This is a genomic window from Kitasatospora sp. MAA4, assembly GCF_029893355.1.
Classification (GTDB): Bacteria; Actinomycetota; Actinomycetes; order Streptomycetales; family Streptomycetaceae; genus Kitasatospora.
Map to the genome: position 1 here is coordinate 1 of NZ_JARZAI010000012.1, position 56,310 is coordinate 56,310.

51 protein-coding genes and 1 tRNA gene (1 of these 52 only partly in view) are annotated in these 56,310 nt (G+C 73.1%); 33 read left to right on the forward strand and 19 right to left on the reverse strand.

Features of this window, described 5'->3' with window-relative positions; genetic code table 11:
• Nucleotides 1–122: 122 nt before the first annotated feature.
• Nucleotides 123–1,496 carry a DUF1015 domain-containing protein gene (locus P3T37_RS17255; RefSeq protein WP_280724567.1) on the reverse strand — a complete coding sequence of 458 codons (1,374 nt, stop codon included), beginning with the start codon at nt 1,494–1,496 and terminating at the stop codon, nt 123–125.
• A gap of 109 nt (nt 1,497–1,605) precedes the next feature.
• Here P3T37_RS17255 and P3T37_RS17260 point away from each other — a divergent pair, with 109 nt between their 5' ends.
• Entirely contained in the window at nt 1,606–2,196 is a 591-nt protein-coding gene (locus P3T37_RS17260; protein WP_280724568.1) for a tetratricopeptide repeat protein, read from the forward strand.
• Nucleotides 2,193–3,215, forward strand: a complete 1,023-nt coding sequence (locus P3T37_RS17265; RefSeq protein ID WP_280724569.1) for an HAD-IIA family hydrolase — start codon at nt 2,193–2,195, stop codon at nt 3,213–3,215. The genes P3T37_RS17260 and P3T37_RS17265 overlap by 4 nt, the downstream gene beginning before the upstream one ends.
• A gap of 12 nt (nt 3,216–3,227) precedes the next feature.
• On the opposite strand, the gene P3T37_RS17270 is transcribed toward P3T37_RS17265, so the two are convergent.
• Entirely contained in the window at nt 3,228–3,575 is a 348-nt protein-coding gene (locus tag P3T37_RS17270) for an SCP2 sterol-binding domain-containing protein (RefSeq protein ID WP_280724570.1), read from the reverse strand.
• Between the two features lie 147 nt (nt 3,576–3,722).
• Between P3T37_RS17270 and P3T37_RS17275 the strand changes: the two genes are divergently transcribed.
• The 4 genes from P3T37_RS17275 to P3T37_RS17290 all read left to right on the forward strand — a co-directional run bounded on the left by P3T37_RS17275 (nt 3,723) and on the right by P3T37_RS17290 (nt 6,522).
• Nucleotides 3,723–4,469, forward strand: coding sequence for a histone (locus P3T37_RS17275; RefSeq protein ID WP_280724571.1), 747 nt, complete (start codon nt 3,723–3,725; stop codon nt 4,467–4,469).
• Nucleotides 4,462–4,668 (forward strand): hypothetical protein, encoded by a 207-nt coding sequence (locus P3T37_RS17280; RefSeq protein WP_280724572.1) that lies wholly within the window; start codon nt 4,462–4,464, stop codon nt 4,666–4,668. The genes P3T37_RS17275 and P3T37_RS17280 overlap by 8 nt, the downstream gene beginning before the upstream one ends.
• Nucleotides 4,669–4,723: 55 nt before the next feature.
• Nucleotides 4,724–5,530 carry a TlyA family RNA methyltransferase gene (locus P3T37_RS17285; protein WP_280724777.1) on the forward strand — a complete coding sequence of 269 codons (807 nt, stop codon included), beginning with the start codon at nt 4,724–4,726 and terminating at the stop codon, nt 5,528–5,530.
• A gap of 89 nt (nt 5,531–5,619) precedes the next feature.
• Nucleotides 5,620–6,522, forward strand: coding sequence for an NAD kinase (locus P3T37_RS17290; RefSeq protein ID WP_280724573.1), 903 nt, complete (start codon nt 5,620–5,622; stop codon nt 6,520–6,522).
• A gap of 4 nt (nt 6,523–6,526) precedes the next feature.
• Here the strand turns inward: P3T37_RS17290 and P3T37_RS17295 are convergent, their stop codons facing one another.
• Nucleotides 6,527–8,023: a PLP-dependent aminotransferase family protein gene (locus tag P3T37_RS17295; protein WP_280724574.1), complete on the reverse strand. Its 1,497-nt coding sequence runs from the start codon at nt 8,021–8,023 to the stop codon at nt 6,527–6,529.
• Between the two features lie 105 nt (nt 8,024–8,128).
• On the opposite strand from P3T37_RS17295, the gene P3T37_RS17300 reads away from it, so the two are divergent.
• The 3 genes from P3T37_RS17300 (at nt 8,129) to P3T37_RS17310 (ending at nt 11,891) form a co-directional block, all read left to right on the forward strand.
• Nucleotides 8,129–8,761: a hypothetical protein gene (locus tag P3T37_RS17300; protein WP_280724575.1), complete on the forward strand. Its 633-nt coding sequence runs from the start codon at nt 8,129–8,131 to the stop codon at nt 8,759–8,761.
• Nucleotides 8,762–8,815: 54 nt separating this feature from the next.
• Nucleotides 8,816–10,573, forward strand: a complete 1,758-nt coding sequence (gene recN / locus P3T37_RS17305) for a DNA repair protein RecN (protein ID WP_280724576.1) — start codon at nt 8,816–8,818, stop codon at nt 10,571–10,573.
• Nucleotides 10,574–10,727: 154 nt separating this feature from the next.
• Nucleotides 10,728–11,891, forward strand: coding sequence for a glycosyltransferase family 4 protein (locus P3T37_RS17310; RefSeq protein WP_280724577.1), 1,164 nt, complete (start codon nt 10,728–10,730; stop codon nt 11,889–11,891).
• Nucleotides 11,892–11,895: 4 nt separating this feature from the next.
• Here the strand turns inward: P3T37_RS17310 and P3T37_RS17315 are convergent, their stop codons facing one another.
• Nucleotides 11,896–13,854, reverse strand: coding sequence for a glycoside hydrolase family 15 protein (locus tag P3T37_RS17315; RefSeq protein WP_280724578.1), 1,959 nt, complete (start codon nt 13,852–13,854; stop codon nt 11,896–11,898).
• Nucleotides 13,855–14,467: 613 nt separating this feature from the next.
• Between P3T37_RS17315 and P3T37_RS17320 the strand changes: the two genes are divergently transcribed.
• The 10 genes from P3T37_RS17320 to P3T37_RS17365 all read left to right on the forward strand — a co-directional run bounded on the left by P3T37_RS17320 (nt 14,468) and on the right by P3T37_RS17365 (nt 26,653).
• Entirely contained in the window at nt 14,468–16,102 is a 1,635-nt protein-coding gene (locus tag P3T37_RS17320; RefSeq protein ID WP_280724778.1) for a CTP synthase, read from the forward strand.
• 95 nt (nt 16,103–16,197) lie between these two features.
• Nucleotides 16,198–16,839 carry an NUDIX hydrolase gene (locus tag P3T37_RS17325; RefSeq protein WP_280724579.1) on the forward strand — a complete coding sequence of 214 codons (642 nt, stop codon included), beginning with the start codon at nt 16,198–16,200 and terminating at the stop codon, nt 16,837–16,839.
• Nucleotides 16,840–16,982: 143 nt separating this feature from the next.
• A complete protein-coding gene (locus P3T37_RS17330) occupies nt 16,983–18,797 on the forward strand; it encodes an AAA family ATPase (RefSeq protein WP_280724580.1) in 1,815 nt (604 codons plus the stop codon).
• A 242-nt stretch (nt 18,798–19,039) separates the two neighbouring features.
• The gene (gene ald / locus P3T37_RS17335; RefSeq protein ID WP_280724581.1) at nt 19,040–20,182 is read left to right on the forward strand and encodes an alanine dehydrogenase; all 1,143 of its coding nucleotides are present in this window, start codon (nt 19,040–19,042) and stop codon (nt 20,180–20,182) included.
• A gap of 331 nt (nt 20,183–20,513) precedes the next feature.
• Entirely contained in the window at nt 20,514–21,665 is a 1,152-nt protein-coding gene (locus P3T37_RS17340; protein WP_035794465.1) for a ParA family protein, read from the forward strand.
• The gene (locus P3T37_RS17345) at nt 21,662–22,270 is read left to right on the forward strand and encodes a hypothetical protein (RefSeq protein WP_280724582.1); all 609 of its coding nucleotides are present in this window, start codon (nt 21,662–21,664) and stop codon (nt 22,268–22,270) included. Before P3T37_RS17340 ends, P3T37_RS17345 begins: the two co-directional genes overlap by 4 nt.
• A 27-nt stretch (nt 22,271–22,297) precedes the next feature.
• Nucleotides 22,298–23,149 (forward strand): segregation/condensation protein A, encoded by an 852-nt coding sequence (locus P3T37_RS17350; RefSeq protein WP_280724583.1) that lies wholly within the window; start codon nt 22,298–22,300, stop codon nt 23,147–23,149.
• Nucleotides 23,146–23,967, forward strand: coding sequence for an SMC-Scp complex subunit ScpB (scpB, locus tag P3T37_RS17355; RefSeq protein WP_280724584.1), 822 nt, complete (start codon nt 23,146–23,148; stop codon nt 23,965–23,967). Before P3T37_RS17350 ends, scpB begins: the two co-directional genes overlap by 4 nt.
• 55 nt (nt 23,968–24,022) lie before the next feature.
• Nucleotides 24,023–25,486 carry a pseudouridine synthase gene (locus P3T37_RS17360; RefSeq protein WP_280724585.1) on the forward strand — a complete coding sequence of 488 codons (1,464 nt, stop codon included), beginning with the start codon at nt 24,023–24,025 and terminating at the stop codon, nt 25,484–25,486.
• A gap of 177 nt (nt 25,487–25,663) precedes the next feature.
• Complete coding sequence (locus P3T37_RS17365; protein WP_280724586.1) at nt 25,664–26,653, forward strand: helix-turn-helix domain-containing protein; 990 nt, start codon at nt 25,664–25,666, stop codon at nt 26,651–26,653.
• A 7-nt stretch (nt 26,654–26,660) separates the two neighbouring features.
• Here P3T37_RS17365 and P3T37_RS17370 read toward each other — a convergent pair whose 3' ends face one another.
• From P3T37_RS17370 to P3T37_RS17380, 3 genes are read right to left on the reverse strand one after another with little or no spacing between them, the layout of a single operon-like run.
• Nucleotides 26,661–27,023, reverse strand: a complete 363-nt coding sequence (locus P3T37_RS17370; RefSeq protein ID WP_280724587.1) for a DUF952 domain-containing protein — start codon at nt 27,021–27,023, stop codon at nt 26,661–26,663.
• A gap of 39 nt (nt 27,024–27,062) precedes the next feature.
• Entirely contained in the window at nt 27,063–28,718 is a 1,656-nt protein-coding gene (locus tag P3T37_RS17375; RefSeq protein WP_280724588.1) for a mucoidy inhibitor MuiA family protein, read from the reverse strand.
• A 4-nt stretch (nt 28,719–28,722) separates the two neighbouring features.
• The gene (locus P3T37_RS17380) at nt 28,723–30,810 is read right to left on the reverse strand and encodes a DUF4139 domain-containing protein (RefSeq protein WP_280724589.1); all 2,088 of its coding nucleotides are present in this window, start codon (nt 30,808–30,810) and stop codon (nt 28,723–28,725) included.
• A 241-nt stretch (nt 30,811–31,051) separates the two neighbouring features.
• Between P3T37_RS17380 and P3T37_RS17385 the strand changes: the two genes are divergently transcribed.
• The 3 genes from P3T37_RS17385 (at nt 31,052) to der (ending at nt 34,521) form a co-directional block, all read left to right on the forward strand.
• Nucleotides 31,052–32,137 carry a prephenate dehydrogenase gene (locus tag P3T37_RS17385; RefSeq protein WP_280724590.1) on the forward strand — a complete coding sequence of 362 codons (1,086 nt, stop codon included), beginning with the start codon at nt 31,052–31,054 and terminating at the stop codon, nt 32,135–32,137.
• A gap of 106 nt (nt 32,138–32,243) precedes the next feature.
• A complete protein-coding gene (cmk, locus tag P3T37_RS17390; RefSeq protein ID WP_280724591.1) occupies nt 32,244–32,960 on the forward strand; it encodes a (d)CMP kinase in 717 nt (238 codons plus the stop codon).
• 91 nt (nt 32,961–33,051) lie between these two features.
• Nucleotides 33,052–34,521, forward strand: a complete 1,470-nt coding sequence (gene der, locus P3T37_RS17395; RefSeq protein ID WP_280724592.1) for a ribosome biogenesis GTPase Der — start codon at nt 33,052–33,054, stop codon at nt 34,519–34,521.
• A 70-nt stretch (nt 34,522–34,591) separates the two neighbouring features.
• Here the strand turns inward: der and P3T37_RS17400 are convergent, their stop codons facing one another.
• Together P3T37_RS17400 and P3T37_RS17405 are read right to left on the reverse strand one after the other, a co-directional pair.
• Nucleotides 34,592–35,242 (reverse strand): hypothetical protein, encoded by a 651-nt coding sequence (locus tag P3T37_RS17400; RefSeq protein ID WP_280724593.1) that lies wholly within the window; start codon nt 35,240–35,242, stop codon nt 34,592–34,594.
• A 212-nt stretch (nt 35,243–35,454) separates the two neighbouring features.
• The gene (locus P3T37_RS17405; protein ID WP_280724594.1) at nt 35,455–36,321 is read right to left on the reverse strand and encodes a hypothetical protein; all 867 of its coding nucleotides are present in this window, start codon (nt 36,319–36,321) and stop codon (nt 35,455–35,457) included.
• 556 nt (nt 36,322–36,877) lie between these two features.
• Between P3T37_RS17405 and P3T37_RS17410 the strand changes: the two genes are divergently transcribed.
• The 5 genes from P3T37_RS17410 (at nt 36,878) to P3T37_RS17430 (ending at nt 40,805) form a co-directional block, all read left to right on the forward strand.
• A complete protein-coding gene (locus tag P3T37_RS17410) occupies nt 36,878–37,645 on the forward strand; it encodes a transglycosylase family protein (RefSeq protein ID WP_280724595.1) in 768 nt (255 codons plus the stop codon).
• A gap of 208 nt (nt 37,646–37,853) precedes the next feature.
• On the forward strand, nt 37,854–38,222 hold the full coding sequence (locus P3T37_RS17415) for a transglycosylase family protein (protein ID WP_280724596.1): 369 nt from the start codon (nt 37,854–37,856) through the stop codon (nt 38,220–38,222).
• 119 nt (nt 38,223–38,341) lie between these two features.
• Entirely contained in the window at nt 38,342–39,208 is an 867-nt protein-coding gene (locus tag P3T37_RS17420) for an acyl-CoA thioesterase II (protein WP_280724597.1), read from the forward strand.
• 144 nt (nt 39,209–39,352) lie between these two features.
• Nucleotides 39,353–40,585: an MFS transporter gene (locus P3T37_RS17425; protein WP_280724779.1), complete on the forward strand. Its 1,233-nt coding sequence runs from the start codon at nt 39,353–39,355 to the stop codon at nt 40,583–40,585.
• Nucleotides 40,586–40,731: 146 nt separating this feature from the next.
• Nucleotides 40,732–40,805: transfer RNA gene (locus P3T37_RS17430), tRNA-Pro, on the forward strand.
• Between the two features lie 64 nt (nt 40,806–40,869).
• Here the strand turns inward: P3T37_RS17430 and P3T37_RS17435 are convergent.
• Together P3T37_RS17435 and P3T37_RS17440 are read right to left on the reverse strand one after the other, a co-directional pair.
• A complete protein-coding gene (locus P3T37_RS17435; protein ID WP_280724780.1) occupies nt 40,870–41,967 on the reverse strand; it encodes a site-specific integrase in 1,098 nt (365 codons plus the stop codon).
• Nucleotides 41,964–42,245, reverse strand: a complete 282-nt coding sequence (locus P3T37_RS17440) for a hypothetical protein (RefSeq protein ID WP_280724786.1) — start codon at nt 42,243–42,245, stop codon at nt 41,964–41,966. The genes P3T37_RS17435 and P3T37_RS17440 overlap by 4 nt, the downstream gene beginning before the upstream one ends.
• Before the next feature lie 339 nt (nt 42,246–42,584).
• Here P3T37_RS17440 and P3T37_RS37060 point away from each other — a divergent pair, with 339 nt between their 5' ends.
• Nucleotides 42,585–42,938: an ATP-binding protein gene (locus tag P3T37_RS37060; RefSeq protein WP_348533248.1), complete on the forward strand. Its 354-nt coding sequence runs from the start codon at nt 42,585–42,587 to the stop codon at nt 42,936–42,938.
• Nucleotides 42,922–44,112, forward strand: a complete 1,191-nt coding sequence (locus P3T37_RS17445; RefSeq protein WP_280724598.1) for a M20 family metallopeptidase — start codon at nt 42,922–42,924, stop codon at nt 44,110–44,112. The genes P3T37_RS37060 and P3T37_RS17445 overlap by 17 nt, the downstream gene beginning before the upstream one ends.
• Here the strand turns inward: P3T37_RS17445 and P3T37_RS17450 are convergent.
• The gene (locus P3T37_RS17450; protein ID WP_280724599.1) at nt 44,096–45,130 is read right to left on the reverse strand and encodes an Lrp/AsnC family transcriptional regulator; all 1,035 of its coding nucleotides are present in this window, start codon (nt 45,128–45,130) and stop codon (nt 44,096–44,098) included. The two genes, P3T37_RS17445 and P3T37_RS17450, sit on opposite strands and share 17 nt — an antisense overlap.
• 120 nt (nt 45,131–45,250) lie before the next feature.
• On the opposite strand from P3T37_RS17450, the gene P3T37_RS17455 reads away from it, so the two are divergent.
• Nucleotides 45,251–46,594 carry an MFS transporter gene (locus tag P3T37_RS17455; RefSeq protein WP_280724600.1) on the forward strand — a complete coding sequence of 448 codons (1,344 nt, stop codon included), beginning with the start codon at nt 45,251–45,253 and terminating at the stop codon, nt 46,592–46,594.
• Here the strand turns inward: P3T37_RS17455 and P3T37_RS17460 are convergent, their stop codons facing one another.
• From P3T37_RS17460 to P3T37_RS17475, 4 genes are all read right to left on the reverse strand, one after another.
• Nucleotides 46,595–47,377: a hypothetical protein gene (locus P3T37_RS17460; protein WP_348533249.1), complete on the reverse strand. Its 783-nt coding sequence runs from the start codon at nt 47,375–47,377 to the stop codon at nt 46,595–46,597.
• 198 nt (nt 47,378–47,575) lie between these two features.
• A complete protein-coding gene (locus P3T37_RS17465) occupies nt 47,576–49,195 on the reverse strand; it encodes an alpha/beta hydrolase (protein WP_280724602.1) in 1,620 nt (539 codons plus the stop codon).
• A gap of 271 nt (nt 49,196–49,466) precedes the next feature.
• Nucleotides 49,467–50,726, reverse strand: a complete 1,260-nt coding sequence (locus P3T37_RS17470; RefSeq protein WP_280724603.1) for a HAMP domain-containing sensor histidine kinase — start codon at nt 50,724–50,726, stop codon at nt 49,467–49,469.
• Nucleotides 50,723–51,406, reverse strand: a complete 684-nt coding sequence (locus tag P3T37_RS17475; protein ID WP_280724604.1) for a response regulator transcription factor — start codon at nt 51,404–51,406, stop codon at nt 50,723–50,725. The genes P3T37_RS17470 and P3T37_RS17475 overlap by 4 nt, the downstream gene beginning before the upstream one ends.
• A 451-nt stretch (nt 51,407–51,857) precedes the next feature.
• Between P3T37_RS17475 and P3T37_RS17480 the strand changes: the two genes are divergently transcribed.
• Nucleotides 51,858–52,067, forward strand: coding sequence for a hypothetical protein (locus P3T37_RS17480; RefSeq protein WP_280724606.1), 210 nt, complete (start codon nt 51,858–51,860; stop codon nt 52,065–52,067).
• Nucleotides 52,058–52,267, forward strand: a complete 210-nt coding sequence (locus P3T37_RS17485; RefSeq protein WP_280724607.1) for a hypothetical protein — start codon at nt 52,058–52,060, stop codon at nt 52,265–52,267. Before P3T37_RS17480 ends, P3T37_RS17485 begins: the two co-directional genes overlap by 10 nt.
• Before the next feature lie 433 nt (nt 52,268–52,700).
• Here the strand turns inward: P3T37_RS17485 and P3T37_RS17490 are convergent, their stop codons facing one another.
• A complete protein-coding gene (locus tag P3T37_RS17490) occupies nt 52,701–53,426 on the reverse strand; it encodes a G1 family glutamic endopeptidase (RefSeq protein ID WP_280724608.1) in 726 nt (241 codons plus the stop codon).
• A 372-nt stretch (nt 53,427–53,798) separates the two neighbouring features.
• Here P3T37_RS17490 and P3T37_RS17495 point away from each other — a divergent pair, with 372 nt between their 5' ends.
• Nucleotides 53,799–54,800: a LysR family transcriptional regulator gene (locus P3T37_RS17495; protein WP_280724609.1), complete on the forward strand. Its 1,002-nt coding sequence runs from the start codon at nt 53,799–53,801 to the stop codon at nt 54,798–54,800.
• Nucleotides 54,801–55,423: 623 nt separating this feature from the next.
• On the opposite strand, the gene P3T37_RS17500 is transcribed toward P3T37_RS17495, so the two are convergent.
• Together P3T37_RS17500 and P3T37_RS17505 are read right to left on the reverse strand one after the other, a co-directional pair.
• Entirely contained in the window at nt 55,424–55,579 is a 156-nt protein-coding gene (locus tag P3T37_RS17500) for a hypothetical protein (protein WP_280724610.1), read from the reverse strand.
• A 3-nt stretch (nt 55,580–55,582) separates the two neighbouring features.
• Nucleotides 55,583–56,310, reverse strand: partial view of a site-specific integrase gene (locus P3T37_RS17505; RefSeq protein WP_280724611.1) — the 3' portion only. It continues 610 nt past the right edge of the window; the window shows 728 of its 1,338 coding nt (coding positions 611–1,338); its start codon lies off the right edge, out of view; its stop codon occupies nt 55,583–55,585.

Consider the following 56,310-nt stretch of genomic DNA (forward strand, 5'->3'; position numbering starts at 1 on the left):
CGCTCCCTCAATCCTGCGAGACCACCACGCTCAACGCCCACGGTCCCCGCAACTCCCATCGATCACGGGTGTTGCGAGGACCGTTAGAACCCAAGCCCGGGCAGGGCCTCTTCGCGTTCCGGTCAGCCCAGTTCGAGGCTGCGCAGCACCAGTCCGGTGGCCGGCTTGGGTCCGAACGAGGTGGACTTGCGGGGCATCGTGACCCCCTGCTCGGCGAGCCGGCGGACCACGCCCTCGTCGACCGGGTGGAGCAGCACGGCAGTCCCTCCGGTGCGCGCGGCCTCCCGCTCGGCGGCCGCGGCGGCGTGCAGGTAGCCGATGTCGTCGGGCCCGTCCGGCACTCGCCAGACGTGCTCCAGCAGCGTGGAGTGCAGCACCGTGGCGTCCAGACGCCGCCACTCCTCGGGCCGGTCCTTGGGCACGGTGGCGTCGAGCAGCGCGTCGTCGGGGCCGGTCAGCAGGTGGTAGACGGAGTCGCCGGCGGTGAGCAGGAAGGCGTTGCCGCCGGCCGCCTTGGCCTCGGTCAGCGCGGCCAGCGCCTGCTCCAGCGGGCCGCGCAGCTCGCGCAGCGTCCAGCCGCCCTCGTCCAGGGCGGCCAGTGCCTGCTCCAACGGGAGCCGGTAGAGCACCCGGTGGATGGCCCGCACCCGCAGCGGGTAGCGGGCGGTGTCCACCAGCAGCACCATGCCCCGGTCCCAGGGACTGAACGGCAGGTGCCGGTGCTCGCGCTGGAGCCGCAGGTACATCTCCCATCGGTGGTGGCCGTCGGCGATCAGCGCGCGGCAGGTGGCCAGGTCGCGGGTCACCTCCGCCAGCTCGGCCGGGTCGGTGACGGCCCACAGGCGGTGGTGGGTGCCGTCGCTGGTGGTCGTGGTGAGCAGCGGCTCGCCCTGCACTGTCCGCTCGATCACCCCGGCCGCGCCGCCGCCACCGCGGTAGGTGAGCAGCAGCGGTTCCAGGTTGGCCCGGGTGGTGCGCATCAGTCCGACCCGGTCGGCGACCGGGCGCGGCATGACGTCCTCGTGCGGCAGCACCACGCCGCCCTCGCGTCCGCTGACCGCGAGCGCGCCGATCAGGCCGCGCTGCAGCAGCTCACCGGTGGGGCCGTCGTCGCGGGCGCGCTGCTCGTAGACGTACAGCGCCGGCTGCGGGTCGGGTGCCAGGACGCCCTCGCGCAGCCACTTCTTCAGCAGGCGCGCGGCGTGCCGGTAGCGGGTGTCGCGGTCGGGACGCTCGCCGGTGTCCTCGGGTTCGGGACGCGGGAGGATCAGCCGGACCACGTTGTGCGGGTCGGCGGTCTCCAGTCCGAGCCTCCGATGGGGGTCCACCACGTCGTACGGCGGCGACGTGACGGCAGCCAGCGTGCCGACGCGCTCGGGGACGTACCGCAGGCCGCGGAAGGGTGACAGGGACAGCCCTGCGGCGGCGACGCGCCCGGGATCGCCGGGGCCGCCGGGCGAAGTCTTGGCTCCGCTTTCTGCACTGGGTGCACTCATTCTGGGCATGGTAATCGGGAAGTGGTTGTTCCGAGATCTTGTTGCAGGATGCCGCAGTCGGAGGGGTGTCGGCAGGGACGGCGAAGTCCGAGTGGGAGCGAGGCGAGGCATGAGCGAGGGACAGGGGCAGGGGCAGGGGCAGGGGCAGGCGGCCGGTGGCGCGGGTGAGCGCCAGCCGGTAGCGGGAGGCGGCGCGGGCGAGCCGCAGGGAGACGTCTACGAGTGGTTCCGGCGCGGGCAGCAGCTGCTGGCCGCCGGGCATCCGGCCGCCGCGGAGCAGCTGCTGGCGCGGGCGGTGGCGGCCGAGCCGGAGTCCAAGAGCATCCGGGAGGCGCTGGCCCGGGCGCAGTACGACGCGGGCTCCTACGCGGGGGCGGTGGAGAACTTCCGGGCGGTGGCGCAGGCCGATCCGTCCGACGACTACGCTCAGTTCGGCTGGGGGATCGCGGCGGCGCGACTGGGCGACTTCGAGACCTCGGTCAAGCATCTGGCGCTCGCGGTGGCCATGCGGCCGGAGGCCGACCACTACCGCGCGGCGCTGCGGCAGACCAGGGCGACGCTGGCGGCCCGGGCCGGTGCGTACGGTCCGCTGCAGCCGGGCGCGCCGGGCTACGTTCCGGCGCAGGCCGAGTCCGCCGAGGACGCCGGGCCGCTGCCCGGCGCCACCGACGAGTCGATTGACGAGGAAGATCAGGCATGACGGACACGCAGGTCCCCGCACACAGTGACCGCCCGCTGGTGGAGGCGTACGACACGGCACTGCTCGATCTGGACGGCGTCGTCTACGCCGGCGCGGACGCGATCGAGCACGCCGTCGACTCGCTGGCGACGGCCCGCGCGGAGGGCATGCGGCTCGCGTACGTGACCAACAACGCCTCCCGTCCGCCCCGGGTGGTCGCCGAGCACCTCACCGAGCTGGGGGTCCCGGCCGAGCCCGGCGACGTGATCAACTCGGCGCAGGCGGCCGCCCGGCTGGTCGCCGAGAAGGTGCCGGCCGGCGCGAAGGTGCTGGTCATCGGCGGCGCCGGGCTGGTCGAGGCGCTGGCCGAGCACGGCCTGGTGGCGGTCGGCTCGCTGACGGAGGGGCCGGCGGCCGTGGTCCAGGGCTTCGACCCGTCGGTGGGCTGGGCGCAGCTGGCGGAGGCCGCCTACGCGGTGGCCTCCGGGCTGCCCTGGGTGGCGTCCAACACCGACCTGTCCATCCCTACCGCGCGCGGCATCGCCCCCGGCAACGGCACGCTGGTGGCCGCCGTCCGGGCCGCGACCGGCGCCGAGCCGGAGGTGGCCGGGAAGCCGCTGCCGCCGATGCACCGCGAGACGGTGCTGCGCACCGGCGCCAAGCGGCCGCTGGTGGTCGGCGACCGTCTGGACACCGACATCGAGGGCGCCTACAACGGCGGCGTGGACAGCCTGCTGGTCTTCACCGGGGTCTGCACGCCCGCCGACCTGCTGGCCGCCCCGGTCAAGCACCGGCCCAGCTACCTGGCCGCCGACCTGCGCGGGCTGCTGGAGGCGCACCCGGCGGTCGAGCAGCTGCCCGGCGGAGCGTTCCGCTGCCGCGGGCGGCAGGCCGAGGTCGTGGACGGCGAGCTGCGACTGACCGGTGCGGGCGACCGCTACGACGGCCTGCGGGCGCTGTGCGCGGCGGCGTGGGCCGCACTCGACCGGGACGGTCGGGCGGCGGACGGGCGCAAGGCGCTGGCGGAGCTGGACTTCTAGCGACGCCTCGCGTCAGAGCAGGGTGCGCAGTCGGAGCAGATCGCGGAAGCCCGCCTCCAGCCTGACCCGTCCGGTCGCCCAGGCGGAGGCGAAGTTCAGTCGTCCGCCGACCAGGGCCACCAGGTCGTCGCTGCTCATCGCGAGCCGGATCTCGGCCCGTTCGGTCGGAGCGCCGGGCGCCTCGGCGAGACCCTGGATCCGGCCGCCGCTCAGGGTGCCGGTGAAGGTCAGGTCGAGGTCGGTGATCCGGCAGCTGAGCGTGCGGTCCAGGGCGGCGGCCTGGGCGACGTTGCCGTTGGCACGGGCGAGGTTGCGGCTGAGCTGTTCCAGCGCTGTGCGGCACTCGTCGGTGTCGGCCATCGTCCCGGTACTCCCTGTTCCTGCGGTCTGCTGCCGCCACGCTACCGTCTGCCGGGCCGCCCACGGGGTGGCCGTTGGTGCAGCGCGGGGGTCGGGAGAGGGGGTAGCGTCGTCCGCAGGCACCGACGGCACGGAGGAGGCACCTCGATGCGGGACACGCTGCGGGAGTACGTGGAGGTCGCGGCCGGGCTGGCGGAGGAGGCCGGAAAGCGCGTGGTGGGGACCGCGGCCGGGTTGCTGGAGCGGGCCGGCATCGACCTGGAGGCCGCCGAGCGGACGGTCACGGAGCAGCTGCCGCCGTCCGTGAAGTCGCTCCAGACGCTGGTCGAGGAGCTGGCGACGGCCGGGCGGACCGGTCTCGACCTGGCGGTGGGCCTGGCCCGTGCCGAGGCGGGGAAGGCCTTCGAGCGGGCGGGGCGGCTCGGCGACCAGGTGGTGAAGGTCGGCGTGGTGCTGTCCTACCTGGAGGAGAAGCTGCGCGACCTCGCGGGCGAGGAGGCGCCGCAGCCGGCGCCGAGCGCCCGGCGCGAGCCGCCCGCGGCGCGGGCCGAGGGCCTGTTCGGCGAGGACTGGCGGCCGGAGGAGGAGTCGGCCGAGGACCGCGAGCCCGAGCCGGAGCGCGAGGCCGCCCGGGAGGCTACAGCGGCTCGGCGGGCTGCGCCGGTGCGGCAGTCGGCGCCGGCGGCGGCGGCGAAGCGGGCGAGTGCGAAGAAGGCGGTGCCCAAGGCGCCGGCGAAGAAGGCCGCCCCGGCGGAGGCCGAGCCCGCCGCGGCGAAGAAGCCGGCCGCGGCCAAGAAGCCCGCGGCGGCCAGGACCACCGCGAAGAACACCACCGCGAAGAAGGCCGCCCCCGCCAGGAAGGCCCCGGCTCCCCGCAAGGAGAAGGATGTCTGACCTCCCGCCCGGGCTCGAACCCGAGCCGCTCGGCGTGCCGGTGCGCGCCACCGGCCACCCGCCCGTCGACGCGGCCCTTGCGCGGCTGGCCGCCGTGGACGGGGTGCCGACCACCGAGCACGCCGCCGTGTACGAAGATGTCCATCGGAGCCTGACGGACGCGCTCAGCGCGCTCGACCGGCCCGAGGACGAGCCGTAGCCCGCAGGAGCGCGGCAGAGCACAGCACGACATAGGAGCTGAACCCCCCGTGGCAGTGGCACGACGCCGACTCGACGCAGAGCTGGTCCGCCGCAATCTGGCGCGCTCCCGCGAGCACGCCAGCGAGCTGATCGCAGCCGGTCGGGTGAGCGTCGGCGGCGCCACCGCGACCAAGCCCGCCACCCAGGTGGAGACCTCCGCCGCCGTCGTCGTCGCCAAGGACGAGAACGACCCCGACTACGTCTCGCGCGGCGGCCACAAGCTGGCCGGTGCGTTCGCGGCTTTCGCGCCGCAGGGGCTGCGGGTCGAGGGCCGCCGGGCGCTCGACGCGGGCGCCTCCACCGGCGGTTTCACCGACGTGCTGCTGCGCTCCGGGGCCGCGCACGTGCTGGCGGTGGACGTCGGCTACGGCCAGCTCGCCTGGTCGCTTCAGAGCGACGAGCGGGTCACCGTGATGGACCGCACCAATGTGCGCGAACTCACCCTGGAGCAGATCGGCGGACAGCCGGTCGACCTGGTGGTCGGCGACCTCTCCTTCATCTCGCTCGGCCTGGTGCTGCCGGCGCTGGCGGGCTGCGCGGGCCCGGATGCCGACCTGGTCCTGATGGTCAAGCCGCAGTTCGAGATCGGCAAGGAGCGCCTGGGCAGCGGCGGGGTGGTCCGCAGTCCGCAGCTGCGGGCCGAGATGGTCTGTCAGGTGGCGGCCCGGGCCTGGGAGTTGGGACTGGGAGTTCGTGCCGTAACGGCCAGCCCGCTGCCGGGTCCTTCGGGTAATGTCGAGTACTTCCTGTGGCTTCGGCGCGATGCTCCACAGCTCGATCCGGCCGAGGCGGACCGGGCCGTCGCCGAAGGCCCCAGCTAGGCTGCCTGCCGGTGCGTCGAACACCGGCCACGCCGAGCGGTGGCCGCCACCGGGCCAAGGGCGACCCGGCAGACGTGAGGGAGAGGGCATTGAGCGAGGGACGTACGGTCTTCCTGATCGCGCACACCGGTCGGGAGGCCGCGCTGCGCAGCGTCGAGCAGCTGGTCCAGGGCCTGCTGAAGGCCGGGATCAGGATCAGACTGCTGGCCGCCGAGGCCGTGGACCTCGACCTGCCCGAGGGCGTCGAGACCGTCCAGGCCGGGCACGGCGCGGCGGACGGCTGCGAGCTGATCCTGGTGGCGGGCGGCGACGGCACGCTGCTGCGCGGCGCCGAGCTGTCCCGGGACACCGGCCTGCCGATGCTGGGCATCAACCTGGGCCGGGTCGGCTTCCTGGCCGAGGCCGAGCGGGACGACCTCGCCGTCGTGGTGGAGCGCGTGGTGGACGGCGCGTACGAGGTCGAGGAGCGGATGACCCTCGACGTCCTGGTGCGCACCAACGGCGACGTGGTGCACGAGGACTGGGCGCTCAACGAGGCGTCGGTGGAGAAGGCCGCCCGCGAGCGGATGCTGGAGGTGGTGACCGAGGTGGACGGCCGGCCGGTCTCCAACTTCGGCTGCGACGGCGTGGTGCTCTCCACGCCCACCGGCTCGACGGCGTACGCGTTCTCCGGTGGCGGGCCGGTGGTCTGGCCGGAGGTGGAGGCGCTGCTGATGGTGCCGATCAGCGCGCACGCGCTCTTCGCCCGCCCACTGGTGACCTCGCCGAACTCGGTGCTGGCCGTCGAGGTGCAGCCCAAGACCCCGCACGGGGTGCTCTGGTGCGACGGGCGGCGCTCGTTCGAACTGCCGGCCGGCGCCCGGGTGGAGGTCCGCCGGGGGAAGATCCCGGTGCGTCTGGCGCGCCTGCACCGGGCGCCGTTCACCGACCGGTTGGTGGCCAAGTTCGCGCTCCCGGTGACGGGGTGGCGCGGGCGCGCGGGCAACTGCTAGCTCGTTAGATCGCCAGCGGCTGGGCCCCGGTGCCGGCCGACCAGCGCCCGCTGCGGGCGACGGCGGCGGCCGTGGCCAGCCGCTCCACCGCCTCGGCGGCGCTCGCGGCCGGCACGGTCAGCGGGATCCGGACGAACGCCTCGAAGGCGCCGTCCACCCCGAACCGCGATCCGGCCGCGATCCGCACCCCCGCGCGGTCGCCGGCCTCGGCCAGCGCGGTGCCGGACAGGCCGTCGGTCTCCAGCCAGAGCGTCAGCCCGCCGACCGGGTCGGCGAACCGCCAGCGCGGCAACCGCTCGCGCAGCGCCGCCGACAGGGCGGCCGCGCTCGCCCGCAGCCGGGCCAGCTGGACGGCCCGTACCTCGTCGAGCCGTTCGCCGACCAGCGAGGCGACGATCAGCTGGTCGATCACCGGGGTGCCGACGTCGCTGAAGACCCGCTCGGCGGCGAGCCGGCGCACCAGGGCCGGCGCCGCCCGGATCCAGCCGACCCGCAGCCCGCCCCAGAACAGCTTGCTCGCCGACCCGACCGTCACCACCTGGGCGGCCCGGTCCAGGCCCGCCATCGGCCGGGGGAGCTCGGCGGTGCCCCAGCCGAGCTCCGCCATCGTCTCGTCCACCAGCACCACCGTGCCGGCCGTCCGGGCGCTCGCCAGCAGCTCGCGGCGCTGGTCCTCGGCGATCAGCGCGCCGGTCGGGTTGTGGAAGTCGGGGATGACGTACGCCAGGCGCGGCGCGGCCTCCTGGAGCACCCGGCGCCACTGCGGCAGGTCCCAGCAGGGCAGCCGCTCGGGGCCGCCGGGCCGGGCGTGCGGCACCGGGACCAGCCGGGCGCCGGCGAGTTGCAGCGAGCGCAGGGTGTGCCCGTAGCTGGGCGCCTCGACCGCGACCCGGTCGCCTCGCCCCACCAGCGCCCGTTGCAGCAGGTGCAGGGCCCCCATCGCGCCGGTGGTGACCAGGATCTGGTCCGGGGTGGTGGGCAGCCCGCGCTCGCTGTAGCGGCGGGCCAGGGCCTCGCGCAGCACCGGCACGCCGGTCGGGTAGTGGCCGTGCCCGGTGGCGTACGCGGGCAGCTGCTCGACGGCCCGGGCGGCGGCCTCGCCGAGGTACGGCTGGAGGGCCGGCAGCGAGGCGACCCCCAGGTCGAGGAGTCGGCCCTGCTCGTCCGGCGGGACGGGCTGCAGCGCGTCGCCGGGCGGGCTGCTGCCCTCGGGCAGCGCCGTCCAGCTGCCCGAGCCGCGTCGGCTGTGCAGGTAGCCCTGCGAGCGCAGGGTGTCGTAGGCGGCGGCGACGGTGGTGCGGCTGAGCGAGAGGGTGCCGGCCAGTTCGCGCTCGGCGGGCAGCCGGCTGCCGACCGGGAGGCGGCCGTCGGCGACCAGCACCCGGATCTGTCCGGCCAGCTCGCGGTAGGCCGGGCGGTGGCCGTTGGGCTCGGGCAGCCGCGCGGTGCGCAGCAGCCGGGCGAGGGCGGGCGGGGCGACGGTGCTGTGCCAGTCGGCCATGGCGATCAGTCCACCTGACGTCGATTGGACCTGGAAGTGGCTCTTCCGGACTGCCCATGATGGCAGAGCGGCCACCCCTGGTCCCCCCGTTCAAGGAGCCCCTCCATGGCGACGCTCGCCCCTGCCCTCACCCGTCCCGGACGAGCGCTCGGCCGCCGCGTGCCGCAGCTGCTGGCGGGCCTGGCGCTCTACGGCGTCGGGCTGGGCCTGATGGTGCGGGCCGCGCTCGGCCTCAGCCCGTGGGGCGTGCTGCACCAGGGCCTGGCGCGGCACCTGGGGCTGAGCATCGGCGCCTGGACGACCCTCACCGGCGCCGCCGTCCTGCTGCTCTGGCTGCCGCTGCGCGAGCGGCCGGGCGTCGGCACGGTGGCCAACGTGCTGGTCCTGGGCCTGGCCACGGACCTCACCCTCGACCTGGTCCCGGTCCAGCACGCACTGGCGGTCCGGATCCTGCTGCTGCCGGCCAGCATCCTGGTCAACGGCCTGGCCACCGGTCTGTACATCGGCGCCCGGCTCGGCCCGGGACCGCGCGACGGACTGATGACGGGTCTGCACCGGCGGACCGGCTGGTCGGTGCGGGTGATCCGGACCGGTCTCGAACTCGCCGCGCTGGCCGGCGGCATCGCGCTCGGCGGCGGCGCGGGGGTGGGCACGGTGCTCTACGCCGTCGCGATCGGACCGCTCGCACAGATCTCGCTGCGCTGGTGCACGGTTGTCCTGCCGGAGGCCCGGAACTGATGAACTTGGCCCCGCCGGGCAGCCACTCGTCGCGCGGTGGGGGTGGGGTCTCGTATGGTCGTCTCCGTGTTGGACGAGATGCGGATACGGGATCTTGGCGTCATCGACGACGCGGTGGTGGAGCTGGCACCCGGCTTCACCGTCGTGACCGGCGAGACCGGCGCGGGCAAGACCATGGTGGTGACCAGCCTCGGTCTGCTGCTCGGGGGCCGGGCCGACCCGGCGCTGGTTCGCGGGGGAGCGGCCCGGGCGGTGGTCGAGGGGCGCCTGACGCTGCCCGCGGGCTCCCCGGCGGCGGTCCGCGCGCTGGAGGCCGGCGCCGAGCTGGAGGACGGCGAGCTGCTGATCAGCCGGACGGTCTCCGCCGAGGGGCGCTCGCGGGCGCACGTCGGCGGGCGGTCGGTGCCGGTGAGCCTCCTCGCCGAACTCGGCGAGGAGCTGATCGCCGTGCACGGCCAGACCGACCAGCAGCGCCTGCTGCGGCCCTCGCGGCAGCGCGCCGCGCTGGACCGCTACGCGGGGGAGGCGGTGAGCGAGCCGCTGGCCCGCTACCGGGCCGTGCACCGGCGCCTGCGCGAGGTCTCGACCACCCTGGAGGAGCTGACCACCCGGGCCCGTGAGCGCGCCCAGGAGGCCGATCTGCTGCGTTTCGGCCTGGACGAGATCGCCGCCGCCGAGCCGGTGGCCGGCGAGGAGATCGAGCTCGCCGCCGAGGCCGAGCGGCTCGGCCACGCCGACGCGCTCTCCTCCGCCGCCGCGCTGGCGCACGGCGCGCTGGCCGGCGACCAGCTCGACCCGGACTCGCTGGACGCGGGCACCCTGCTGGGCCAGGCCCGGCGCGCGCTGGACGGCGTCCGCGGGCACGACGAGCGCCTGGCGGCGCTGGCCGACCGGCTCACCGAGGTGGGCTACCTGCTGGCCGACGTGGCCGGCGACCTCGCGCTGTACGCCGACGACCTGGACGCCGACCCGGTCCGGCTGGCCGCCGTCGAGGAGCGCCGCGCGGTGCTGGCCCAACTGCTGCGCAAGTACGGATCGGTGGAGGGGGGAACGGCTGAGGTGATCGGCTGGGCCGAGGCCTCCGCCACCCGGCTCGCCGAACTCGACGGGGACGACGAGCGGATCGACCAGCTGGGCGCCGAGGAGACCGCGCTGCGCGCCGAGTTGGCGCTGCTCGCGGCCGAGGTCTCGGCTGCCCGGCACGCCGCCGCCGGCCGCTTCGCCCAGGCCGTCTCGGCCGAACTCACCGAGCTGGCCATGCCGCACGCCCGGGTGACCTTCGAGATCACCCGGCTCGACGACCCGGCCGGCCTGGACCTGGACGGCCGCACGGTGGCCTACGGCTCGCACGGCGTCGACGAGGTGGAGGTGCTGCTCGCCCCGCACCCGGGCGCGTCGCCGCGTCCGATCGCCAAGGGCGCCTCGGGCGGTGAACTCTCCCGGGTGATGCTCGCGGTCGAGGTGGTCTTCGCGGGTGCCGACCCGGTGCCCACCTACCTCTTCGACGAGGTGGACGCCGGGGTCGGCGGCAAGGCGGCGGTCGAGATCGGCCGCCGGCTGGCGAAGCTGGCGCAGAGCGCCCAGGTCGTGGTGGTCACCCACCTGCCGCAGGTGGCGGCCTTCGCGGACCGGCACCTGGTGGTCGAGAAGACCAACGACGGCACGGTCACCCGCAGCGGCGTCAAGACCCTGGACGACGCGCAGCGGGTGCGTGAGCTGTCCCGGATGCTGGCCGGTCTGGAGGACTCCGAGCTGGGCCGTGCGCATGCCGAGGAGCTGCTCGCCGCCGCGCGGGCGCCGCGGCACCCGTAGCGGTTGTCCCGGTGGTCCCCGTTGTGCCGACTGTCCAAGAGGCCCGGGGACCTGGCATCGTGGCGGTCGGACCCTGGATTTCCGGTCCCGAGCGTCGACGGCGGGCGATCCCCGGCGCGGCGCCCGTTCAGAGACGAAGTCGGAGCGAGACGACGTGGACCATTCCACCGCCCGGAGCACGGCGGCCGGCCCTGAGCCGGGCCAACTGCACGTGGTGCTGGTGCTGGCCGCCGGCAGCGGCGGGATCGGCGCGCATGTGCGCTCCCTGGCCCAGGGGCTGACCGCGCACGGTGTCAAGGTCACGGTCTGCGCACCGGCCGACTCCGATGCGCGGTTCGGCTTCTCCCGCACCGGCGCGGTCTTCCATCCGGTGGAGATCACCGCGACGGCCGGCGCCCGCAGCGACGCCACCGCGATCGGCGAGCTGCGCCGGGCCTTCACCGGCGCCGGGCTGGTGCACGCGCACGGCCTGCGGGCCGCGCTGCTGGCCGACCTGGCGCTGCGCACCGCGGGCCGCCTGCCGGGCCTGCGGCCCGAGACGCCGCTGGTGGTGACCTCCCATCACGCGCTGCTCGCCACCGGTCTGGAGCGCCGTCTCCAGCGGCTGATGGAGCGCAGGGTGGCCCGGGCGGCCGACCTGGTGCTCGGCGCCTCCTCCGACCTGGTGGCCCGGGCCCGCGAGCTGGGGGCCACCGACGCCCGGCTCGGACCGGTGGCGGCCCCGCCGTTCGCCCCCGGCGGCCTGGACCGGACGGCGGCCCGGGCCGCCCTGTTGGGCGAGGAGGATCCGGACCGTCCGCTCGTCCTGGCCGTCGGCCGGCTGGTCCCGCACAAGGGCTTCGGGCACCTGCTGGACGCCTCGCGCGAGCTGCCGGGGAAGGCGCTGGTGCTGATCGCGGGCGACGGGCCGCAGGGCCCCGAGCTGCGCGCGCGGGCCGCCGCCGAGAAGCTCCCGGTCGTGCTGCTCGGCCACCGCACCGACGTGCCCGACCTGCTGGCCGCCGCCGACGTGATGGTGATCAGCAGCCGCTGGGAGGCCCGCTCGCTGGTGGCCCAGGAGGCGCTGCGGGCGGGCGTCCCGCTGGTGGCGACGGCGGTCGGCGGGATCCCCGAGCTGGTCGGGGACGCCGCCGTGCTGGTGCCCGGCGGCGACCCGGTCGCGCTCGGTTCGGCCGTCAGCGCCCTGCTGGCCGACCCGGAGCGCCGCGCGGCACTGGCGGCGGCCGGCCCCGTCCAGGCCGAGACCTGGCCGGACGAGGCCGCCACCGTGGCGCAGGTGCTCAGCACCTACGACGAGCTGGTGCAGCGCACGCGGTAGCCCGCTAGACGCGAGCCGACTGGGTCGACTGGGCCGCCTGCGGCGAGAGGTAGGCCGCGCCGCAGGCGGTCAGCCGCAGGGCGGTGTCGATCAGCGGCACGTGGCTGAACGCCTGCGGGAAGTTGCCGACCTGGCGCTTGAGCCGCGGGTCCCACTCCTCCGCGAGCAGGCCGACGTCGTTGCGCAGCGCGAGCAGCTTCTCGAACAGCTCGCGCGCCTCGGCGACCCGGCCGATCATCGCCAGGTCGTCCGCCAGCCAGAACGAGCAGGCCAGGAAGGCCCCTTCGTGCCCGGACAGCCCGTCCACGTTGTTGCCGTGGTCGTCGTGGGTGGGGTAGCGCAGCACGAAGCCGTCCTCCGTGGACAGTTCGCGCTGGATCGCCTCGATGGTGCCGATCACCCGCTTGTCGTCCGGCGGCAGGAAGCCGACCTGCGGGATCAGCAGCAGTGAGGCGTCCAGCTCGGTGCCGCCGTAGTACTGGGTGAAGGTGTTGCGCCCGGGGTCGTAGCCCTTCTCGCAGACGTCGGCGTGGATCTCGTCGCGCAGCGCGCGCCAGCGGTCCAGCGGGCCCTCGGCCGGGGTCTGCTCGATCAGCTTGATGGTGCGGTCCACCGCGACCCAGGCCATCACCTTGGAGTGCACGAAGTGCCGGCGCGGCCCGCGGACCTCCCAGATGCCCTCGTCGGGGGCCTTCCAGTGCTCCTCCAGGTAGCTGATCAGCCGCAGTTGGAGCAGGTGGGCGTGGTCGTTGCGGGAGAGCCCGGTCATCTGGGCCAGGTAGAGCGCCTCGACGACCTCGCCGTAGACGTCCAGTTGGAGCTGGCCGGCCGCGCCGTTGCCGACCCGCACCGGGGCCGAGCCCTCGTAGCCCGGCAGCCAGTCCAGGGTGGACTCGGTGAGTTCGCGCTGGCCGGTGATGGAGTACATGATCTGCAGGTTCTCCGGGTCGCCGGCAACCGCGCGCAGCAGCCACTCGCGCCAGGCCCGGGCCTCCTCGCGGTAGCCGGTGCGCAGCAGCGAGGAGAGCGTGATGGCGGCGTCGCGCAGCCAGGTGTAGCGGTAGTCCCAGTTGCGCTCGCCGCCGATGTCCTCGGGCAGCGAGGTGGTGGGGGCCGCGACGATGCCGCCGGTGGGGGCGTAGGTGAGCGCCTTGAGGGTGATCAGCGAGCGGACCACGGCCTCCTGGTAGGGGCCCTGGTAGGTGCACTGGCCGACCCAGTCCTGCCAGAACTCCTCGGTCAGCGCGAGCGAGGCCTCCGGGTCGGGGGCCTCCGGCGGCGGCAGGTGGGAGGCCTGCCAGGTGAGCGCGAAGGCGATCCGCTCGCCGGCCTCGACGGTGAAGTCGGCGTAGGTGGTCAGGTCGCGTCCGTAGGTCTCGGACTCGCCGTCCAGCCAGACCGAGTCGGGCCCGGAGACCGCGACCGTGCGGTGCCCGCCGTCCGGCTGCTCCACCCGGTGCACCCAGGGGACGATCCGGCCGTAGCTGAAGCGCATCCGCAGCGCCGAGCGCATCCGGACCCGGCCGTTCAGGCCCTCCACGATGCGGATCATCTGCGGCACCGGGGCCTGGTCGCCGAGGTGGCGCGGCGGCATGAAGTCGATCACCCGGACGCTGCCGCGCGGGGTGTCCCACTCCTGCTCCAGGATCAGCGTGTCGCCCCGGTAGCGGCGCCGGTCGGCCGGCACGGCGGGGGCGGCTGCGCTGATCGGGGGAGTCTTCAGTTCACCCGTATCGGTGAACGGCGCCCGCGGCGCCGGGGCGACGGTGACCGGGCCGGCGGGCGCCGCTTCGGCGGGGCCGATCCGCCAGAAGCCGTGTTCATCGGTGCCCAGCAGGCCGGCGAAGACGGCGGGGGAGTCGAATCGGGGCAGGCAGAGCCAGTCCACGGCCCCGTCTCTGCTGACCAGGGCGGCGGTCTGCATGTCCCCGATGAGTGCGTAGTCCTCGATACGGCCGGCCACGTGCATCTCCAGTTCGCGGTAGTGCTCGGCGGTCGCACGACGGAGCGAGAGCGTGACGCGGGGCCGGGGGGTGGGCGCGAGCCTGGGCGTGGGGATCGAACGGGTGGAGCGGGGGTCCGGTCGCGCATCGGGGACGGAGAGGCGTCGTCCCGACCCCTCGTCCTCGGCTGGCTCTGCTGTCGGCGATGCGTCCGTGCAGGATACGACGAGGTGGGTGGGCGAAGCACCCGGAAACGATCTCGTACCGCCGTCTGCCCGGGCTGCGGGCCGAAAAGTAGTCAGGTCCGCGCTGCGGCCTGGTCTGTCCCGGGTCCCCGGGATGATCAGTACGGGCCATCCGCACCTGATCACCACAGCCCCCCGACAGGGCCCGCCGACCACCCGTCCGGCGCACCGCGGGGACGTCCGAACGCGTGCGGTCCAGCTCGCTGATACCCTGGTATCCCGTGGACTGGTGGGATCAACCGCCCCGGACCTGCCGACTGACGACCCCGCCTCGCGGCCTCTCGTCCCGTCGGCGCGGCCGCGCCACCAGCGTCATCCTCGACACGCGACCCACGGGAGCCCCCTCTTGGCACAGCCCCATTCCGGCAAGGCGACGAACAGCCGCGCCGTGACGACCAAGCACCTCTTCGTCACCGGGGGTGTCGCCTCTTCACTCGGCAAGGGCCTCACCGCCTCCAGCCTCGGTGCCCTGCTCAAGGCCCGTGGCCTGCGCGTGACGATGCAGAAGCTCGACCCGTACCTGAACGTGGACCCGGGCACCATGAACCCGTTCCAGCACGGCGAGGTGTTCGTCACCGACGACGGCGCCGAGACCGACCTGGACGTCGGCCACTACGAGCGCTTCCTGGACACCAACCTGCACGGCTCGGCGAACGTCACCACCGGCCAGGTGTACTCGACGGTCATCGCCAAGGAGCGCCGCGGCGAGTACCTGGGCGACACCGTCCAGGTGATCCCGCACATCACCAACGAGATCAAGTCGCGGATCCGCCGGATGGCGACCGACGACGTCGACGTGGTGATCACCGAGGTCGGCGGCACGGTCGGCGACATCGAGTCGCTGCCGTTCCTGGAGGCGGTCCGCCAGGTCCGCCACGAGGTCGGCCGGGACAACGTCTTCTTCGTGCACGTCTCGCTGCTGCCCTACATCGGCCCCTCGGGCGAGCTGAAGACCAAGCCCACCCAGCACTCGGTGGCCGCCCTGCGCAGTATCGGCATCCAGCCGGACGCGATCGTGCTGCGCGCCGACCGCGAGGTCCCGCAGGCCATCAAGCGCAAGATCTCGCTGATGTGCGACGTGGACGAGGAGGCCGTGGTCGCGGCCATCGACGCCAAGTCGATCTACGACATCCCCAAGGTGCTGCACGGTGAGGGTCTGGACGCGTACGTGGTGCGCCGCCTGGACCTGCCGTTCCGCGACGTGGACTGGACCACCTGGGACGACCTGCTGCGCCGGGTGCACGAGCCCCAGCACATCGTCAAGGTCGCCCTGGTCGGCAAGTACATCGACCTCCCCGACGCCTACCTCTCGGTCACCGAGGCGCTGCGCGCCGGCGGCTTCGCCAACAACGCGCGGGTCGAGATCAAGTGGGTCACCTCGGACGACTGCGAGACGCCCGAGGGTGCGCAGGCGCAGCTGGGCGACGTGGACGCGATCTGCATCCCGGGCGGCTTCGGCGACCGCGGGGTGACCGGCAAGGTCGCTGCGATCACCTTCGCCCGCGAGAACAAGGTGCCGCTGCTGGGGCTGTGCCTGGGCCTTCAGTGCGTGGTCATCGAGGCCGCCCGCAACCTGGCCGGTATGCCGGAGGCGAACTCCACCGAGTTCGAGCCGACCGCCAAGTACCCGGTCATCTCCACCATGGCCGAGCAGCTGGCGATCGTGGACGGCAAGGGCGACCTGGGCGGCACGATGCGCCTGGGCCTCTACCCGGCCAAGCTCGCCGAGGGCTCGATCGTGCGCGAGGTCTACGCCGGCGAGCAGTACGTCGAGGAGCGCCACCGCCACCGCTACGAGGTGAACAACGCCTACCGCGCGGACCTGGAGAAGACCGGCCTGCAGTTCTCCGGCCTCTCGCCCAAGGGCGACCTCGTCGAGTACGTCGAGTACCCGCGCGAGGTGCACCCCTACCTGGTGGCCACCCAGGCGCACCCGGAGCTGAAGTCGCGTCCGACCCGCCCGCACCCGCTCTTCGCGGGCCTGGTGGCGGCCGCGATCAAGATCAAGACCGGCGGCGAGTAGCCTTCGGCACCGACAGACGGCGGCCGCGCGGATCCTCGCGCGGCCGCCGTCTGTCGTAGGTTGAGGTCGAGGTCCACGACCAAGGGGAGAGCACGATGTCGGACGTCCAGTTGCAGATCAGTGACCAGGCCGAGGAGTGGCGGGTGCTGTCCTCGCACACCCCGTTCCAGGGCCGGGTGACGGGGGTGCGCACCGACGAGGTCGAGATGCCGGACGGCTCGGTGGCCCGCCGCGACTACCAGACCCACCCCGGCTCGGTCAGCGTGCTGGCGCTGGACGGGGAGCAGCGGGTGCTGCTGGTGCGCCAGTACCGCCACCCGGTGCGCCAGCGGCTCTGGGAGCTGCCGGCCGGGCTGCTCGACGTGCCCGGCGAGAACCCGCTGCACGCCGCCCAGCGCGAGCTGTACGAGGAGGCGCACTGCAAGGCGGGGGAGTGGAAGGTGCTGGTCGACTTCTACACCTCGCCCGGCGGGACGGACGAGGCGCTGCGGCTCTTCCTGGCCACCGACCTGGCCGACTCCGAGGAGGAGCGCTACGCGGCGCACGGCGAGGAGCTGGAGATCGAGGTGGCCCGGGTGCCGCTGGAGCAGCTGGTCGCCCGGGTGCTGGCCGGCGAGCTGCACAACCCGACCCTGGTCACCGGCGCCCTGGCGCTGCACGCGGCGCTCACCGGCCCGGGCCTGGAAGCGCTGCGCCCGGCCGGCTCGCCCTGGCCCGCGCGGCCGTTCACGAACTGACGGACCGCAACTGATCCACTGGAGTGATTTGCCGGTTGGTAGTACCGCAACGTCCACTCCGCACGGCGCCCGTGTCGAACTACGCTTCGCAGACGGACCTGGGAACAGGTCGGTCCGCGAACGCTTGGTCAGGAGTGGCGCACGTGGCGAGGAAGACGGCGACGATGGACGCACGGCCGGCTCCCGCCGATCCGGCGGACCGGCTCCCGCGCGGTGCGGAGCCGTTCACCGGACGGCGGGCCGAGCTCGCCGCGCTGAGCGCCCAGGCGGGTCGCCCCGCCGAGTCCGGCTGCTGCCGGCTGCTGGTGATCGCCGGCCGGCCCGGCTCCGGCCGCACCGCGCTGGCGCTGCGCTTCGCCCGCGCGCACCCCGCGGGCCACGAGATGCTCTTCGCCCGGCTCAGCGCCCCCGACGGGACGGCGCTGGAGAGCGGCGCGGTCGCCCGCCGGCTGCTCGACCGCCTGGGTCTGGCCGGGTCCGGCGCCGCGCTGCCGGCGGACGGCGCCGAGGATCCCGCCTGCGCGCGGCTGCGCACCGCGCTCACCGGCCGCGACACCCTGCTCGTGCTGGACGGCGTGGTGGACGCCGCCCAGCTCGGCCCGCTGCTGCCCGAGGAGCCGCGCTGCCTGGTAGTGGCTGTCACCGCGGGCCCGCTCACCGGGCTCGCCGACCGCTTCCGCGTCGACCCGGTGATCCTGCGCGGTCTGGAGGAGGGCGCCGCCGTCGAGCTGCTGACCGGGGTGGTCGGCGGGACCAGGGTCAGCTGCGATCCGGTCGGCGCGGTGGAGCTGGCCGAGGCCTGCGCGGGCCGTCCGGCGCCGCTGCGGCTGATGGCCGGCTGGCTGCGCGACCGGCCGAAGGCGGCCGTCCCGGACGCGGTGGCCGCACTCAAGGAGGCCGGCGCCGAGGGCGACGGCGGCGATCCGCTGGCGGCGGCGCTGACCCTGCGCTACCGCGCGCTGCCGATGGCCCAGGCCCGGATGCTGCGGATGCTGACGCTGGCCCCCGGCCGGCGCGCGGACCTGCGCACGGCCTCCGCCCTGGTCGGCTGCCCCGCACCGGAGGCGGCCGCCATCCTGCACGCGCTGGCCGGCTGCGAGCTGCTGGACGAGGAGCCGGCCGGCGCCGACGGCACCCCGCGCTACCGGGTCCCGGGCCGGCTCTACGAGCGGCTGGCCGCGCTGCGCGAGGATCGGGACCGGCCGGCCGAGGTGCAGCTGGCCCGGGCCAGGCTGCTGGAGCGGCTGGTGCGGCTGGTGGACTCGGCCCGCGCCCTGCTGGAACCCGCCCGCCCGGCGGCCGCCGAGCCGCTGCCCGGGCCGCTGCGGCTGCGCACGGCCGAGCACGCCCGGCAGTGGCTGCTGGGCGAGCGCGAGCTGCTGCTGGGAGCGGTCGAGGACGCGATCGGACAGGCCGATCTGGACGGTTCGGCGGGGCGGCTGGTCAGCGCCCTGCTGCGGACGCTGCCGCTCACCGGCGAGGCGGCCCCGGCCGACCTCTACCAGCTGCACGCCCTGGTGCTGCGGATGGCCGAGCGGCACGGTTCACCGCGCCGGGCCGCCGCCGCGCTGCTCAACCTCGCGGACCTGCAGGCCGACGCCGGGCACTGGGAGGCCGCCGCGCTGCGCTACCGGGACGCGCTGGACCGCTCCCGCGAGCCGCTGGACGAGCAGGCCGCCGCCCGGGCGCTGGAGGGTGCGGCCGAGTGCTACCGGGCGCTGGGCGATCCGGTCCGGGCCGCGGACTGGTTCGGCCGGGCGCTGGCGCTGCGGCAGGGCCTGGGCGAGAGCGCCGGGCAGGCCCGGGTGCTGGCCAGGACGGCGGAGGCGCATGCGGCCCAGCGCCGCTTCGACGAGGCGGGCCGGGAGTACCGGGCGGCGCTGGCACTGCTGCGCAGGCTGGGGGACGAGCGCGGAATCCGGGCGGTGTCGGCGGCCCTGGAGAACCTTCGGGAGTGAGATCTCCCGGCAGGCTTGCGAGCTATGGGAGATTTGCCCGTTCTGAGGCGTTTTAGTAGGAAGACCCAGATGCAAGCCTACGAATCTGCCAATGCCTTCGGTGGATTTATTCACTTTGGAAGGCTGACGGATCGCCTGGGCTTCATTACACTCGACCTTAGTCGCGCAGTGCAGCGTGCCCCGGCCCTGCCGGAGGCCTGTCCACGCGTGCACCCGCCGGTCTTCCCCCGGTTGGGACTCCCATGGCAAGAGGGACGTGTTTAACCGTGACCAAGGTCGGCATCCCCCGCGAGGTCAAGAACCACGAGTACCGCGTGGCCATCACGCCCGCCGGCGTGCATGAGCTGGTCCGCAACGGGCACGAGGTCTACATCGAGGACAACGCCGGTCTCGGCTCCTCGATCCCCAACGAGGAGTACGTGGCCGCCGGTGCCACCATTCTCGGCACCGCTGACGAGGTCTGGGCCACGGCCGACCTGCTGCTGAAGGTCAAGGAGCCGATCGCGCAGGAGTACCACCGCCTGCGCAAGGGCCAGACGCTCTTCACCTACCTCCACCTGGCCGCGGACCGCGCCGGCACCGACGCGCTGGTCGCCTCCGGCACCACCGCGATCGCGTACGAGACCGTGCAGCTCGGCAACGGCGCCCTGCCGCTGCTCGCCCCGATGTCCGAGGTCGCGGGCCGGCTGGCCCCGCAGGTCGGCTCGTACCACCTGATGCGCCCGGCCGGCGGCCGCGGCACCCTGCCCGGCGGCGTGCCCGGCACCCACCCGGCCAAGTGCGTGGTCATCGGCGGCGGCGTCTCCGGCTGGCACGCGGCGACCATCGCGATCGGCATGGGCTACGACGTCACGCTGCTCGACCGCGACATCAACAAGCTGCGCGAGGCCGACAAGATCTTCGGCAACAAGATCAAGGCCATCGCCTCCAACTCCTTCGAGCTGGAGAAGGCCGTGCTGGAGGCCGACCTGGTGATCGGCGCCGTGCTGATCCCGGGTGCCAAGGCCCCCAAGCTGGTCACCAACGAGCTGGTCTCGCGGATGAAGCCGGGCTCGGTGCTCGTCGACATCGCGATCGACCAGGGCGGTTGCTTCGAGGACTCGCGGGCCACCACGCACGCCGAGCCGACCTTCGAGGTCCACAACTCGGTCTTCTACTGCGTGGCGAACATGCCGGGCGCCGTCCCGAACACCTCCACCTACGCGCTGACCAACGCCACGCTGCCCTACATCGTGGAGCTGGCCAACCGTGGCTGGAAGGAGGCGCTGCGCCGCGACGCCGCGCTGGCCAAGGGCCTGAACGTGCACGAGGGTCAGATCACCTACGGTGCTGTCGCCGAGGCGTTCGGCCTGCCGGCCATCTCCCTGGAGAACGTGCTGGCCTGACGCTCCGCCAGCCCTGTCGCAAGCCCCTGGACGGTCTTCGCCGGTCAGGGGCTTCGGCATGGGCCGACGCGGCCGTCAATGCTCTGTCGATCGAGTCACCCGCCGTCCCCCGCCCACCCTCCGGGGAGGGTGACCCGACCTCGAAACGGTGCCGCTGCAACGCCGTCCAACCCTTGACAGCGGCCGGTCCGATACCCGACACATCCTGCCCACTACCGTGGATTGTGTTGCTGCGAACGCCCGGAACGGCCTAGAGTCGCAAATCGTCGGCATGGTGTCAGGCTGACGAATCGACATAATGCCCTGGATGCCCAAGGAGGTAAGACGACTTGTGAATGAGTCGACATTTGCTCCCGGGGGTGGTCAGCCAGGACTGGCAGAGCACACCACCGGACAGCCGACCGACGACACCGGGGCCGCATACACCACCGTCGGCGCCACCGAGATCGGCACGGTTGCCGTCCGGACGTTCGAAGCCCGGCAGGCCGCGGCCGCCGGCTACGACTCCGACCTGTCCGCCCACGGTCTTGCCTACGGCGAGTTCGCCTACGGCTCCCACGATGACCCGGACGCCGAGTACGAACCAGACCCGGAGTACGCCGCGACCCTGGCCCCTGACGCAGCCCGTCAGCGACGTGAACGGGTCGGCCCCACCGGCCGACCGCTGCCCTACTTCCCGATCCCCGCACCGCTGGCCGAGCACGGTCCGGCGCGGATCGTCGCGATGTGCAACCAGAAGGGCGGCGTCGGCAAGACCACGTCGACCATCAACCTGGGTGCCGCGCTGGCCGAGTACGGCCGACGGGTCCTGCTGGTCGACTTCGACCCGCAGGGCGCGCTCTCGGTCGGCCTCGGGGTCAACCCGATGGAACTGGACGTCACCGTCTACAACCTGCTCATGGAGCGGGGCCTGACGGCCGACGAGGTGCTGCTGAAGACCGCCGTGCCGGGCATGGACCTGCTGCCCTCCAACATCGACCTGTCGGCCGCCGAGGTGCAGCTGGTCAGCGAGGTGGCCCGGGAGTCCGCGCTGGCGCGCGCCCTGAAGCCGCTGCTGCCCGACTACGACTTCGTCATCATCGACTGCCAGCCCTCGCTGGGCCTGCTGACGGTCAATGCCCTGACGGCGGCTCACAGCGTCATCGTGCCGCTGGAGTGCGAGTTCTTCGCGCTGCGCGGGGTGGCGCTGCTCACCGAGACGATCGAGAAGGTCTGCGAGCGGCTCAACCCCGAGCTGCGCCTGGACGGCATCCTGGCCACCATGTACGACTCCCGGACGGTGCACAGCCGCGAGGTGCTCGCGCGGGTCGTCGAGGCGTTCGGCGAGCACGTCTTCCACACCGTCATCGGCCGTACCGTGCGGTTCCCGGAGACCACCGTCGCCGGCGAGCCGATCACCACGTACGCGACCAACTCGGTGGGCGCAGCCGCCTACCGCCAGCTCGCCAGGGAGGTGCTCGAACGGTGCCGCCCCGTCGAGTGAGTCTCCCGGGGGCCGACGAACTGTTCCGCACCACCGGGGGGATGGCGCTGTCGCCCTCCCTCGCCCGCTCCTCCGTGGAAGCGGCGGACGGTGCGAAGCAGCCTGACGCTCCCTCGGCTGACGCACCGGCAGGGCGGGTACCGGTGGACCGGGCGCAGGCCGCCCGTACGCCGGGCGGCGCCGGGAGCGGCTCCGGCGCGGCGGGGACCGGTACGGCGGCCGGCGGTGGCGCGGGGGCGTCGCTCGGCCGTCCGGGGTCCTCGGGGCGCCCGGCGGTGACGATCGCGCCGCAGTCGGCCGGCCCGGGCTCCGGCCCGGGCTCCGACGAGCAGGGTGCGGCCGGCGACGGCGGCGCCCGGCGGCGCCCGCGCGGGCGTGCGCCCCGCCGTCCCAGCGGGCGGGAGCGGCACGACGAGAAGATCACCGTGTACGTCTCCGCCGAGGAGCTGATGGACCTGGAGCACGCCCGCCTGGTGCTGCGCGGCGAGCACGGCCTCGCGGTGGACCGCGGCCGGGTGGTCCGGGAGGCCATCGCGGTGGTGCTGGCCGATCTGGAGCAGCGCGGCGAGGCCAGCATCCTGGTGCGGCGCCTCCGGGGTCGCTGAGCCCCGCTCTGCGAGGATGGGCCGGTCATGGCCGGAGCCCAGGAACCCAGCGAACCCACCCACGCAGCGCGCGGTGGGGGTTTCCAGGTGCACCTGGAGAACTTCGAGGGCCCCTTCGACCTGTTGCTCGGACTCATCGCCAAGCACCGGATGGACGTCACCGAAGTGGCGCTCGCCACGGTCACCGACGAGTTCATGACGCACATCCGGGCGATGGGTCCGGACTGGGACCTGGACGCCGCCACCGAGTTCCTGGTGGTGGCGGCCACCCTGCTGGACCTCAAGGCGGCCCGGCTGCTGCCGGCGGCCGAGGTCGAGGACGAGGAGGACCTGGCCCTCCTGGAGGCCCGCGACCTGCTCTTCGCCCGGCTGCTGCAGTACCGGGCGTACAAGCGGGCGGCCGCGCTGTTCGGCGAGCGCTGGGCCGCCGAGCTGCTGCGCACCGCGCGGACGGCCGGCCTGGAGCCGCAGCACGCGGCGCTGCTGCCGGAGGTGGTGATCCATGTCGGGCCGCAGCGGTTCGCGCAGCTCGCGGCCCGGGCGATGACGCCCAAGCCGAAGCCTGCGGTGTACGTGGACCACATCCACGCCCCGACGGTCAGCGTGCGGGAGCAGGCGGCCCTGGTCGTCGACCTGCTGGCCGGCCTCGGCGAGGCCTCGTTCGAGTTGCTGGTGGCCGATGCGGAGGACCGCCTGACGGTGGTCGCGCGGTTCCTGGCCCTGTTGGAGCTGTACCGGGAGCGGGTGCTCGCCTTCGAGCAGCCCGAGGCGCTGGGGGAGCTGCTGGTGCGCTGGGTCGCACCGGCCGACCGGGTGCTGATCGAGGTGACCGACGAGTTCGACCGCCCGCCGGGCGAATCGGAAGGAGCTGCCCCATGAGTGTCGGCGAGCCTCTGGAGGGGGGCGCGCGGCCCGCGCGCCGGTCGCTGAGCGTCCCGGGCCAGCCCCGGGCCGGGGAGTGGCTGGAGCCCGCCTACGCGGCCGTGCCGGCGCCTGTGGTGGCGGAGCCGGCGGAACTTGAGCACGAGAAGTCGGTGGAGTCGACTTTCGACGTCGCGGACCTCGCGGACGTCGCGGACCTCGCGGACGCGGATGTGCCGGAGATCGCTCTCAGGGCCGGTCTCGAAGCCGTGCTGATGGTGGTGGACGAGCCCACCGCGGAGGCCAGGCTGGCCGAGGCGGTCGGCCGCCCGCGCGCCGAGGTGGCCGCCGCGCTGCGCGAGCTGGCGGCCGAGTACACCGCCCAGGGGCGCGGATTCGACCTGCGGCTGGTGGCCGGCGGCTGGCGGTTCTACAGCCGCGCCCACTGCGCGCCGCTGGTCGAGCGCTTCGTTCTGGACGGCCAGCAGGCCCGGCTGACCCAGGCCGCGCTGGAGACGCTGGCGGTGGTCGCCTACCGGCAGCCGGTGTCCAGATCACGGGTCTCCGCGGTACGTGGTGTGAACTGTGACGGCGTGATGCGTACCCTGGTACAGCGAGGACTGGTGGAAGAGACCGGATCCGAGCCCGAAACAGGTGCGATCCTGTATCGGACGACGAACTACTTCCTGGAACGGATGGGGCTGCGCGGCCTGGACGAGCTGCCGGAGCTCGCGCCCTTCCTGCCCGAGGTCGACGACGTGGAAGCGGAGTCCCTCGAAGGCACGGTGATCGCGGACGCGATGGCCGCCGCGGCGAACGCTCGGGAAGTGCAGTGAGGTCGGCCGGCACGACTAGCACTTCCCCGATGGAATCGACGTACGGACGTTTTTGATGCGTAGCAGTGGTAGCGGTAACGGCAGGAACAGTAGTGGCGGCGGTGGCAGCGCCGGCGGCGGTGGCTACCGGGGTGGACAGCGCGGGGGCGGTTCCTTCGGCAGCAGCAGCGGCGGCGGGAGCCGTGGCGGCAGTGGCGGCGGCGGCGGTCGTGGTGGGGACAGCCGTGGCGGCGACAGCCGTGGTGGCGGTTCCTTCGGCGGTGGCGGCGGTCGTGGTGGGGACAGCCGTGGTGGCGGTTCCTACGGCGGCGGTGGCGGCGGTGGCCGTGGCGGCGACAGCCGTGGGGGTAGCTCCTTCGGCGGTGGCGGCGGTCGTGGTGGGGACAGCCGTGGTGGCGGTTCCTACGGCGGCGGTGGCGGCGGTGGCCGTGGCGGCAGCTCCTTCGGCGGCGGCGGCGGTCGCGGTGGCGACAGCCGTGGCGGTAGCTCGTACGGTGGCGACCGTCGGGACGACCGGCGTGACGACCGCAAGCAGTACCCGGACCGTCCGCTGCGCCCCGAGGAGCGCCGCTACGACCGTCCGGAGTTCGGCTCCGGCGGCTCCTACGGCGCCCGCAAGGCGCTGCCGCAGAGCCAGGCCCCTCGTACCAAGCCCCCGCGCAAGGAGGGCCAGGGCGCCCCGGGCGACCCGCGCCGTCAGCCGCAGCGCTCCCGTGAGCTGCAGGCCAAGATCGAGGACGCGGTGCTGGCCCGGCACGACAAGCCGGCCGTGAAGCTTCCGAAGACCTTCGGCGAGGTCGAGGGCGAGCGCCTGCAGAAGGTGCTCGCGCGGGCCGGCATGGGCAGCCGCCGGGCCTGCGAGGAGCTGGTCGACCAGGGCCGCGTCCAGGTCAACGGCAAGCTCGTGACCGAGCAGGGCAAGCGCGTCGACCCGGAGAAGGACGAGATCAAGGTGGACGGCCTGACCGTCGCCACCCAGTCGTACCTGTTCTTCGCGCTCAACAAGCCGGCCGGCGTCGTCTCCACCATGGAGGACCCCGACGGCCGCCAGTGCCTGGGCGACTACGTGACCAACCGGGAGACCCGGCTGTTCCACGTGGGCCGTCTCGACACCGAGACCGAGGGCATCATCCTGCTCACCAACCACGGTGAGCTGGCCCACCGCCTGACCCACCCGAAGTACGGCGTGACCAAGACCTACATGGCCGCCATCACCGGCCCGATCCCGCGCGACCTGGGCAAGACCCTGGCGGCGGGCATCGAGCTGGAGGACGGCTTCGCCCGTGCCGACAGCTTCAAGGTGCTGCAGAACGTCGGCAAGAACTACCTGGTCGAGGTCACCCTGCACGAGGGCCGCAAGCACATCGTGCGCCGGATGCTCGCCGAGGCGGGCTTCCCGGTCGAGAAGCTGGTCCGGACCCACTTCGGTCCGATCGCGCTCGGTGACCAGAAGTCTGGTTGGCTGCGCCGCCTGACCAACCCCGAGGTCGGCCAGCTGATGAACGAGGTCGGCCTGTAACACCCCGCCAGCTCCTCCAGAGGGCCGTGCACCAGCCTCGGTGCACGGCCCTCGGTGCTGTCTGCGCGCTGTGGTTGGGCCGCGGAGGGTTGTCAAGGGGAACGTCCGTGGCAGAAGATGGCCACAGGAACATCACTCGCCGGATGGCGAGAAACCGCCACGCGGGGGAGGGGCGCCATGTTTGACGCTTTCAATGCGCTCGGTCTCTCCGAGCACGACGGCCAGATCTATGCCGCGTTGGTGGCCGCCCCGCAGTCGACGGCAGCGGATCTGGCCGCGCGCTGCGGGCTGACCTCCCAGCAGGGCGGCAAGTCGCTGAGCCGGCTGGCGCAGCAGGGCATGGCCACCCGCGCCCCGGTCGACCGCGATCGCTACCTCGCCGTGGCACCGGACGTCGCGATCGGCACCCTGATCGGCCACCGCGAGGCCGAACTGCGCACCGCCCGGGCCGAGATGCACCGGTTGATGGACGCCTTCCGGGAGGCCTCGCGGTTCACCGACCCGGCCAGCTCGGTGGAGGTGCTCACCGGCGGCGAGGCGATCGCCCAGCGGATCGAGTACCTCCAGGACACCAGCGCGCAGCAGGTCAGGGGCTTCGACTGCCCGCCGTACGTGCAGGACGTGCAGGACGCGGCCTCGTACCTGACCCGGCTGCGCCGGCGGCTCAAGGACGGCGTGCGGTTCCGCACGGTCTACGACCGGGAGGCGGTCGCCTGGCCCGGCCGGCTGGAGAACGAGATCCTGGTCGGCGCGCAGGACGGTGAGGAGGCCCGGGTCCGCACCACGCTGCCGATGAAGATGATCATCTCGGACGACCGGATGGCGATCATCCCGATCAGCATCGGCGACAGCGTGCTGGACGCCGCGTACGTGATCCACCCGTCCGCGCTGCTCCAGGCGCTGGACGGGCTGTTCGAGGCGGAGTGGGACCGCGCGGTCCCGCTACAGGTCGCGGTCGGCGCCGAACCCGGCCTGGGCGAGCCGGACGCCGACCACCGCAAGCTGCTCGGCCTGCTCGCGGCCGGCCTGACCGACGAGTCGATCGCCCGCTCGCTCGGCTGGAGCGCCCGCACCACGCAGCGCCGGCTCCAGGCCCTGATGCGTGAACTCGGCGCCACCACGCGGTTCCAGGCCGGCATGTCGGCCCGCGAGCGGGGCTGGCTGTAGAGCCCCGCTAGCTCCAGGGCCTGAAGCCGGCCCAGTGGCCGTCGGGGCCGCGCTCCAGCAGGAGCAGGCCCGCGACGGCGGTGCGGTTGAGCCGGCCGTAGATGTGCGGGAAGAGCACGCCGGGGTCCACTCCGGGCGGGGGAGCCCCGTTCGGAGCCTCCCAGCGGACCATCGGCTCCACCAGGTCCTCCTCGATCAGCAGGGCCATCAGCGGATCCGGCGCGTTGGCGAAGAAGGCGTTGGCCACGGCCAACGCGACTTTTTCGTCCGGCGAGCAGTGCAGGAAGCCGTCCGTCAGCAGCGAGGCTGCGCTGTACGGGCGGCCCGGGTCACGGAGCCAGTCGTCCAGGGGCGCGAGGTGCAGGATCATGTTCCTGTTGTACCCGACCGCGGGCCTCCAACCAGGCCATCAGAGCCCCGCGACCTTGGCCGAAGCCGAGATCTCGTACACCAGGGTGACGGTCCGTCTGCCGCCCGGCGGCAGTGACAGCTCCCAGCGCAGCACCCCCTCGGCGTCCAGTTCGTCCGGCGCCGGGCGGCACTCGTCCTTGCGCAGCCGCACCTCGACCGCCGACACCTCCGAGACCGGGATCCGTTCGCGCAGGGTGATCCGCTGCTCGCCCTGCTCGTCGGGGGCGGACAGCCGCGAGACGTGCACCCGGACCGTGCGGGTCAGCACGGTGCGCTGCCCGAGGCCCGCCAGGCCTGTGCTGCCGCGCACCTCCGAGGTCTCGCGCAGCACCCGGTAGCCGTCCGAACTGCCGAAGGCCAGCTCGGCCGGAGCGCCCGCGGCCGTGAAGCGCAGCTCGCCGCGCCCGGTGAAGCCGCTGCCGCGCACCAGGTCCACCGGGCCGGCCAGCAGCGGGTGGTCGGCCGGATTGCGGAACGCCACCACCTCGGTGACCAGCGGGGAGAGTTCGGGGGCGGAGGCCAGCTCGGCGCCGGCGGGGACGGTGAAGGCGCTCAGCGGCACCCGGTGCCCGCGCCCGTCGCCCGGGACGCTCGCCGGAGCCGGTGCCCGCAGGACGCGGACCTCGCCGCCGTCGTCCACCCCCGGCAGTTCGCCGGTGACCGCCTGCGGGCCGTCCGGGCCGAGCGCGCTGATCTCCTCCTCGCGCAGTTCCACGTCGAGCGTGCGGCGCTCGCCGCTGCTCAGCTCGCGCAGCGTCAGGACGTCCTCGTGCAGCCGGGGCGGCTCGGCGGCCAGCGCGGACCGGGCGGTGGAGAGGGTGAGCCGGACGTCCGTCCAGTCCTCGCCGGTGCGCTGCCAGACCATCGCGTCCGACTCCAGGCGCAGGCTTCCCGGCGCGTCCTCCGTTTCGCTGGTGAAGGCGGCGCGGTAGGCGGGGCGCCACAGGGCGCACGGGGTGAGATGGCTGACCGTCAGCTCGGCGCTGGTCTCGTGGTCCGCCGCGACGGTCAGTTCGACGTACGCGAGCAGCTCCGGCGGCTGCGACTCGGCGGCCGCCAGTGCCGCGAGGACCTCCTGAAGTTGCCGGTCCAGCTCCTCGCGCCGGGCCTGGGCGGCCCGCAACTGCTCGCCGTACGACTCCTGTTCGGCCTCCACCCGGTCCAGCTCGCGGGACCAGCGGACCGGCTCGGCCTCGCCGTGGCCGGTCCCCTCGCCGATCTCGGTCAGCAGGTCGGCGCAGAGCTGGGAGAGCAGCGCGAGCCGGGCCTCCAACCGCTGGATCGGTTGCTCGGCCAGCCGCTGCTGCTGCTCCAGCTCGTCCATCCGGTGGAAGAGGTCCGAGTCGCCGGGGCCGGGCGGGCCGGGGGCGCGCGGTGTCCAGGTCCGGGTCAGCCGGGCGTCCAGCACCGTGGCGCCCGTCGCCTCGCCGGTGGGAGCCGGGCCCGGCTCGGTGCGCAGCTCGGCACGCAGCGACCGGTCGACGGCCAGCGCGGTGACCGGGCCGAGCCGCAGCCGCTGGAGACCGGGTGCCAGCAGGACGGTGGTGCTGCGCTCGATGTGGGCGCGGTCCTCCAGGCAGGTCACGGCGGTGACGGGGAGCGGGACGGGGGCGGGGTGGGCGAGTGCGGCAGCCGCGGAGATTTCGGTGGTCATGGGGTCAGTTCCTTCGGTTGCCGCCGGTCAGGGCCTTGCCTGCCGGGATCCGGATCTCGTAGCCGCCTTCGAGCTGGGCCCGGCCGCCCGCGGGCAGCTCGACCCGCCAGAGCCGGGTGCCGGCCGGGTAGGCCTCGGAGGCCTCGGCCGGGGCGGTCCAGCCCGGGGAGCCGGGGCGGTCCTCGATCCGGATGTCCTTGTCGCCCGGCACCGGGATCCGCTCGCGGACCTCCACCGTGACCGCGTGGCCCAGCCGGTTGGCCAGCCCGACGTGCACCCGCTGCTCGACCACCGTGATGCCGCCGCGCAGGCCGGCCGTGGACTCCTGGACCTCGGTGCGCCGGGTGGCCCGGACGCTCTCGGCGACGCCCAGCCCGACCCGCCGGGTGGCGCCCGGGGCGAGCGTGGGCAGCGCGGTGCCGAGCAGGAAGTCGCCGTCCACGGTGACCTCCAGCGGGCCGGCCAGCAGGGCCTGGCCGGAGTCGTTGGCGAGCAGCAGGGTGGCGAAGACCGCCGGGTCGACGGACGGCACGCAGACGTACTCGGTGCGCAGCGAGACCGGGATCTCGCAGATCGTCACGGTGTGCCAGCCGCCGTCGGAGGGCAGGTCGGTGCGGGCGGGCGCGTCGTAGCGGTGGTCGAAGGAGCCCGCGGAGTAGCGCGGGCGGACGGCGTGCGCGGGGAGCGGGAGCGCGTCGGCCAGGGACTCGGCGCGGCGGCGGGCCGCGTGCTCGGGGCCTGCGAGAGCGGCCGTTTCGGGATGCAGGCGGCCGCGGCGGTCCGGCGGCTCGGTCGGGCCGGCCAGGGTCAGGGCGGCGTAGTCGAGCAGCTCGGTCGCCGGGCCGGCCGGCGGCGCCGGGGGAGCGGGTGCCATGTCGGCGGCCGGGGCGGGAGCGCCGGGAGCGGCACCGAGGGGTCCGGCGGGCCCGGCTGCCCCGCCGAAGGCCTGCGGCTCGGCCATCGCGAGCTTGGCGCGCATGGCGCGGGCGGCGGGCCGGGAGGGGGTCGGCGCCGCGGGCGGCTGGGCGGTGCCGTAGGCGACCGCGACCGGCGGGGGCAGCGGCCGGCCGCCGAGGGCCGGGAGGACGCGGCGGTCCGCCGGGGGCTCGGCCCGGTCGTAGCCCGTGAACAGCTCGCCGAGCCCGGCCGGCGGCTCCCGCCAGCCGGAGGGCGGCGGGGCGGGCTGGCTGCGACCGATCCGGATCGAGCGCAGTCGCGGCAGTTCGGAGGAGCGGTGCAGGTCGGCGGTGGAGAAACCGAGCCGGACGTCCGTCCAGTCCTCGCCGGTGCGCTGGGCCACCTCGGCGCGCAGCACCAGCGTGCCGCCGCCGTCGCCCCGGCGGTGGGTCAGCCGGTAGGCGGGCACCCAGAGGGCGCCGGGCACCAGGTACTCCAGTTCGAGTGTCAGCTCGCGGGCTGCTTCGTGAGCGGGCTCCCGGGTGAGGGTGACCACGGCGACGGCGGAGGTTTCGAGCGGGGTCGCGGGCTCGGCGTCCGAGGCGCGCTCCAGCTGGTCGTCGAGCAGGCTCACCTCGTGCGCGACGAGCTCCAGCTGCTCGCGCAACTCCTCGGCGCGGGCGTGCAGGGCGGTCAGCCGCTGGTCGACGAAGTCGGCGAGCGCCAGGAAGGCGTCGGCGGGCGTGCGGCGGTGCGGGTCCTCGGGGTTCTTGGCCGGCTCCACCGCGCGCAGGGCGGCGGTCTGGGCGATCCGGCGCTCCAGGACGCCCTGGAGCCCGCGCAGCGAGGCCTCCCGGTCCGCCAGCTGCTCGCGGCGCCGGCGCAGCTCGGGCAGCTCCCCGGGACCGCGCAGCCGGGCCGCGACCGCCGGGCGGACCTCGCTGACCCGCCAGCCGTGCGCCGCGCCGAGGATGCCGGCGCGCAGCGACTGCCCGTCCAGGACGCGGGGCAGGCCGGTGAGGCGCAGCCGCAGTGGACCGGCGTCCTCGGCGCCGGCCGGGAGGATGCCGTGGGCGCGGCGGCGGCAGACCGCGCCGGAGGCGTGCACCACGACGGAGTCGAGGGTGCTCGACCAGTCGAGTGGCTGCCCCTGTGGCTGGTTCTGTGCCGGCTGTTCCGGTACCTGCTCGGTCACCGCGTCCCGCCCCTTCGCCCGTGCCGCCGTTCGGTCGCTCAGTCTGCCCGCTGACCGGGCGGCTGTCCGCCGTTTGCCCCGGCGCGCCGCCGGATCGCCGCGCCCGAGGGACGGGATTGCCGACCGGCGTGCCCGGTGCGGGCGGTGGTGCGGGAGGATGGTGAACCGTCCGTCCAACCGTCTGTCCAATTGGTCGCCCAGCCCAGCCCAGCCCGTTCCAGTTCCAGGAGACGAACCCGCCATGCGTACTGTCGCCGTCGTCGGCACCGGACTGATCGGCACCTCTGCCGCTCTCGCGCTGACCGGTCGCGGCCTGACCGTCTACCTGGAGGACGCCGATCCGGACGCTGCGCGGACCGCGGCCTCGCTGGGCGCGGGCACCACCGACGAGCCGTCCGGTCCCGTCGACCTGGCGATCGTGGCCGTCCCCCCGGCGCTGGTCGGCAAGGTGCTCGCCGACTGCCAGCGGCGTGGGCTGGCCCGCTGCTACACCGATGTGGCCAGCGTGAAGGCCGGTCCGCGCGCCGAGGTCGGCTCGCTCGGCTGCGACACCGTCCACTACATCGGCGGCCACCCGATGGCGGGCCGTGAGCAGTCCGGCCCGCTGGCCGCCCGCGCCGACCTGTTCGAGGGCCGGCCCTGGGTGCTCACGCCCACCGCCGACACCGACACCGACACGCTCAACGCCGCCCTGGAGCTGGTCGCGCTCTGCGGCGCCATGCCGGTGGTGATGGACGCCGCCGCCCATGACCGCGCGGTGGCGCTGGTCTCGCACGCCCCACAGCTGTTCTCCTCGCTGGTCGCCGCGCGCCTGGAGCACGCCGACGAGACCGCCGTGCGGCTCTCCGGCCAGGGCGTGCGCGACGTCACCCGGATCGCCGCCTCCGACCCGCGGATGTGGCTGGACATCCTCTCCGCCAACGCCGGCGTGGTCGCCGACGTCCTGGAGGAGCTGGCCGTCGACCTCGGCGTGACGGTCGCCGCGCTGCGCTCGCTGGAGACCGGCGACGAGGAGGCGCGGCAGGCGGGCAGCGCCGACATCGAGGCGGTGATCCGGCGCGGAAACCAGGGCCAGGCGCGGATCCCCGGCAAGCACGGCGCCCCGCCGACCCGCTACGAGACGGTGATCGTCGTCATCGGCGACCAGCCCGGCGAGCTGGGCCGGCTGTTCAGCGAGGTCGCGCAGATAGGGGTCAACATCGAGGACGTCGCCATCGAGCACTCCACCGGGCAGCAGGTCGGCCTGGCGCAGCTGTCGGTGGCGCCGGCGACGGCCAAGATGCTGGTGACGGCCCTGCGCGGGCGTGGCTGGAACGTCCGCGACTAGGCAGGTTCCGGGGCTGTACGGCGGCCGGGAGTCGGCCGGGAGGAGAGGTGGCGCCGGTCGTCTAACCTTGAGGAGACCCCCCGGTGCCAAGAAGAGAGGTTCCACCGTGGACACAGCCGACCGAGCGCACGCCCCGGTCGTCGTCGCCATCGACGGACCCTCCGGTTCCGGCAAGTCGACCGTCTCCCGCGCGGTGGCGACCCGACTGGGCCTGAGCTTCCTGGACACCGGTGCGATGTACCGGGCGATGACCTGGTGGATGCTCGAGAACGAGGTCGACGTCGACGACGCCGATGCGGTCGCGACGGCCTGCGACAAGCCCGTGATCGTCTCCGGTACGGACGCCGACGGCCCGACCATCACCGTCGACGGCCAGGACGTCTCCGGACCGATCCGCGGCCCCGAGGTGACCGCCAAGGTCAGCGCGGTGTCCGCCGTCCCGCAGGTGCGGGTGCGGCTGGTCGAGCTGCAGCGCGGCTGCGCGGCCCTCGCGCAGCGCGGGATCGTCGCCGAGGGGCGCGACATGGGCACGGTGGTCTTCCCGGAGGCCACCGCCAAGATCTTCCTGACCGCCTCCGAGGCGGCCCGCGCCGAGCGCCGGGCGGCCGAGCTGCGGGCCAAGGGCGTGGACGAGGCCACCATCGCGGAGATGGCGGCGGACCTGGTCCGCCGTGACGCCGCCGACTCGTCCCGGGTGACGGCGCCGCTGGCGCAGGCCGCGGACGCCGTGCTGGTGGACACCAGTGACCTGACGCTCGATCAGGTCATCGACACCATTGCGGAGTTGGTGGAGCAGCGGGCCGGGCGCCTGACTGCCGCATAGGTTTTTTAGTTTTTCTTTTCGCGCTGCCCGTTCGCCGGGCAGGTACGCACGGCACGCCCTGGGGGCGGGCCGGGAAACGGAACAGACGAAGATGAGCAACGACACCACCGGCGCGACCGAGGTCACCTCGGGCGCGCACGGCGAGCTGGACGCGGCCGAGTACGCCGAGTTCATGGCGCTGGCCGCCGAGGAGGGCTTCGACCCCGACGAGATCGACGGCGACCTGAACGAGCGGCACATCCCGCTGCCGGTGCTGGCCGTCGTCGGCCGCCCGAACGTCGGCAAGTCGACCCTGGTCAACCGCATCATCGGCCGCCGCGAGGCGGTCGTCGAGGACAAGCCCGGCGTCACCCGCGACCGCGTGCAGTACGAGGCGACCTGGAACGGCCGCCGCTTCAAGCTCGTCGACACCGGCGGCTGGGAGATCGACGTCCTCGGCCTGGACGCGATGGTGGCCGCGCAGGCCGAGCTCGGCATCGAGAGCGCGGACGCCGTGCTCTTCGTCGTGGACGCCACGGTCGGCGCCACCGACACCGACGAGGCGCTGATCAAGCTGATCCGCCGGGCCGGAAAGCCCGTGGTGCTCTGCGCCAACAAGGTGGACGGCCAGTCCACCGAGGCCGAGGCCGCCTACCTGTGGTCGCTCGGCCTCGGCGAGCCCTACCCCGTCTCGGCCCTGCACGGCCGCGGCTCCGGCGACCTGCTGGACGCCGTGATGGCCGCGCTGCCCGAGGCGCCGCCGCAGACCTTCGGCGTGGTGCAGGGCGGCCCGCGCCGCGTCGCGCTGATCGGCCGTCCGAACGTCGGCAAGTCCAGCCTGCTCAACAAGGTGGCCGGCGAGGACCGCGTGGTCGTCAACGAGCTGGCCGGGACCACCCGCGACCCGGTCGACGAGCTGATCACCCTCGGCGGCAAGACCTGGAAGTTCATCGACACCGCCGGTATCCGCCGCCGGGTCCACCTGACCGCCGGCGCCGACTTCTACGCCTCGCTGCGCACCTCCGCCGCGCTGGACAAGGCCGAGGTCGCGGTCGTCCTGGTCGACTGCAGCGAGCCGCTGGCCGAGCAGGACACCCGCATCATCACGATGGCGGTCGAGGCCGGACGCGCGGTCGTCATCGCGTACAACAAGTGGGACCAGATGGACGAGGAGCGCCGCTACTACCTGGAGCGCGAGATCGAGCAGGATCTCGTCCAGGTGAAGTGGGCGCCGCGGGTCAACGTCTCCGCGCTGACCGGCCGTCACATGGAGCGGCTGGTGCCGGCCATCGAGACCGCGCTGGCGGGCTGGGAGACCCGGATCTCCACGGCCAAGCTGAACGCCTTCCTCGGCGAGCTGGTCGCCGCCCACCCGCACCCGATCCGCGGTGGCAAGCAGCCGCGCATCCTGTTCGGCACCCAGGCGGGCATCAAGCCGCCGCGCTTCGTGCTCTTCGCCTCGGGCTTCCTGGAGGCCGGCTACCGCCGGTTCGTCGAGCGCCGTCTGCGGGAGGAGTTCGGCTTCGTGGGGACGCCGATCTCGATCTCGGTGCGGGTGCGCGAGAAGCGCCGCCGCAAGTAGGCGATGTGCGGAACGGCCCGGCCCCCTCAGCGGGGCCGGGCCGTTCCGGCTTTTCCGGCCTTCAGGCGTTTCAGGAGAGGGTCGGCGTGCGTCCCGGCGGCAGCGAGAGCAGGCCGCTGCGGTGCCGCCCGGCCACGGACGCGCCGACGGGCGCGGGGGAGGGGGGCGCCGGCGCGGCCGGCACGGTGGCGGCCAGGTAGCCGGAGGCGACCCAGCCCTGGCCTGCGCTCGGCGCGCCCGGGTGGGGCGTCGCGGGCTGCCCCTGGGCCTGGGCCTGGGCCTGGTGGTGAGGGTGCTGCTGCGGGACCTGCTGCTGCGCCGGGACGAACTGCGGCACCCCCGGCACGTATCCCGCGTAGGTGGGGAACGACTGGTGCTGGGGCGGAGTGGACGGCTGCTCAGGGCCATGGCCATGGCCGTAGCCGTGCGGGCCGGGGGCGTGGCCCGGGTGCGGCTGGCCGTGCGTGTAGGGGGAGCGGTACTCCTCCACGGCGTACGCGCTCGCGTACCCGTGCGGGCGGCGCTCGCGGACGGCGAAGCCGGTGAAGCGCAGGTCCTCCTCGCCGGCGCGGTCGCCGGGCAGGGCGCGGAAGAGCCGGCGGTACTCGGAGTAGAGCTCGTCGTAGATGGGGGTGGCGGAGTGCGGATGCTCCGCGTCGTACGACGGCCTCATCGCCGGGATCCCTCGGCTGGCGGTGGTCTGGCGGAAGGCTGAGGTCACGTCGTAGCTGTACACGTAAGGGCCAACGAGTGAGCCGGTCAGGGGATGCGGGTGGCGGGCGCGGGGTGGGAGCGCGTGCCGCGGGCGGGAGCGCTGGGGACAGTCGCGCGCCGGGGCAGTCGCGCCGGGCCGGACGCGCGCTGGGCAGACGCGCGCCGGGGCCGTTGCGGGAACGGCCCCGGCGGGGTTCAGCCTGCTACCGCGGCGGCGGCTCAGGTGCCCGCGAGCGGGAGGGCCGCCGCGACCAGCAGGCCCTGGGCGGCCGCCCGGTCGAGCGCGGTGCGGAGCAGGTCCTCGCGGGGCTGGCGCCCGATCGTCCCGGCCGGCGCCGCGTACATGATCACCTGCGCGTGCCGGGAGGCCGCCGCGCGCCAGGGGTCGGTGACCAGCAGCGGCTGGTGGGCCTGCCACCAGGCGGAGCTGGTGCCGGCCGCCGACGGCTGCAGGATCGCGTGCAGCCGTCCCATCGCCATCAGCACCGACCAGCCCGCCAGGACGGCCGGGGGCTGCTCCACGTCGCGGATCGGGGCGAAGCCGTGCTCCGCGAGCAGCGGCAGGAACTCGTCCGAGCCGATCAGGCTGCCCGGTCGGCCGACCGGTCCGGTCGGCTCGACCACCAGGGCGGCGTGCCCGGTGTCGCCGCAGAGCACCAGGCCGCAGGTGATGCCGAGGATGGCGGGCTCGCCCGGCGCGGGGCCGGTGACCTGAGCGGGGAGGGGTGCGTCGGCCGGTGTCCCGATCGGGCCCGCCGGTGCGGGCATCGGGTCGACCGGGTACGCCTGGGCCGGCAGCCCGCTGCCCTGCGCCTGGCTGATGCTGCGGACCGCGCCGAGGAGCTGCTCCTCGGAGAGCGTGACGACCTGGGAGGGAACGCAGCGGGCGTGGGCGAAGGCGAGGACGGCGGTCTCGTCGCCGACGAACAGGACGGTGCTGGTCGGCTCGTGGATCGAGTCGCCCGGCGTTCGACAGGACGTGCAGTCGTAGGTATCAGGGGCATGGGCCCCGCCGAGCAGGCGGTCTGCCTCGTCGTCGCCGATTTCGGCTCGGACCTCGTCGCTGACATCGAGCATGCGCGGCACGAAGGACTCCTCGGTTCGTTGCGGGGGTGGCGCGGGCGCACCCGGCCGCCATTACCAACGGACTGCTGTGGCCCGAGTCACGGGTGGAGGTGCAGACTGACGCGATTTGCCCGACCGATGACCACGGACGGCTGATCGGCGACCACAATCCGTCGATGCTGTGCGCAGGCTCACAGGGTCGAGAAAGTGGTCGGGGTCACGGTGGGCACATGTTTGATCTTCGTAAACCTGGTCAAAATGGACATTTGTGTGCGATTTGCTTGATCATTACCGTCGGTAACGCCTGATTGACCTGGGAAGACCGCTACCCGATTGATCGGGGCAGCCCCGGCGCCTAGTTTCTTTCTCGGTGCAACGAGCACCACCCGGGTTCACCCCCAGCGCACAGCAGGTGCCCACCAGCCGACAGCTCGAACAGGTCGGCGGTGAGTGGCGGAGTGGCCAGGGCGACGCGGCACGTCGGACACGTGCACGGTCGCCCAGCGGACGAGGCGAGCGAATCGGACCTTCGACGGTCTGGTTCCGCATGCCCGCCCGGGGCTGTCGAGAGGAACCCATGACCTTCCGTAACGAGAACGCCGCCGCCGCCGTCGCCGACAACGCCCAGACGGGCCGCAGCCGCGGCCGCCTCCGCATGGCGATCATGGGTGGCGTCATGGTCGCCCTTCCGGTGGCCGGCCTCGTGACGGCCACCACGGCCTCCGCCGCCTCCACCGCCACGTGGGACGCGGTCGCCCAGTGCGAGAGCACCGGTAACTGGAGCATCAACAGCGGCAACGGCTTCTACGGCGGCCTGCAGTTCACCTCCTCCACCTGGGCCGCCTTCGGTGGCACCCAGTACGCCGCGCAGGCCAACCTGGCCACCAAGGGCCAGCAGATCGCCATCGCCGAGAAGGTGCTCGCCTCGCAGGGCCCCGGCGCCTGGCCGGTCTGCTCCGTCAAGGCCGGCCTGACTGCCGGTGGCGCGCCGGCCGCGGTCGACACCAGCTCGACCTCGACCTCGACCGCTGCCACCCCGAAGCCGGCTGCCCCGGCCAAGCCCGCTGCACCGGTTGCTCCCGCGAAGCCGGCCGCTCCGGCCAAGCCCGCCGCTCCGGCCAAGCCCGCTGCTCCGGTTGCTCCGGCCAAGCCGGCCGCCCCCGCGAAGCCCGTCGCACCCGCCGCGCCGAGCACCGGTGGCACCTACACCGTCAAGAGCGGCGACACCCTGAGCGGGATCGCCGCCGCCAAGGGCCTCGACTGGCACACCCTGTACAAGAACAACGTGCAGGTCATCGGCGGCAACGCCGACCTCATCCTGCCGGGCCAGGTGCTCGCGGTCTGACGTACCCCGTCAGCCTGCACGCCCCGCGCGCGTCACCGACCGCCGTCCCCTCCCGGGGGCGGCGGTCGGCCGCGTTTCGCGGCGGCCGTACACCCGGACGGAGCAGCGGCGGGCGGGCCGGGTCGCGGGGCCGGGCGGCGCTCGTAAGAGTCGGATGATGCTGAGCACGTGCACGATCAGATGGCGAATACTCGTCGGGGTGTGGGGAGTGGCGGCCCTCGTCGTGGCGCCTGCGGCTGATGCCGGGGCTGACGCGGTCTCCGCGGCTGCTTCGTCTGCTGCCGTGGTGCGGCGGGGAGTTCAGCCCGTCGAGCCGCCGCTGCCGTCCGATGCCACCTGGGACCAGGTGGCCGACTGCGAGAGCGGCGGGGACTGGGCCGCCGCCACCGGGAACGGCTACTACGGCGGCCTGCAGATCTGGCCGCCGACCTGGCAGGACGCCGACGGTCTGCGCTTCGCCCTCCGTCCGGACCAGGCGACGCGAGGTCAGCAGATCACCGTCGCGCAGGAGATCCTGCACCAGCAGGGCTGGCGGGCCTGGTCCTCCTGCGCGCGGGATCTGGGGCTGCTGCGCTGAGCGGCCTCCGCGTGCCGACGGGTGGGAATTCCCCGGTCGGCAGCAGACTTCTGCTAGACGAACGACAGCGGTATGCCGCCGGACTTTCCGGCGAGCCCGCCCCTGAGAGGACGCACGCCATGGGAACGCCCGTCGACCAGCTCGTCGACCTGCTGGATCTGGAGCAGATCGAGCTCAACATCTTCCGTGGACGCAGCCCCGAGGAGGCGCTGCAGCGTACCTTCGGCGGGCAGGTGGCAGGGCAGGCGCTGGTCGCGGCCGGGCGCACGGTCGAGGACGACCGCCCGGTGCACTCACTGCACGCTTACTTCCTGCGCCCCGGCGTGCCCGGCGTGCCGATCGTCTACCAGGTCGACCGGATCCGGGACGGACGCTCCTTCACCACCCGCCGGGTGCTCGGCATCCAGCAGGGCCGCAGCATCTTCGCGCTGACCGCCGACTTCCACGTGCCCGAGCCCGGCGGCATCGAGCACCAGGAGCCGATGCCCGCAGTGCCGGCGCCGGAGGACCTGCCGAGCGCGCTGGAGGAGGTCGGCAGCCGGCTCGGCGAGCTGCCGCCGTTCATCAGCCGTCGCCAGCCGTTCGACATCCGCTACGTGGAACGGCTGCGCTGGACGGAGGAGGAGCTGGCCGGCGTCGAGCCGCGCAGCGGCGTCTGGCTGCGGACCAACGGCTCCCTGCCGGACAACCCGCTGATCCACGTCTGCGCGCTGACCTACGCCAGCGACATGACCCTGCTGGACTCCGTCCGCGCCCCCGTCGAACCGCTCTGGGGCAGACGCAACTTCGACATGGCCTCGCTCGACCACGCGATGTGGTTCCACCGCCCGTTCCGCGCCGACGACTGGCTGCTCTACCAGCAGGAGTCGCCGATCGCGCACGGCGCGCGCGGCCTGGCCCGGGGCCAGATCTTCGACCGCAGCGGGCAACTGGTGGTGTCGGTGGTGCAGGAGGGACTCTTCCGGCCGCTGCGCGCCGAGCAGTGACGGCTGCGGGGGTCCCGGTGGGCCGGGGCGCAGGGGGAGGGGCGACCATTGGACGCTGTGTCGACCAATCATCCCACCTCTCCTCCGTCCGCCCCCTCCGCCACCTCTTCCCCTGTTGCCGCTGAACCGCCTGCCAAGCGCTTCCTGCGCGGAGCCCTGGCGGACCTGACGCCGCTGCGCGAGAACGCCGACTACCGCCGCGTCTGGTTCGGCCAGTCCGTCTCCTCGATAGGCCAGCAGATGACCGCCGTCGCGGTCGCCGTCCAGGTCTACGCCCTGACCGGATCCACCTTCGCCACCGGACTGGTGGGCCTCTGCTCGCTCGTCCCGCTGATCGTCTTCGGCCTCTACGGCGGCGCCATCGCCGACACCGTGGACCGCCGCAAGCTCGGCCTGATCGGTTCGGCCGGCCTGGCCGCCGTCTCCGCGATCCTGGCTACCCAGGCCCTGCTCGGGCTGGGCCAGGTCGCGGTGCTGTACGCCGCGGTGGCCCTGCAGGGCGCCTTCTTCGCCCTCAGCTCGCCCGCCCGGTCGTCCATGATCCCGCGCCTGGTCCCCAGCGAGCAGCTGCCCGCCGCCAACGCGCTGAACACCATCAGCATGAACCTCGGCCTCACCGTCGGCCCGATGCTCGGCGGCGTCCTGATCGGTGCCTACGGCAGCCAGTGCGCCTACCTGGTCGACACCGCCGCCTTCGCCGGCACCATCTACGCGATGTGGCGGCTGCCCTCGATGCGCCCGGAAACCGGCACCCGCAAGGGCCGCGCCTCCGTCCTGGACGGCCTGCGCTTCCTGCGCGAGCAGCCCAACCTGCGCACCAGCTTCCTCGCCGACCTCGCCGCCATGGTGTTCGGCATGCCCCGCGCCCTCTTCCCCGCCATCGCGGTCGGCTTCTACGGCGGCGACGCCCGCACCGTCGGCCTGCTGGTCGCCGCCCCCGCCGTGGGCGCGCTGACCGGCGCGCTCTTCTCCGGCTGGATCTCCCGCGTCCACCGCCAGGGCGCGGCCGTCCTCGTCTCCGTGATCGCCTGGGGCCTGTCCATCGCCCTCTTCGGCCTCACCCACGGCCAGCTCTGGCTCGGCCTCCTGCTGCTCGCGGTGGCAGGCTGCGCGGACACCGTGAGCATGATCTTCCGCAACACGATGATGCAGGTCGCCGCCCCCGACGAGATGCGCGGCCGCCTGCAGGGCATCTTCATCGTGGTCGTCGCCGGCGGCCCACGGCTCGGCGACTTCGAGTCCGGCACCGTGGCCGCCCTGACCACCCCCGCCGTCTCCGCCGTCTCCGGCGGCCTCGCCTGCGTCGCCGCCGTCCTCCTCCTCGCCGCCCGCCGCCCCGCCTTCCTCCGCTACGACGCCCGCCACCCCACCCCCTGACCCCACCCACCCTCGCCACCCGCCACCCCGCCTGTGACCTGCACCGAACCTGGCAGCGAACACCCCTCGCCGTGCTGTATTGTTTTGCACGTCGCCGGGACACCGGGGACAAGGTCGAGAAGCCAGTACCGCTGGCAGCGAGACCACGGGACGTGGCGCAGCTTGGTAGCGCACCTGACTGGGGGTCAGGGGGTCGCAGGTTCAAATCCTGTCGTCCCGACTTGCGTTTTCGCAGGTCGTAGGCCGTTTCCGCTTCTGGCGGGGACGGCCTTTTTGTCGTTCCGTCAGTTGGTGGTCGCATGGTGGTCGCCGGGCCACTTGGGCCACGCGGTGGCCTGTTCGGTGATTCGGCGGGGTTGAGGAGTGGTCATCCTGCGGTGGGGGCGGGGTGTCTGGTGCCAGGGGCGCAGGGCCCGGCAGGCGGGGCTGCCGATGATGGTGTGTTCGGCGGTGTCCAGGGCCCAGGCGACGGCGTCGACGGCGGCGCGTGCGGCCAGGGGGCTGAGTGCGCTGTAGATGTTCGCGGTGGTGGACAGCGTGCGGTGGCGCAGGGTCTTGGAGACGACGGGCCGGGGGACGCCGGCGGCCATGGCGAAGCTGGCGGTGAGGTGGCGCAGGTCGTGCAGGGCGATGCGCCTGACGCCGGCCCAGTCGCAGAGCATGTGGAAGTGGTCGAGGACGTGCTTGGGGTGCAGCGGGCGTCCGTGGCGGTGGAAGACGTAGCCGGCGGCGGGGGTGATCTGTCCGAAGACGTAGCCGCTGGCGGGGGTGGCCTGCCCGAAGGCGCGGGTGTCGGCGCGGTCTTGGAGGGCGTCGGTGACGCGGTCGGAGAGTGCGACCCAGGTGCGGCTGCCGCTGGTCTTGGGTCGGGTGAGCTGCAGGTGGTTGTTGTCGACGGCTGAGAGGGTGGCTCGGACGAACAGGGTGCGTTCGGGGAGGTGGACGTCGTCCCAGCGCAGGGCGAGTGCTTCGCCTCTGCGGATGCCGGTGCCGATGAGCAGCTCGACGAGGTCGGCGTAGAGCGGGTCGGTGGTATGGGTGAAGCGCAGGAAGCGGGCGGCTTCGTCGGGGGTCCACAGGTGGCGTTCGGCGGCCGGTGGGCGGGGGATGATGGCGGGCTTGGCCGGGTTGTGGGCCAGGCGGCGGTGGCGCACGGCGTCGCCCAGGGCGCTGGAGAGGGTGGCCATGATCCGGTGGACGGTGACCTTCCCGCGGCCGTGGTCGAGTTGGGTGGTGATGAACGCCTTCAGATGGCGGTATCCGAGGTCGTCGAGGGGGATACGGCCCAGCGCCGGGACGAGGTCCTGTTCGACGTGGGCGCGGTAGCGGGTCATGGTGGTCGGCTTGAGGACGAGAACTTTGGTGCCGAGCCACCCAGTCAGGTATTGGGCGACGGTTTCGCAGGGTCGGCGGTGAAGCCGGCGTCCAGGCCCTGGTCGAAGTGGCGCAGTGCGGTGCGGGCTTCGATCTCGTCGGGGAAGCCCGAGCGGCGGACGGTGTGGCGGGTGCCGTCGGTGGAGGGGGCGTCGGCGGCGAATGCCCAGGTTCCGTGGTCGGGGTCGGCCGTGAGGTGGGGGCATCGGGTGCCGAGTTGTTTGCGCTGGTCGTCGCGGCAGCCGCAGCGGCGGTAGACGCGTCCGCGGTCGGTGGGGGAGCGCATGGTGATAGCCTCCGGGATCGGAACCGGCTTGCCCTCAGTCTCGACCCGCCCCGGGGCGACCACCACGCGACCACCAGCCGTCCGCGCATGCCCTGACCTGCGCGGCTCCCTTGTACCGCGCTCAGGTCGGCCACGATCTCCTGCCGTGAAGGTGTCCGCGCTGGCGCTCGGTTGCTAGGTCAGGCGGGCCAGCGGCGGGGGATCTGCCCGTTGAGTCGGAGTTGCTCGACGAGGTGGCCGGTGAGGGCTTCGCCGACTTTGGCGAGCTCGCGGTGGCTTCCGACGGAACGGTGATCGTCGAGACGCAGGCCCCGGCATCCCCTGGCTCTGGCCCATGCGTTGTTCCAGCGCTTCCAGAACGGCTTCGGCTCCACCGGCCTCGGTCTGTCCATCACCTCCTGGGTCGCTCAGGCCCACGGCGGCACCCTCGACATCGACACCGGCCCGCTCGGCGGCGCCCGCTTCACCCTCCGCTTCCCGCCACGAGCGAAGTCGGCCGGCTCTGGAACCTGGCGGCCCACCAGCTCGCTCAAGCCACCGGGCTGCGGGACGGCGCTTGCTCCACTGGTTGATCCCTGCGCCCGTCGGCTGCGGGTCGGCGTTTTCGTGCAGAGCGGTGCTCGGGTGGGCGGGCGGGATGAGCATGGGGTGACCGCCGATCCCCCTGGGAGTTCCGATGCCGACCCTGCTTGAATCCGCCACCCTGCTCCAGCCCGAGCTGACCGCCCTGCGCCACGCCCTGCACCAGGAGCCGGAGATCGGCCTGGCGCTGCCGCTGACGCAGGCCAAGGTCCTGGCGGCCCTGGAGGGGCTGCCGCTGGAGCTGACACTGGGACGGGCGCTCAGCAGCGTCACCGCAGTGCTGCGGGGCGGGCGTCCCGGCCCGGCGGTGCTGCTTCGGGCGGACCTGGACGCGCTGCCGGTGCAGGAGACCAGTGGCCTGCCGTACGCCTCGCGGATCCCCGGCGCCATGCACGCCTGCGGCCACGACCTGCACACCGCCGCGCTGGTGGGCGCGGCCCGGCTGCTCGCCCAGCGGCGGGAGGAGCTGGCGGGGGATGTGGTGTTCATGTTCCAGCCCGGCGAGGAGGGCGGCGGCGGGGCCCAACTGATGATCGACGAGGGCGTGTTGGACGCGGCTGGGGAACGGGTGGTGGCCGCGTACGCGCTGCACGTCGCCTCGGCGCTGCTGCCGGCCGGCTGGGTGGCCACCCGCCCGGGGCCGATCATGGCGGCCTCGGACACCCTTCAGGTCACCCTGCGCGGGCGCGGCGGGCACGGGTCCAGCCCGCATCTCGCGCTGGACCCGATTCCGGCAGCCTGTGAGGCGGTGACGGCGCTGCAGACTATGGTGACCCGCCGGTTCGACGCCTTCGACCCGGTGGTTCTGACGGTCGGTTCCTTCCACGCCGGCAGCGCCGACAACGTGATCCCGGACGACGCCGTGTTCAGCGCGACGATCCGCTCGTTCTCCGTGGCGTCCCGGGCGCGGGTGGCCGAGGAGTCGCTGCGGCTGGTCCGGGGCGTCGCGGCGGCGCACGGGCTCAACGTCGAGGCGCAGATCGTCCCCGGCTACCCGGTCACCGTCAACGACCCGGCCGAGGCGGCCCGCGCCGCCGAGACGGCCCGCGAGATCGTCGGAGCGGAGAACTACGTCGAGATGCCGAACGCGGTGGCGGGGTCCGAGGACTTCGGCATGGTCGGTGCGCTGGTGCCCTCCGCCTATCTGATGCTGGGCGCGTGCCCCGCCGACCTGGACCCCTTCGGCGCGGCCTACAACCACTCCCCACAGGCCGCCTTCGACGACTCCGTCCTCCCCGCCGCCGCCGCGCTGCTCGCGGCGCTCGCCGTCAACCGCCTGCGGTAGGGCGCGCCGCCTGCGGGGCCCACGGGTCGATCGGGACGTAGCCCACGGCCCTGCCGTCCGGGTCCAGCAGGCGGCCCACCAGTTTGGCCGTGCGGAGCGTGACCTGCCGGTCGCGGACGCGGCATTCGGGGAAGCGCCGCGACAGCTCCTCCTCCACCCGCCGCGTCTCGGTGAAGCCCCGCGTCACCAGGTACGCCACCAGGTTGGCGGAGCCTACCGTCACCGCGCACATCCGGGTCTGCGGCAAGGCGCACAGCCACAGCGCGGCCGCCTCCAGCCGGTGCGCCGGCAGGTCGAGCCAGAGCATCGTGCCCAGCGGGTGCCCAGTCAGCCGGGGCGAGGCGTCACAGCGGAGCACCAGCTGCCCCGAGTCTCGCAGCTCCGCCACTCGTCGGCGTACGGTCGTCGCGGGCTGCCCCAGCCGCTGGCCGAGCACCGCGTACGGCATCCGCCCGTCCTCGCCCAGGGCGTGCAGCAGTCGGCGGTCCCGCAGTACTGCGCGGGCGGGCCGCAGTGCTGGGTCACGCTCCGACGAGTCGGGGGTGATGGCCGCCCGCTGCTGCGGATCGAGGGCCCCGTCGCTCCAGCGGCTGCCCTCGCGCAGCGTGCGCTCGACGAAGGAGATCGTGGTCCGCAGCACGCCGGGCAGACGGCTCATCCGGTCCAGCACGTAGTCCGTCAACTGCTCGCGGGTCAGCGCCGCCACCGTCACCAGCAGGTCCGCCCCGCCACTGACCAGTTCGATCGTCGCCGCCTGCGGGTCCGCCGCCAGCTCCGAGGCCACCGAGGCCACGGCATCCGCCTGGCATTCCACCGCGACCAGCGCGATCAGTCCGAGGTCGGTGCGATCGGCGCTGGGGTACCCGGCCACCCAGGCGTCACCGCTCGCGGAGAGCCTGGCCCAGCGGCGGGAGAGCGTCGCCGGGTCCACACCCAGCGGGCGCGCCAGCTTGGACCACGGCGCTCGCGGGTCCACCCGTAGCGCGTCCACCAGGGCCAGATCCAGCTCGTCGATCATGGCTGATCCTTGCACGGCCGCCACCCCCCGGAGCCGATCCGTGCGTCCGTACCGTTCGGGTCCGTGGCATGGCCATTCTGTCGGTCACCTCATTCTGCCCACCACGTCCAGGGACGGCCCATGCTGCGCAGCCACCCGCTCATCGTCCTGCTGGTCCTGGTCGAGTTCGCCAGCGGCGTGCTCCAGGGCGGATTCCCGATCCTGCTGCCGCAGCTGGCGAGCACCCTGCACTTCGGGGCAGGCGGTCAGTCCCTCGCGCTCGGGGTGGAGTTCCTGGTCGCGGGCGTGGCGGTGCCGCTGACCTCCCGGCTCGGCGACCTCTTCGGGCACCGCCGGCTGCTGCTGGCCACGCTGGCACTGACCCTTCTCGGCTACCTGGCCACCGCCCTGGCCCGCGACTTGACCGCGGTGCTGCTGGGCCGGGCGCTGTCCGGGTTCCTGTCCTGCTGGCTGCCGCTGGAGTTCGCGCTGCTGCGCGACCGGCTGGGCGAGGAGCGCGGCAGCCGGGCCGTCGGACTACTGGTCGGCTCACTGACCCTGGGCAGCATCACCGGAGCCGTGCTGCGACCGGGCCTGTGGCCGCTGGCACTGCTGCCCGCCCTGGCACTGCTGGTGGTGTGGCGCTGGGTGCCGGAATCGCGGACCAGGGCCCAGGGACGGCTGGACTGGCTCGGCGCGCTGCTGCTCAGCGGCGGCCTCGGGCTGCTCTTCTCCGGCCTGTCCGGGCACGCCTGGCTGCTGGTGCCCGCCGTCGCCCTGCTGGCGCTCTTCGTCCGTCAGGAACTGCGCACGCCCGCGCCGACCATCGACGTCCGGATGCTGGTCCGGCGGGCCACCGCGCCGGTGTTCGGGCTCAGCTTCCTGCTGGGCTGCGCGCTCTACGGCTCGCAGGCACCGACCCTCTCCTTCCAGGCCGCCCGCCCCGCCGAGACTGGGTACGGCCTGGCTGCCGACTCGCAGCTACTGGGCCTGCTGTCACTGCCAGCTGTCCTCGGCGCGCTGGTCGGCGCGGTGACGGCGGACCGGCTGGCCCGCCGGTTCGGCCCGCGCGCCGTGCTGGGCTGCGGCTTCGCGCTCAGCGCGGCCGGGTACACGCTGATCGCACTGGCCCACGCGGCCGCCTGGCAGTTCCTCGCTCCGAGCGCGCTGGCGGGCTTCGGCGCCGGACTGGGCCTGAGCCTGCTCCCCGGCCTGCTGATGCACCGGCTCCCCGCCGACCAGACCGGGGTGGGCACCGGCGTCTACAACACCCTCAAGACCCTGGCCGGAGCGACGGCCGGAGCAGTGAGCGCGGTACTGCTGGACTCGCTGCTGCTGCGCCCCGGAATCCCGGACCAGAGCGCGTACGTGACGGTCTGGGCCGGCTGCGCGGCCCTGTGCGCGCTGGGCGTGCCGGTCGCGTTCTCGCTGCGCGCGGAGCGGAGCTCCGAGCGGAACGTGGCGGAGCCGGCGGTGACGGCGTAGCTACCCCGACGCGGAATCGGTGCGCGCCCCTGGCTCCGACCCTGTGCCGCTCGAAAAGTCGCCGCCGCAGGTCACGCGGCGTCTCTGTACTTCGTTGATGAGGCCGCCGAGCATCCGGCTGCGCAGCAGGAACCTCAGGACTCCATGCGCACACCAAGGTCGCCGGAGAGATTCCTCTCCTGCTGGACCGCCCACTCCCGCGCCGGATGGGCGGTGACCCCGGTGATGTGCAAGCGGTCCGGTGCCGTGCTCGAGAAGCGCCAGTGCGTACAGCCGCCCGCCGAGCGCGGTGTCAACGTGCAAGAAGTCCGCTGCGATGATGCCCTCGGCCTGGGCGGTCAGGAACTCCCGCCAGGACGGACCGGTGGGACGCGGCGCTGGGTCCATGCCCGCTCCGTGGGGAATCGTCCACGCCGTCGATGCTGCGATCCGGTGCCCGAGCCGAGCCAACTCGCCCTGGATCCGCCTGTGCCCCCATCGCGGATTCTCGCCGGCGAGTCGCAGGACGAGACTCTTGATCGCCATGGCGTCGGCGGCCGACCGGTCGAACAGAGTGTCGGGCGTGACCGGGAAGACCTCACAGCAGCGACGCCAAGATCTCAGACCGGAGAGGGCAGCGAACCAGAACCGATCGACCGGCTCGTAGCGGACCGGGCCGGCCAGCCGCCGCCGCAGCACCGCATTCTCGTGCCGCAACACGAGAAGCTCCGCGCCCTTCGCCACATCACCGCGGAGCAGCGCCGACGGCAGGGAGAGTAACTTCCGGGTCACCTTGTACGGCAAGGACACGATTACCCGAAGATGCTGCCAGCCAACGCACCGTCACCGTTCCACCAGCGACGATGACTTGTCGAGCGGCACAGCATGCGGAAGATCTCCAGTGGTGCGGGCTGCGGATTGCGGGTGCGGACGGTGCGAGGGGGCACGGATGCGATGACGCGCTCTTCGGGCCGCTCGCGGGGCGTGTGATGAGGTGCTCGGTCAGCAGGTCGTCCCGTTCGGTACCGGCTTGAGGTCGGTGAGGTAGGCGTCGACGGCGTCGGTGACGCAGGCGTTGCTGCGGCCGTAGGCGGTGTGGCCCAGGCCCTTGTAGGTGAGCAGCATGCCGCCGGGCAGTTGGGCGGCGAGGCTCTGTGCCCACGGGTAGAGCGTTGCCGGGTCGCCGGTGGTGCCCACGACCAGGACCGGGGGCAGGCCCTCGGCGTGGACGCGGTGTGGCTGCTGTTGTCCGGCGGGCCACTCCTTGCAGGTGAGTTCGGCGAGGACGGTGGTGGTGCCGATGGCTCCGGCCTCCTGGTTCGCGCGCTGCAGCAGGTCCCAGTAGGGCTGCGGGTCCCTTGGGTGCGGTTGGTCGAGGCAGTTGACGGCGGTGATGGCGGCGGAGGAGTTGTTGGGGGCTTGCTCGTCGGCGGGGGTACTCGGGTCGGATCCGGCGTCGGTGTTGCCGTCCTGGGTGGATATGCCGGGGCTCGCGAGCTCGGCGAGTTTCGTCCCGTCGCCGTTGTGTGCGGCGCGAAGTGCCTCGGACAGGTCCTGCCACTGGGACTCGGGCGAGTACATCGACATGGTGATGGCGGTGAGCAGCAGGTTCTCGTCGAGCCGCTGGGTGGTGCCCTTGATGCGCAGCGGGTGCTTCGACGTCCGTGCGGACAGGTCGGTGATCACCTTGCGGATGCCGTCCGGGGTGGTGGCGGGGCAGGCGTCGTGCACGACGGTTGCGCACTGCTGGGCGTAGTCGTCCACCGCCTTCTGGAATGCCTTGCCCTGCTGGAGGGTCTGCTCGGACCAGGTGAGTGAGGGGTCCATCGCCCCGTCGAGGACGAGTGCGCGCACCCGGTGCGGGAACAGTTCGCCGTAGACGGTGCCGAGGTAGGTGCCGTAGGACCAGCCGAGGTAGCTGAGCTTGTCGTCGCCGAGGGCCGCGCGTAGCACGTCCATGTCGCGGGCGGCGTCCAGCGTTCCGACGTGTTCCAGGATCGCGCCGCTGTGGGTCTTGCAGGCGGCGACCTGCCGGGCGGCGTCGGCGAGCGCGGCGCTTCGTTCGGCATCGGTCGTCGGGTACACGCTCGTTGACGTGTCGTCGGAGGCGGGCTGGACCTGGTCGGTGGTGTCGGGGGAGTCGGTGGAGCCGCAGTCGATGGCCGGCTTGCTGCCGGCCACGCCGCGCGGGTCGAAGCCGACGATGTCGAAGCGGGCGCGGGTCCGTTCGCTGAAGGACGAGAGTGCGCCGTCCTTCAGCTGGCCGACCCCGGATTCGCCTGGGCCGCCGGGGTTGAAGGCCAGGGAACCGATGCGCTGGGCGGGGTCCGCCGCAGCCTTCTTGGCCAGGGGCAGGGTGAAGGTCTGGCCGTTCTCGGGGTGCGCGTAGTCCATGGGGACGGTCAGCGTGGCGCACTGCAGCTCGCCGCATGGTGTCCAGGTCGGCTTCTGCTGGTAGAAGGCTTGCAGGGTGCTCTGCTCGGCGGGGTCGGTGGCCGGTGCTGCGGCGGCGGGCTGCGCGTGTGCGTCCTCTGCGGCGGGGTGGCAGCCTGCGAGTGTGGTGGCGCCGAGTGCTGCTAGGGCCAGGATCAGGCTGGCGCGCTTGATGGTCGGTGGCTTCATCGGGGTCGCTCCGTCGGTAGCGGTCAGGGCTGTCTCTGCCGTGATCGGTGTCGAGGATCCCTGAGCGAACCTGAGGTTTTGGTGAAGGCGGTCCGAGCTGCCCTGGCCGCCGTGGGCGTATGGGCGGCGGTACGGGCGGCCGGGGATGGCGGTGCTCTGCTTGCCGCGTTCCGTCGACGGGTGCGGCACCGGTGGAATCGGCGGATGTCGGCAGGGCCGGTGCACCGCTGCCGTGGCGCGGGGGCGGCCACGAATCGGGCGAGGGGTGTCCCTATTTCGCGCGCGGTGGGATACGCAGGGTGAAGCGGGCGCCGCCGCGCGGGCTGCTGCCGGCGTCGAGGGTGCCGTCGTGCGAGTGGGCGATCCAGGAGGCGATGGACAGCCCGAGGCCGGTTGAGCCGGAGCCGCTGCGGTAGCGCTGGAACAGTGAGCCGGCCAGCGCCGGGGGGACACCGGGGCCGGCGTCGTCGACGGTCACGGTGCCGTCGGCGGCCACGGTGAGTTCGACCTCGGCGGGCCGGCCCGGGGCGTGGCCGTGGCGCAGCGCGTTGCTGAGCAGATTGGCCACCGCTCGCCGGAGCAGGTCGGGATCGGCGACCACGATGACCGGTTCGGTGCGCACGGACACGTGGTGCTCGCCGCTTTCGGTGTCGTCGACGACCGCCTCGACGAGCTGGTCGAGGCGCAGTGGCTGGCTGGCCAGGGTGCCGACGCCGGCCGTCAGCCGGGCCCGGGTGAGCAGGCCGTCGATGAGGTCGCCCATCCGGGTGGCCAGGCGTACGGTGCGTTCCAGCGCGGCGGTGCGGTGGTCATCGTCGCGCAGCGCGGTCTCGGCGAGGCTGCGCAGCGAGGCGGCGGGAGTGCGCAGGTCGTGGGCGGCGTCGGCGAGGAACTCCTCCTGCTGCTGGAGCGCCGTCAGCGCCGGCCGGATCGCTCTGCCCGAGAGGAGGTGCCCGGCGACGGCGGACAGCGTTACCAGGACCGCGCAGCCGGCCGTCAGCAGCAGGGTCAGTCTGCGGTGTGCGGCCTGGTCACCGGTGGTGTCGCCAGCCGCGACCACTGCGCCGGCCGTCGACTGGCCGTCTGGTGCGGTGTAGGGCTCCGCGAGCAGGCGGATCTGGTGGCCGTTCTCGCTGCGTGCGTCGGCCACCTCCGTCGTTCCCTGCCCGATCGCTGCGGCGGCCGCCGCTTCGAGGTCCTCGGTGCGGGCCCGTACGCACGGCTGGCGCGGTGTGTAGATGATGGCGGTTCGGTCGGCCGGACCGGATACCACGGTCACGGGCGGGCACCCGGTCTCCATACCGTCCTGCAGGTACTGCGCGTCGATCCGGCCGTTCTGGTCGAAGCTCAGCAGCAGGATCGCCTGTCTGGTCTGCAGGGTGAGTGCGTCGTCGAGCTGTTTGCGCCAGGACTGGTCGTCGGTGTGGATGGCGAACGCCGCCAGGCCGATCAGTCCGACCGCGCTGGTGAGGGTGAACAGCGCGGTGAGCCGTCGGCGCAGTCGCCGGATCCTGGCCGTGGACGTCATCATCGCCCGATGTCGCCGTCGCCGGGCGGTGCCAATCGGTAGCCCACCCCGCGGACGGTGTGGATCAACGGCGGGTCGCCGAGCTTGCGGCGCAGCTGGGACATCAGCACGTCGACGACGTTGGAGTTCGGCTCGGCCATCTCGTCCCAGCACTTCTCTGTGAGGTCGGCGCGGGGTACGGCCTGGTCGGCCCGGGCGGCGAGCAGTTCCAGCACGGCGAACTCCTTGCGGGTCAGGACCAGGAGCACGCCGCCGCGGTGCACCTGCCGGCGGGCGGTGTCGATCTCCAGGTCGGCTACCTGCTGCACCGGGGGCCGCACGGCCGTGGTCCGTCGGCACAGGCTGTGGACCCGGGCCGCCAGCTCGGGCACCGCGAACGGCTTGACCAGGTAGTCGTCGCCGCCGACGGCGAACCCCTCGACCCGGTCGGCGACCGTGTCACGAGCGGTGAGGAACAACACGGGGACGCTCTGCCCGTTACGGCGCAGCCGGTGCACAAAGTCGACGGCGTCCCCGGACGGCAGCATCCGATCGAACACCGCGCAGTCGTACGCGGTCACGAACAGCGCCTCGTCGGCGGCCGGAAGATCGGCGACCTCGTCCACGGCCAGCCCCTCGCCGCGCAGCGCCGCGGCCACGGCAAACCGCAGGTCATCGTCGTCCTCGACTACCAGTACTCGCACGGCGGCCAGGATAGCCCGGCCCGGCACGCGGCCTCGGATCCGCCTCGTCAAATCCTCAGGTTCGCTCGGAGATCCTCGGCAGACGTCGCCGCGGATCGAACAGAAGTGATCCGGACCGTGCGGTGGCCGCCCCGAGAGCTGTGCGATCGGGCCGGCGCGCAGCGACACGAGACTCCCCCGGGCGTTGGACCCCCGTCGCGCCCGGGGGACCGCCGGGTCCGGCAGCCGGACACACGGCTGCCCTGGGCCCGTGGTGCTGCCGCCACAGCTCCGACCCGCCCCGCTCCCATCGAAAGAGGAACACGATGAGCCGGCCGACAGCGGGCTGGAATCCGCTCGACTGATCACTGACCCACGGGGTGATCCCGCACCTCGTGCTCGCGGTCGGATCAGCTGCGCCGCTCGCGTTGGCGTTCTCCCGCCGCGGCCGCTGGTGGCGCCGCCTCCCCCCGTGCGCCTGGTGCTCGCCGCCGGGCTGAGCATGCCGGTGGAGGTCACGGTGGACCACTGGTGGCGGCCCTTCCCGGACGCGCTGCCGCGCAGGGCCGTCCTCTGGGCCGGTGTCGGCATCCTCGGGGTGCGCCTGGCCGCCTTCCGGTTGCCTCGCCTGCGTCGCGCACCCGCTCGGCCGTCGCCCTGGGTGCTTGCCTGGTGGTGCTGATGTCGGCCTCGCAGATCAACCGGCACTTCGACCAGTACCCGACCGCGCGGGTGCTGCTCGCCCCGTGGATCGGCAGGACCGATCCGCTGACCACGGCCATGGACGCCGACACCGTGGCCGCGCCGCCCGGCAGGCCGCTCGCCGAGGATGGTCTACCCCGACCCGGCGGCTCTCGCCAGCATAATCCGCGCCGTCGGTAAGGCGGCGCACCTGCCAAATCTGACGCCACGCCAGGGAATTCGACTGATGCGAAAGCTCCGCATGTGAGCCGACATCCCCCCAAGGCGCCTGACGATGCGGAGAGTCACGTCGTAAACCGGCGTTCGGGCAGACTGGCCGAGAACTGGACCCGCGAGCGGTCGGGCAGCACTGACGGTGCAACAGGCACAGCCCCTTCCGCTGCTCTGCTTGGACAGCAGAGAGACCATCAGGGCCGTGCCTGTGTGTCACCGCGGCACCGGGCATCGCATCGTGCCCCGTACTCGGTTGCTCCCGGGCCGACGCCGGGACTTGTCCGGCCCGGTCGGGAGGTGGTGCGACGAGACCTCACATGGTCCGGCCACACCGGATACCCGTGAGGTCAGTCGCAGCGCACTGCCCGTCGCCGTCGCCGTCGCCGCGCCGACCGCCCTGTCAGGAGTGCTTCCAGGTGACGGCGAATGCGTCGCCGTCGAGCGCGCCGGTGGCGGCCAGCGTGGTCGTGCCCCGGGTGACGGTCGAGAGGTAGGTGGCGTAGTCGCCGATCGGCTGGCCGTCGACGGTGACGCCGGTGAACTGCAGCGGGCCGAACTTCGCCAGGGTCGGCACGCTGCCCGAGCCGATCGGTTCGACGATCGCCTCGGCGTTGACGGAGGTCGCGGCGGCCAGGTACTTGCGGAAGGACTTCGTCCACCCCTGGGTGGTGTCGCTCAAGGTGAGCGTGTACCAGTGCCCGCCGTCGTCGGCGACGGTTCCGGTCATGGAGTCGCCTGCCTGGACCGGATCGGTGAAGTAGATGCTGTTCTGCGGATACATCTCGACCCACGGATTGTACTGAGCGTGACCCGTCGAGCAGTCGAGGTCGATGCCTATCTGCTCGACGGTGTTGCTGTCCCACCCGTCGAATCCGACCCACGGGGAGGCGATTCCCCGGTTGTTGGTGCAGTCGAGCGACGGAATGTTCCAGGTGCCCGATATCGTCGTGAACACGTCGCCGTAGGTGATGTAGCCACCCCAGATGTTGTCCGTGTGCTTGTGGTCGCGGGCGGTCCGGTGGCTCGCTGCGGCGGTGGCGGGGGTCGCCGCGCTCACGGCGGTCGCCAGGCCAACGGCTGCCGTGACGAGCAGAGCGAGCGTGCGGGTGCGGGTTCGGGTGATCATGAGGTCCTCTCCAAGTGGCAGATGGGCGCCGGATGGAAGTCCGGTGTCGTATCCGGCGCAGGGCAAGGCGAAGCCTGCTCCAGCCGCGCGCGGCCGGAACAGATGCCACTTGGTGATAGCTCCGTGGTTATCGGGTGCGCGCGCCGGTGCATGACGACGGGAGGAGCGAGATCCGATATCTGACGCTGCGCAATATCGACGGCTCAGGCAGGCGGGGCGATGGGCGGCAGCCAGGGGTTGCGGTAAATGTGCCTTGGATGGCGTTATCTGTCATATTGTCAGGAACCTGGCAGCCATCTCGGCCGGCTGAATGCTGAAACCCTCTGAAGAGATCTAGAGGTGTACAGCTCGCCTTGGGTATCATCTGATCGTATGAGACTGGGATTTCATCATCTGGAGGTCCTGGTCGCCGTCGCGGATGCCGGCAGCATTCGCAAAGCGGCTCAGATTCTGCAGGTTGCCCAGCCGGCACTGACGACCCAATTGCATCGCATCGAGGCGGCATTGGGCGGCAGCCTGTTCCACCGCCACCGCGACGGAGTCACCCCGACCGAAGTCGGCCGGTACGCGGTCACCCGGGCCCGCGAGCTCCTGGCGGGCATCGACGACCTTGAGACGACACTGCGCACCCTGGCCAAGGACGAACAACCAATCGGGGCGCTACGGGTGGGCGGCGTGGCCGGGCCGTTCCTGCCGATTCTCATGGACGTGCTGCGCGAACTGCTACCCGGGCGCGACACCGCCACCGTCATGGAACCGATGGTCGGTACACTCCTGGACCGCCTGTCCACCGGCGCACTCGATATCGTGGTCGTTCACGAGTTCCCCGGCTTTGAGGTGCGAGCCCCGGAGCACGTCGAGTTGCACGTCATCATCACCGCCGAGCCGATCTTCGTCATGGTTGCCGACTCCCATCCGGCGGCAGGAAAGCCCCAGATCGGCCTCGCAGACCTGGCCGACGACGACTGGGTCATGATGACCCCAGACGACACGGGCCTCTACGCCCGGCTGCGGATCATCTGCGAATCCGCCGGGTTCACCCCGCGCATTCGGCACGCAGCCAGCGACTCCTCCGCAGCCATGGCCCTGGTTTCCGCAGGACGGGCCGTCAGCGGCCTTTATGCGACCGGCCGCCAAGCCCCCGGCGTCACGGTCCGCCCGATCATCGCCACCCCGCACTACCGCCAGATCATGCTCGGCTGGCGCCGGGACTCGGAAGTCGCCGGCATCGCGGACGAACTCGTCAAGCGACTTCTCCAACGGTATTTCGACCTCGCCAACGACCGCCCGCACTACGCACAATGGCTTGCCATCCACGGCCGGGATGCGATCCTCACGCTCCGGCCACGCGCGCACATACCCACCCGAACCTGACAGGGCTGTCCACGGGGGCGGCGGAGGACCGCGCCAGCAGTCGCAGCCAGCTGAACTAGAGGCAGCTGAGTCGGTAGACCAGACGGAACGTCACGATCTCAAGCATGGGCCGATGGGGTCACGAGCACTCTCGGTGTGATCACACCGTGACCCTCAAGCTGCAGCTCAGCGTGGGCGACAGAGTCGTCGGCACCCACAGGCTGGACCCCCGCGACCGAACCTGTCACCACCACGGTCTCCCCGGTCAAGGCGACCTTCACCGGCACCGCCAACATGCGCAGCGGTCTGGTCGTGGACGGCTCCGTCACGCTCTACGACAGCCTAGGCGTGAAGGCGACCGTCGAGCCGTACCTGCGGACGGCCGGGCCAGCATCGACAGCAGCGCCGGCAAGCCCATCGGCACCGGCATGGCCGGCCTCTTCGGCAGGCTCGACGTGACCGGAGCCGCTCTGGCACGCATCGCCATCCTCGGCACCCCGCTGATGGAGAAGGACCTGCCGTTCAAGCGTTACCACAACGAATGGCCCATCATCACACGCTCGGTGGGCAGCGCGACACCGAACACCACTGCCACACACAGACTGATGATTCATCAGACGAAGGCCGAATTTCAGATACGAGCATCAAGGCAAAGTTCCTCGCCACCACGCCCTGACAGCCGCGATCACCACCACTCTCGCCACCCCCGCGGTCGCGCACCCGGCGGCCGCCGCCGTCGCGGCGGCGGGCAGCAGCACGGTCACCGAGGAGTAGTGGCTGCCGGGTGCAGTGCCGGTCACCGTCTAGGGAGGATACCTGCGGCTCCGGACAGGCCATGCGAATTTCGGCGGCCATCGGTGGTCGCCCAAGTTGCTCTGCCGGCAGGGTTCTACGCGGCGAAGCGAGCGGAGGCGTCGAAGGCAGGCGGCGCGTCCCCGCGGTCGGTGTCGGCTTGGTTGAGTGCTTGGGCGAGGGCGTTGACGGCTTGGTCGGCGGAGTCTTTGAAGAGGTGGCCGTAGAGGTTGATGGTGGTGGCGAGGGTGGCGTGGCGGAGGGTTTTGGAGACGATGGCGAGGGGGGATGCCAGCGGCGATCATGATGCTGGCGGCGGTGTGTCGGAGGTCGTGGAGGCCGATGCGGGGCAGGTCGATCTCGGTGGTGCGTTTGCGGAGTTGGTCGAGGACCCACTGAGGGCGCAGCGGCATGCCGTTGCCGCGGGAGAAGACGAGCCCTTCCAGTCGCCCGTCGGGGTGGGCGGCCATCTGGATGGCGGCTTGGCGGTGGAGGGCGGTGGCGACTCTGGGGGAGAGGCTGATCCAGGCGCGGCTCGCGGGGGTCTTGGGCTGGCGCAGATGCAGTTGGTTGTTGTTGACGGCGGCCAGGGCCCAGCGGACGAAGAGCTTGCGGTCCATGAGGTGGACGTCCGCCCAGTGCAGGGCGAGGGCTTCGCCGCGGCGCATGCCGGTGCCGAGCATGACTTCGAAGAGGTCGGTGAGCTGGTCGGCGTAGTGCTCAGCGTTGTGGCGGAGGA

Excerpts from the sequence above, each read along its gene's own strand:
- P3T37_RS17275 (WP_280724571.1), top strand. The coding sequence starts at position 3,723 with ATGCGGGACACGCTGCGGGAGTACGTGGAGGTCGCGGCCGGGCTGGCG.
- P3T37_RS17295 (WP_280724574.1), bottom strand. The coding sequence starts at position 8,023 with ATGGCCGACTGGCACAGCACCGTCGCCCCGCCCGCCCTCGCCCGGCTG.
- P3T37_RS17370 (WP_280724587.1), bottom strand. The coding sequence starts at position 27,023 with ATGATCCTGCACCTCGCGCCCCTGGACGACTGGCTCCGTGACCCGGGC.
- P3T37_RS17465 (WP_280724602.1), bottom strand. The coding sequence starts at position 49,195 with ATGAAGCCACCGACCATCAAGCGCGCCAGCCTGATCCTGGCCCTAGCA.
- P3T37_RS17255 (WP_280724567.1), bottom strand. The coding sequence starts at position 1,496 with ATGAGTGCACCCAGTGCAGAAAGCGGAGCCAAGACTTCGCCCGGCGGC.
- P3T37_RS17365 (WP_280724586.1), top strand. The coding sequence starts at position 25,664 with ATGTTTGACGCTTTCAATGCGCTCGGTCTCTCCGAGCACGACGGCCAG.
- P3T37_RS17470 (WP_280724603.1), bottom strand. The coding sequence starts at position 50,726 with ATGATGACGTCCACGGCCAGGATCCGGCGACTGCGCCGACGGCTCACC.
- P3T37_RS17385 (WP_280724590.1), top strand. The coding sequence starts at position 31,052 with ATGCGTACTGTCGCCGTCGTCGGCACCGGACTGATCGGCACCTCTGCC.
- P3T37_RS17445 (WP_280724598.1), top strand. The coding sequence starts at position 42,922 with ATGCCGACCCTGCTTGAATCCGCCACCCTGCTCCAGCCCGAGCTGACC.
- P3T37_RS17490 (WP_280724608.1), bottom strand. The coding sequence starts at position 53,426 with ATGATCACCCGAACCCGCACCCGCACGCTCGCTCTGCTCGTCACGGCA.
- P3T37_RS17375 (WP_280724588.1), bottom strand. The coding sequence starts at position 28,718 with ATGACCACCGAAATCTCCGCGGCTGCCGCACTCGCCCACCCCGCCCCC.
- P3T37_RS17495 (WP_280724609.1), top strand. The coding sequence starts at position 53,799 with ATGAGACTGGGATTTCATCATCTGGAGGTCCTGGTCGCCGTCGCGGAT.
- P3T37_RS17450 (WP_280724599.1), bottom strand. The coding sequence starts at position 45,130 with ATGATCGACGAGCTGGATCTGGCCCTGGTGGACGCGCTACGGGTGGAC.
- scpB (WP_280724584.1), top strand. The coding sequence starts at position 23,146 with ATGAGTGTCGGCGAGCCTCTGGAGGGGGGCGCGCGGCCCGCGCGCCGG.
- P3T37_RS17270 (WP_280724570.1), bottom strand. The coding sequence starts at position 3,575 with ATGGCCGACACCGACGAGTGCCGCACAGCGCTGGAACAGCTCAGCCGC.
- P3T37_RS17410 (WP_280724595.1), top strand. The coding sequence starts at position 36,878 with ATGACCTTCCGTAACGAGAACGCCGCCGCCGCCGTCGCCGACAACGCC.
- P3T37_RS17265 (WP_280724569.1), top strand. The coding sequence starts at position 2,193 with ATGACGGACACGCAGGTCCCCGCACACAGTGACCGCCCGCTGGTGGAG.
- P3T37_RS17325 (WP_280724579.1), top strand. The coding sequence starts at position 16,198 with ATGTCGGACGTCCAGTTGCAGATCAGTGACCAGGCCGAGGAGTGGCGG.
- der (WP_280724592.1), top strand. The coding sequence starts at position 33,052 with ATGAGCAACGACACCACCGGCGCGACCGAGGTCACCTCGGGCGCGCAC.
- P3T37_RS17350 (WP_280724583.1), top strand. The coding sequence starts at position 22,298 with ATGGCCGGAGCCCAGGAACCCAGCGAACCCACCCACGCAGCGCGCGGT.
- recN (WP_280724576.1), top strand. The coding sequence starts at position 8,816 with ATGGTCGTCTCCGTGTTGGACGAGATGCGGATACGGGATCTTGGCGTC.
- P3T37_RS17300 (WP_280724575.1), top strand. The coding sequence starts at position 8,129 with ATGGCGACGCTCGCCCCTGCCCTCACCCGTCCCGGACGAGCGCTCGGC.
- P3T37_RS17260 (WP_280724568.1), top strand. The coding sequence starts at position 1,606 with ATGAGCGAGGGACAGGGGCAGGGGCAGGGGCAGGGGCAGGCGGCCGGT.
- ald (WP_280724581.1), top strand. The coding sequence starts at position 19,040 with ATGGCAAGAGGGACGTGTTTAACCGTGACCAAGGTCGGCATCCCCCGC.
- P3T37_RS17440 (WP_280724786.1), bottom strand. The coding sequence starts at position 42,245 with ATGCGCTCCCCCACCGACCGCGGACGCGTCTACCGCCGCTGCGGCTGC.
- P3T37_RS17420 (WP_280724597.1), top strand. The coding sequence starts at position 38,342 with ATGGGAACGCCCGTCGACCAGCTCGTCGACCTGCTGGATCTGGAGCAG.
- P3T37_RS17455 (WP_280724600.1), top strand. The coding sequence starts at position 45,251 with ATGCTGCGCAGCCACCCGCTCATCGTCCTGCTGGTCCTGGTCGAGTTC.
- P3T37_RS17280 (WP_280724572.1), top strand. The coding sequence starts at position 4,462 with ATGTCTGACCTCCCGCCCGGGCTCGAACCCGAGCCGCTCGGCGTGCCG.
- P3T37_RS17360 (WP_280724585.1), top strand. The coding sequence starts at position 24,023 with ATGCGTAGCAGTGGTAGCGGTAACGGCAGGAACAGTAGTGGCGGCGGT.